The sequence below is a fragment of the Pedosphaera parvula Ellin514 genome (assembly GCF_000172555.1).
Classification (GTDB): domain Bacteria; phylum Verrucomicrobiota; class Verrucomicrobiia; order Limisphaerales; family Pedosphaeraceae; genus Pedosphaera.
Genome location: NZ_ABOX02000023.1, coordinates 1 through 57,671 on the forward strand (window position 1 = coordinate 1; position 57,671 = coordinate 57,671).

The 57,671-nt window shown below is 53.2% G+C and carries 49 protein-coding genes and 1 tRNA gene (1 of these 50 running past the window's edge); 25 read left to right on the top strand and 25 right to left on the bottom strand.

Annotation, left to right across the window (positions count from 1 at the left end; translation table 11 throughout):
- Positions 1-284 precede the first annotated feature (284 nt).
- Positions 285-548 carry a hypothetical protein gene (locus CFLAV_RS34990; protein WP_007416097.1) on the top strand — a complete coding sequence of 88 codons (264 nt, stop codon included), beginning with the start codon at positions 285-287 and terminating at the stop codon, positions 546-548.
- Here the strand turns inward: CFLAV_RS34990 and CFLAV_RS32560 are convergent.
- Together CFLAV_RS32560 and CFLAV_RS17425 are read right to left on the bottom strand one after the other, a co-directional pair.
- Positions 513-1,247, bottom strand: coding sequence for a methyltransferase domain-containing protein (locus tag CFLAV_RS32560; RefSeq protein WP_007416098.1), 735 nt, complete (start codon positions 1,245-1,247; stop codon positions 513-515). The genes CFLAV_RS34990 and CFLAV_RS32560 overlap by 36 nt on opposite strands.
- Positions 1,248-2,025: 778 nt before the next feature.
- The gene (locus CFLAV_RS17425; protein ID WP_007416099.1) at positions 2,026-3,270 is read right to left on the bottom strand and encodes a DUF8740 domain-containing protein; all 1,245 of its coding nucleotides are present in this window, start codon (positions 3,268-3,270) and stop codon (positions 2,026-2,028) included.
- Positions 3,271-3,754: 484 nt separating this feature from the next.
- On the opposite strand from CFLAV_RS17425, the gene CFLAV_RS17430 reads away from it, so the two are divergent.
- Both CFLAV_RS17430 and CFLAV_RS17435 read left to right on the top strand, forming a co-directional pair.
- A complete protein-coding gene (locus CFLAV_RS17430; RefSeq protein WP_160164609.1) occupies positions 3,755-6,550 on the top strand; it encodes a sister chromatid cohesion protein PDS5 in 2,796 nt (931 codons plus the stop codon).
- A gap of 119 nt (positions 6,551-6,669) precedes the next feature.
- Entirely contained in the window at positions 6,670-7,806 is a 1,137-nt protein-coding gene (locus CFLAV_RS17435) for an N-acetylglucosamine-6-phosphate deacetylase (protein WP_007416101.1), read from the top strand.
- A 6-nt stretch (positions 7,807-7,812) separates the two neighbouring features.
- Here the strand turns inward: CFLAV_RS17435 and CFLAV_RS17440 are convergent, their stop codons facing one another.
- Entirely contained in the window at positions 7,813-8,310 is a 498-nt protein-coding gene (locus CFLAV_RS17440) for a DoxX family protein (RefSeq protein ID WP_007416102.1), read from the bottom strand.
- Between the two features lie 175 nt (positions 8,311-8,485).
- Between CFLAV_RS17440 and uvrB the strand changes: the two genes are divergently transcribed.
- A complete protein-coding gene (gene uvrB / locus CFLAV_RS17445) occupies positions 8,486-10,534 on the top strand; it encodes an excinuclease ABC subunit UvrB (protein WP_007416103.1) in 2,049 nt (682 codons plus the stop codon).
- 1 nt (position 10,535) lies between these two features.
- Here the strand turns inward: uvrB and CFLAV_RS17450 are convergent, their stop codons facing one another.
- The 4 genes from CFLAV_RS17450 to CFLAV_RS17465 form a co-directional block, all read right to left on the bottom strand.
- Entirely contained in the window at positions 10,536-11,096 is a 561-nt protein-coding gene (locus CFLAV_RS17450; protein WP_007416104.1) for a YqgE/AlgH family protein, read from the bottom strand.
- A 186-nt stretch (positions 11,097-11,282) separates the two neighbouring features.
- Positions 11,283-12,455 carry a protein DA1 gene (locus CFLAV_RS17455; protein WP_007416106.1) on the bottom strand — a complete coding sequence of 391 codons (1,173 nt, stop codon included), beginning with the start codon at positions 12,453-12,455 and terminating at the stop codon, positions 11,283-11,285.
- 134 nt (positions 12,456-12,589) lie between these two features.
- Complete coding sequence (locus CFLAV_RS17460; RefSeq protein ID WP_007416107.1) at positions 12,590-14,428, bottom strand: transketolase; 1,839 nt, start codon at positions 14,426-14,428, stop codon at positions 12,590-12,592.
- Positions 14,429-14,594: 166 nt separating this feature from the next.
- Positions 14,595-14,671, bottom strand: a tRNA-Arg gene (locus CFLAV_RS17465).
- Between the two features lie 170 nt (positions 14,672-14,841).
- Here CFLAV_RS17465 and trxA point away from each other — a divergent pair.
- Positions 14,842-15,309, top strand: a complete 468-nt coding sequence (gene trxA, locus CFLAV_RS17470; RefSeq protein WP_007416108.1) for a thioredoxin — start codon at positions 14,842-14,844, stop codon at positions 15,307-15,309.
- Between the two features lie 37 nt (positions 15,310-15,346).
- Here the strand turns inward: trxA and CFLAV_RS32565 are convergent, their stop codons facing one another.
- On the bottom strand, positions 15,347-17,350 hold the full coding sequence (locus CFLAV_RS32565) for a response regulator (protein ID WP_007416109.1): 2,004 nt from the start codon (positions 17,348-17,350) through the stop codon (positions 15,347-15,349).
- Between the two features lie 417 nt (positions 17,351-17,767).
- Between CFLAV_RS32565 and CFLAV_RS35555 the strand changes: the two genes are divergently transcribed.
- The 14 genes from CFLAV_RS35555 to CFLAV_RS17535 all read left to right on the top strand — a co-directional run bounded on the left by CFLAV_RS35555 (position 17,768) and on the right by CFLAV_RS17535 (position 36,531).
- Complete coding sequence (locus CFLAV_RS35555) at positions 17,768-17,923, top strand: hypothetical protein (RefSeq protein WP_007416110.1); 156 nt, start codon at positions 17,768-17,770, stop codon at positions 17,921-17,923.
- A gap of 20 nt (positions 17,924-17,943) precedes the next feature.
- Complete coding sequence (locus CFLAV_RS32570) at positions 17,944-18,393, top strand: response regulator (protein WP_007416111.1); 450 nt, start codon at positions 17,944-17,946, stop codon at positions 18,391-18,393.
- Between the two features lie 1,005 nt (positions 18,394-19,398).
- A complete protein-coding gene (locus CFLAV_RS36540; RefSeq protein ID WP_050785829.1) occupies positions 19,399-20,202 on the top strand; it encodes a type II secretion system protein in 804 nt (267 codons plus the stop codon).
- Positions 20,097-24,371, top strand: coding sequence for a DNRLRE domain-containing protein (locus CFLAV_RS17490; protein WP_237712414.1), 4,275 nt, complete (start codon positions 20,097-20,099; stop codon positions 24,369-24,371). The genes CFLAV_RS36540 and CFLAV_RS17490 overlap by 106 nt, the downstream gene beginning before the upstream one ends.
- 349 nt (positions 24,372-24,720) lie before the next feature.
- Positions 24,721-25,653: a cytochrome c oxidase subunit II gene (gene coxB, locus CFLAV_RS17495; RefSeq protein WP_007416114.1), complete on the top strand. Its 933-nt coding sequence runs from the start codon at positions 24,721-24,723 to the stop codon at positions 25,651-25,653.
- Positions 25,650-27,887, top strand: coding sequence for a cytochrome c oxidase subunit I (gene ctaD / locus CFLAV_RS17500; protein WP_007416115.1), 2,238 nt, complete (start codon positions 25,650-25,652; stop codon positions 27,885-27,887). Before coxB ends, ctaD begins: the two co-directional genes overlap by 4 nt.
- On the top strand, positions 27,884-28,717 hold the full coding sequence (locus CFLAV_RS34205; RefSeq protein WP_007416116.1) for a cytochrome c oxidase assembly protein: 834 nt from the start codon (positions 27,884-27,886) through the stop codon (positions 28,715-28,717). Before ctaD ends, CFLAV_RS34205 begins: the two co-directional genes overlap by 4 nt.
- A gap of 19 nt (positions 28,718-28,736) precedes the next feature.
- Entirely contained in the window at positions 28,737-28,967 is a 231-nt protein-coding gene (locus CFLAV_RS34995; RefSeq protein WP_150107472.1) for a hypothetical protein, read from the top strand.
- Positions 28,951-29,487: a QcrA and Rieske domain-containing protein gene (locus tag CFLAV_RS17510; protein WP_007416118.1), complete on the top strand. Its 537-nt coding sequence runs from the start codon at positions 28,951-28,953 to the stop codon at positions 29,485-29,487. Before CFLAV_RS34995 ends, CFLAV_RS17510 begins: the two co-directional genes overlap by 17 nt.
- A 13-nt stretch (positions 29,488-29,500) precedes the next feature.
- On the top strand, positions 29,501-30,904 hold the full coding sequence (locus CFLAV_RS17515) for a cytochrome b N-terminal domain-containing protein (protein WP_007416119.1): 1,404 nt from the start codon (positions 29,501-29,503) through the stop codon (positions 30,902-30,904).
- A 275-nt stretch (positions 30,905-31,179) separates the two neighbouring features.
- On the top strand, positions 31,180-31,944 hold the full coding sequence (locus CFLAV_RS37880) for a cytochrome c3 family protein (protein WP_083809003.1): 765 nt from the start codon (positions 31,180-31,182) through the stop codon (positions 31,942-31,944).
- Between the two features lie 32 nt (positions 31,945-31,976).
- Positions 31,977-34,352 carry a c-type cytochrome domain-containing protein gene (locus tag CFLAV_RS17525; protein WP_007416123.1) on the top strand — a complete coding sequence of 792 codons (2,376 nt, stop codon included), beginning with the start codon at positions 31,977-31,979 and terminating at the stop codon, positions 34,350-34,352.
- A gap of 166 nt (positions 34,353-34,518) precedes the next feature.
- A complete protein-coding gene (locus CFLAV_RS17530; protein ID WP_040549272.1) occupies positions 34,519-35,376 on the top strand; it encodes a cupredoxin domain-containing protein in 858 nt (285 codons plus the stop codon).
- A gap of 123 nt (positions 35,377-35,499) precedes the next feature.
- The gene (locus CFLAV_RS17535; RefSeq protein WP_007416125.1) at positions 35,500-36,531 is read left to right on the top strand and encodes a glycosyl hydrolase; all 1,032 of its coding nucleotides are present in this window, start codon (positions 35,500-35,502) and stop codon (positions 36,529-36,531) included.
- Between the two features lie 309 nt (positions 36,532-36,840).
- On the opposite strand, the gene CFLAV_RS17540 is transcribed toward CFLAV_RS17535, so the two are convergent.
- The 4 genes from CFLAV_RS17540 to CFLAV_RS17555 are packed head-to-tail and all read right to left on the bottom strand — an operon-like array spanning position 36,841 to position 40,762.
- Positions 36,841-37,656 carry a purine nucleoside phosphorylase YfiH/LACC1 family protein gene (locus CFLAV_RS17540; protein WP_007416126.1) on the bottom strand — a complete coding sequence of 272 codons (816 nt, stop codon included), beginning with the start codon at positions 37,654-37,656 and terminating at the stop codon, positions 36,841-36,843.
- A 57-nt stretch (positions 37,657-37,713) separates the two neighbouring features.
- A complete protein-coding gene (locus CFLAV_RS17545; protein ID WP_050785831.1) occupies positions 37,714-39,678 on the bottom strand; it encodes a lipase maturation factor family protein in 1,965 nt (654 codons plus the stop codon).
- 56 nt (positions 39,679-39,734) lie between these two features.
- On the bottom strand, positions 39,735-40,187 hold the full coding sequence (dtd, locus tag CFLAV_RS17550) for a D-aminoacyl-tRNA deacylase (protein ID WP_007416128.1): 453 nt from the start codon (positions 40,185-40,187) through the stop codon (positions 39,735-39,737).
- Between the two features lie 44 nt (positions 40,188-40,231).
- Entirely contained in the window at positions 40,232-40,762 is a 531-nt protein-coding gene (locus tag CFLAV_RS17555; protein ID WP_040549275.1) for an inorganic diphosphatase, read from the bottom strand.
- A gap of 245 nt (positions 40,763-41,007) precedes the next feature.
- Between CFLAV_RS17555 and CFLAV_RS17560 the strand changes: the two genes are divergently transcribed.
- Positions 41,008-41,616, top strand: coding sequence for a Dps family protein (locus CFLAV_RS17560; RefSeq protein WP_007416130.1), 609 nt, complete (start codon positions 41,008-41,010; stop codon positions 41,614-41,616).
- 71 nt (positions 41,617-41,687) lie between these two features.
- Here the strand turns inward: CFLAV_RS17560 and CFLAV_RS17565 are convergent, their stop codons facing one another.
- A complete protein-coding gene (locus CFLAV_RS17565) occupies positions 41,688-42,752 on the bottom strand; it encodes a S1C family serine protease (RefSeq protein ID WP_007416131.1) in 1,065 nt (354 codons plus the stop codon).
- A 347-nt stretch (positions 42,753-43,099) separates the two neighbouring features.
- Here CFLAV_RS17565 and CFLAV_RS17570 point away from each other — a divergent pair, with 347 nt between their 5' ends.
- Together CFLAV_RS17570 and CFLAV_RS17575 are read left to right on the top strand one after the other, a co-directional pair.
- Positions 43,100-43,699 (top strand): DUF3592 domain-containing protein, encoded by a 600-nt coding sequence (locus tag CFLAV_RS17570; protein ID WP_007416132.1) that lies wholly within the window; start codon positions 43,100-43,102, stop codon positions 43,697-43,699.
- A gap of 87 nt (positions 43,700-43,786) precedes the next feature.
- Complete coding sequence (locus CFLAV_RS17575; RefSeq protein WP_007416133.1) at positions 43,787-44,071, top strand: hypothetical protein; 285 nt, start codon at positions 43,787-43,789, stop codon at positions 44,069-44,071.
- On the opposite strand, the gene CFLAV_RS17580 is transcribed toward CFLAV_RS17575, so the two are convergent.
- The 11 genes from CFLAV_RS17580 to CFLAV_RS17630 all read right to left on the bottom strand — a co-directional run bounded on the left by CFLAV_RS17580 (position 44,072) and on the right by CFLAV_RS17630 (position 53,256).
- Positions 44,072-45,337 carry an MFS transporter gene (locus tag CFLAV_RS17580; RefSeq protein ID WP_007416134.1) on the bottom strand — a complete coding sequence of 422 codons (1,266 nt, stop codon included), beginning with the start codon at positions 45,335-45,337 and terminating at the stop codon, positions 44,072-44,074. It abuts the gene before it with no gap.
- A 114-nt stretch (positions 45,338-45,451) separates the two neighbouring features.
- Entirely contained in the window at positions 45,452-46,486 is a 1,035-nt protein-coding gene (locus CFLAV_RS17585; RefSeq protein ID WP_007416135.1) for an aldo/keto reductase, read from the bottom strand.
- A gap of 19 nt (positions 46,487-46,505) precedes the next feature.
- Positions 46,506-47,468, bottom strand: coding sequence for an NADPH:quinone reductase (locus CFLAV_RS17590; protein ID WP_007416136.1), 963 nt, complete (start codon positions 47,466-47,468; stop codon positions 46,506-46,508).
- Between the two features lie 21 nt (positions 47,469-47,489).
- The gene (locus CFLAV_RS17595) at positions 47,490-48,479 is read right to left on the bottom strand and encodes an aldo/keto reductase (RefSeq protein WP_007416137.1); all 990 of its coding nucleotides are present in this window, start codon (positions 48,477-48,479) and stop codon (positions 47,490-47,492) included.
- 119 nt (positions 48,480-48,598) lie between these two features.
- A complete protein-coding gene (locus CFLAV_RS17600) occupies positions 48,599-49,393 on the bottom strand; it encodes an SDR family NAD(P)-dependent oxidoreductase (protein ID WP_007416138.1) in 795 nt (264 codons plus the stop codon).
- A 45-nt stretch (positions 49,394-49,438) separates the two neighbouring features.
- A complete protein-coding gene (locus CFLAV_RS17605) occupies positions 49,439-50,500 on the bottom strand; it encodes a sigma-70 family RNA polymerase sigma factor (protein WP_007416139.1) in 1,062 nt (353 codons plus the stop codon).
- 43 nt (positions 50,501-50,543) lie between these two features.
- On the bottom strand, positions 50,544-50,876 hold the full coding sequence (locus tag CFLAV_RS17610) for a hypothetical protein (RefSeq protein WP_150107473.1): 333 nt from the start codon (positions 50,874-50,876) through the stop codon (positions 50,544-50,546).
- Positions 50,877-51,513: 637 nt separating this feature from the next.
- Entirely contained in the window at positions 51,514-51,885 is a 372-nt protein-coding gene (locus CFLAV_RS17615; RefSeq protein WP_007416141.1) for a hypothetical protein, read from the bottom strand.
- A gap of 1 nt (position 51,886) precedes the next feature.
- Positions 51,887-52,186, bottom strand: a complete 300-nt coding sequence (locus CFLAV_RS17620) for a hypothetical protein (RefSeq protein ID WP_007416142.1) — start codon at positions 52,184-52,186, stop codon at positions 51,887-51,889.
- Positions 52,179-52,817, bottom strand: coding sequence for an RNA polymerase sigma factor (locus CFLAV_RS17625; protein WP_160164610.1), 639 nt, complete (start codon positions 52,815-52,817; stop codon positions 52,179-52,181). The genes CFLAV_RS17620 and CFLAV_RS17625 overlap by 8 nt, the downstream gene beginning before the upstream one ends.
- Complete coding sequence (locus CFLAV_RS17630; RefSeq protein ID WP_007416144.1) at positions 52,777-53,256, bottom strand: Spy/CpxP family protein refolding chaperone; 480 nt, start codon at positions 53,254-53,256, stop codon at positions 52,777-52,779. The genes CFLAV_RS17625 and CFLAV_RS17630 overlap by 41 nt, the downstream gene beginning before the upstream one ends.
- Positions 53,257-53,367: 111 nt before the next feature.
- Between CFLAV_RS17630 and CFLAV_RS17635 the strand changes: the two genes are divergently transcribed.
- The 3 genes from CFLAV_RS17635 (at position 53,368) to CFLAV_RS17645 (ending at position 56,389) form a co-directional block, all read left to right on the top strand.
- Complete coding sequence (locus tag CFLAV_RS17635; RefSeq protein WP_007416145.1) at positions 53,368-54,360, top strand: ABC transporter substrate-binding protein; 993 nt, start codon at positions 53,368-53,370, stop codon at positions 54,358-54,360.
- Between the two features lie 22 nt (positions 54,361-54,382).
- The gene (locus CFLAV_RS17640; protein ID WP_007416146.1) at positions 54,383-55,396 is read left to right on the top strand and encodes an ABC transporter permease; all 1,014 of its coding nucleotides are present in this window, start codon (positions 54,383-54,385) and stop codon (positions 55,394-55,396) included.
- A gap of 102 nt (positions 55,397-55,498) precedes the next feature.
- Entirely contained in the window at positions 55,499-56,389 is an 891-nt protein-coding gene (locus CFLAV_RS17645) for an inositol oxygenase family protein (protein WP_007416147.1), read from the top strand.
- A 97-nt stretch (positions 56,390-56,486) separates the two neighbouring features.
- Here the strand turns inward: CFLAV_RS17645 and CFLAV_RS17650 are convergent, their stop codons facing one another.
- Positions 56,487-57,671, bottom strand: partial view of a Gfo/Idh/MocA family protein gene (locus CFLAV_RS17650; protein ID WP_007416148.1) — the 3' portion only. The gene runs 87 nt beyond the window's last position; the window shows 1,185 of its 1,272 coding nt (coding positions 88-1,272); the start codon falls outside the window, past its right edge; the stop codon is at positions 56,487-56,489.

Here is a 57,671-nt window from a genome sequence, read left to right on the forward strand (position 1 = left end):
ACTAAATGAAAGGCGTTTTACACCGAAAAACCCGCTCCACTCATAAACGAGCCTTCCCATCCTGTGCCCCTCCGCGTACGCGACCCACGACTCCAAACCACCCGCCAGCAATCATTTAATGGTGGAATGAGGCTTCGCCCGAATTCAAACCTCGTCGGCGACTCCCTCAGCCCATCGAGTCATCTGCGAACGCAGCCCACGACTCCATCCCACCGCCAGGCACGTTCTATTCGGAGGGCCGATCTCTGAGCGGCCCTAACTTTGTCGGCAACTTCATCCCTTCGATGCCTCCCCCGCGTAAGCGACCCACGACTTTGCTCGTGCAGGATGAGGAGTTGCCCGCCCAGCGCACGTTGCCGGTCCAGACAGCGGTGATGGTGGAAGAGGCCAAACTAGGCTGCATCACCGCGATGTTGATGTGCCTGGACCGTCGGCAGCGACTGGCCTTTATCCTTGGTGAAGTTTTGGGCGAGACCAGCGAAACAAGTGCGGTGGAAACCGAAGCCCAAGCTTCAGGCAGGCTTCGTCTCGTATATGGCTGGGCTTGACCGCACCCTGGTCAGAAATTCAACGCCGTCCCACAGCGTCGCGTGCTTCGGATCAAAATAGAGAACGACCAACCGGCGTGGATGACTCGCGAAGGACTGTTTCACCTTTTCCACAAAGTCCGCCATCATCAGCCGTTCAAAGGGATTGTTCATAAAAATGACCAATGGCATTTCGGGAAGTTGGTAATCGGCCACATCCATGCAGAGCAGCTCGATCTCTCCGCACTTCCTCTCTTCCACCCGACATTGGCTGATGTTGCTCTCAGCGACCGTGTGAAGTTCTGCCGAGAACTCCACTCCGATCACCTTGCGAAAGGGAAAGGTGGCAGCCAGGAGCACCGCCCGGCCCTTGCCGGAACCAAAGTCTATAAAGGTGAACTCTTGGCATGGCAGGTTCTGCTCCCGCATGATCTCGATAAAGTCGGTTTCATTGACTGGTCCATATCCCGTGGCATAAATCCAGTTCTTGCTGTTGATCTCAAAACCGGCCACTGCGAACGTCCCGCCGGTATCCACGTTGAATTTGCGATCAAATTCCAAATGCATCGCATCCCTATACGCTTGGGCCTGCCGCGCGGAAGGTGTGGCACTGCGAATGCAATTGCCCACCGCACCCAGGCAATATCGGAACGTCCCGATGACACCACGGTTTGCCAGCGATTTCTCAGCTCTCCTCAACAAGGCACGTTTTGCTTTCATTCCACCCTCCTTGGTATTCTTTTTGTTCCACCAAAGTACGGTAAAGATCGCGCGTGTCCGTCAGCTATGGGGAACTCACCTTCTTTGGCAAAAACGGGTGACGCATTCTCACCCGGCAAAAATTCGCCCAATCACAGGAATACCCTAAACCAGTTTAATAAAAGGGCTTTCAATGAACTAGCCCCATTCGCGCACGCGACCACGCACCCCAAACCGCCGCGCCAGCAATCAATTAAATGGTGGAATGACGCTGGTGCCCGTCCGGAAGGACTCGAATTCTAACATCGTCGGTGATTCTACTCACCCCATCGAGTCCATCTGCAGACGCAGCCAGCGACCCAAACCCACCGCCAGGCTCGTGGGTAGGGCGATCCAGTCCCTTGGGCGCCGCACTGACATTGCCAGAGATTCAAATCGCTCTCTTGTTCCAATCGCGTACGCGACCAACGACTCCAGTTCCCCGCGCCAGCAATCAATCAAACGGTGGAATGACGCTGGTGCCCGTGTGGAAACACCCGGAATTCCAACCTCGTCGTTGATTCTACACACCCCATCGAGCCCATCTGCAGACGCAGCCTGCGACCCAAACCCACGGCCAGGCTCGTGGAGAGGGCGATCCAGTCCCTTGGGCACCGCACTGACATTGCCAGAGATTCAAATCGCTCTCTTGATTGAATCGCGTACACGCCCCACCACTCCTGATTACCAGTTATCAGTTTTCGGTTGGGAACCTTTCCTGATCCTCTTCAACCCCACACTTCCGGCTGCGTCATCCTGCTTATTCCACGTTGTGCACAGTATACATTATCCGTGCCGAGACGAAGCGCACATTTTGAGTGTTTTGCTCGCCCGAATAACGCAAAAAATAAACGTAATTTGCATTATCAACCGTGCTAAAAGAGCTGTTGATACTACTCGCCGCGACCGTCCACACTACACCGCCGCTGCCGGTGGTCGCAGCGCTGGCAATCAAAGATGCTGTATTTCCCAGATAACCGGAGGCATCCGAACGGTATAATTCAATAACGCTTTGCAGACTGCCGCCGTTCTTGACGAGATGTCCCTGTAGACCCGTGATAGTTGCGAAATCTGGAAGGTGAACCGGCGCCACAAAATAAGCCACGGTGCCTGGCGTTCCCCCCGTTGCCCAGAGCGAATTCAGGCCGTTGACATTCGAACTGCTAAACCCGTCGTCAATTCTACCCTGATAAGTAGTGGGATTTGCGGAAACAAGCTCAGCCGCCGGAATATTATAGTAATGTGTCTTCCCAGTTCGAAAGGTGTAATTCTCGTTGCCGGGGATGGCAACGCTGCCGCCCACCTCCAGTTTCGGAGTACCTAGGGCAACACCAAAATCAGAGAGGATCGGGTTGGATGGATCATCGACGGGTGCTTTAGCAATACCGACTCTATTGTACAAGGTAATGACCTGATTGTTTGCGCTCCCGACCGTCAAGCCGTTCAGGGGCAACGTCAACGCCCCGGTCAACGTCACCGCACTGCCGTTGTTCAGCACGACCGACGGCGGCAGTTGCGCGATGTTGATTGTTCCGGTGATGTTCGTCCCGGCGACGGAATTCGCTGCGGCGGCCGTGGCGGCAGTAATGGCATTGGTCGCGCTGGTCGCCGTCGCCGCATGAATGGATTGCATCGCGTAAGGTGTGGAGGAAACCGGTTGCCGCGGTGTCAGCAGCATAAACGCGCCACTATCGCCGTTGGTCCTAACCCCGATCTGAATCCAGCGCGCACTTCCATTGAAAACGCCGTCACCGCAATCCAACAGCACGTTGAAAAGACCATTGCTGATAATGGTCGCAGCATTTGTAACCGGGCCACCCACAACATTGCCGTTCGTGCCGACATCATAGACCGTAAATTGCAAATCGTAAGAGCCACTGGCCGGTGCCCCGTGGTCGTTCAACCTGCCTTGATAGTTAAACGCTGTCCCCTGGCAAAAACCAGAAGAAGCGAGAGCCGTGAAAAAAGACAACGCAATATAACAAAAAAGGTATTTCGATTTCATGATTTTTGGGCCACTTGTCAGGCGAGTTCAAGAAGACACCCGTCTGCCACTGGTTGTCAGTGGGACGTTCGCTACCAGGACCCATGCTAGTAAAATTGGTCCGGCCATAAAGGTTTTTCTCCGGCAACAATCGTCACCTCACGAATCCACTTCCAAAACTCGACCGAAGCCCCCAGGTTGAATCAGTATTGGATACCGCAACGTGGTTGGTTTCTCCACAACCGGGCAGCGCCGAACTGACCAGGCCCACGCCTCATTCACAACAAATCGATTCTCACCCGAATGCGTCCCATGGACTCTGAGCATTTGTCACACGCTGTGACACGTCCGGCACTCCAAAATTTCTCCTAGCCACCACCCCCATTCTCCCCGAAACTCCTTCTCCAAATGAATTCCAGTGAATTTCATGCTCCACTACGCCTCCGTACCATCCAGACCCACCCTTTCCTCTGGACAGAAATTCAGCGTGAACTACGCTCATCCCATGAGGTCTCACAACACAGCATTCGGGAGTATAATGACCAATGCCTTCACCATTATGGGTCGCGTCTTTCTCTGGATTGTAATCTTATTGACATACAACAGCACTGGTCACAGCGCAGAAAGCAGCACTGTCGTCCCAACAGCATCGGCAGAACCCAGCCTCGAATCACTTTTAAACAGGACGTTTCCCGAAAAAAAACTTTCCAACCTTGGCAGTGCAGATTTCAAAAGCCTGACACCAACTCTATGCAATCAAATCGCCGTGGCCGCCGCCCGCGAACTCTCTCTGCACACCACCAACGGTGCGATGATAACCGCCAACACCGTGGACGTACTGCTCTACAAGTCTGCGAGAAACGACACGCCTATTGAAGCCGCCTTGCGCCAGTTGTGTGGAGATAACGAAGCGCGGATGGAACTTCTGCGTGACCTGGAAAATGAACATCTCATTAGCGACCCTAGGGTAATTGAGCCACTCATCAATATGCTGGAATATCCTGGAGTTCATACAGCCATCAGGTCAGAAGCAGCGCAGACCCTGAATCAACTCACTGCACGGACTTTCGGTTCTGACGGTGGCGACTCTTGGAACCTTTCCGAAGCAAACAAAGCTCAAATCTCACAGGCGCGTCAGTGGTGGATCAGAAATCGCGATCATCACCCCGTGTTCGATGCCGAGGTCGAAACCCTGATTAAGACACGCATAGCCACCATTCAGGTCCAACTGCGGAGGGACCTCACAAATTATCCGGAACTCAACCGTACGTTGAGGCCTGCCGATCTTCGCATCACCCACAGCGACCCCGTAACCTTGGTGGATATCGCGCTGGATACCAGGTATCTTCAGCAAGGCATTTTTCGCTATAGACCCGATGGAACTCCAAGACCGGCCAGGGAGGAGGATTATGTGACGCTAAGCATCTCCGCTAAATTCGGGACGCCGCCTTTCCCCAAGGCCGGTCCCCAGATAAGCAAGGCGACAGCAGAAGGTGCGCCCCCTGGAAACAAAGAGGTGATGCTGAATGAAGTGCTGCCAGGCACCGACATTATTATCAGTGTTAAGGCGACTTCCAAAGGCGCTGAGTTCATACGACAGGTGCATGATAGTTTGGCAACGTTGCCTCATGCACCGGAGTCAGTTGACACCGCACTTGGTCAACTGGAATCACTTAAAGCCTCGGAGATTACCCGGTTGAAGCAATTGCTTCAGCAGCAGGCAACCGCAGCCTCAGCGCTATCAGGTTTGGTTGATCTGGGAGCAGACGGCCCGGTAATAGGCGCGTTGACCAACGCCAACCCGCTCATTCGGCGTTATGCACTGCTTGCGCTGGCCAATCCTGACGTCGGCGAGGATGCCGTAGCTCCGCTCGCCTCGTTACTCAAGGATGATAATTCTGAAACTCGTTACCTCGCGGCTTGGGCTTTGGGGAGAGTTCATAAGCAAGCGGCAGTTACGGTTCCGGCATTGAAATCTGGCTTGGAAGATAAGGATGCCTGGGTGCGCCATAATGCCGTGGAGGCGCTCGGCGAATTCAACGAGTCGGCGCAGGTTTCAATCCCGGTTTTGATTACAGCCGTTGCTGATACGAATGCCCTTGTTCGTGCCAAAGCCATTGCAACTTTAGGCGGCCTTTGCAGGTTCAATAACGAACAAGATGCCGCTGTCGTACCAGCACTTATCACCGTTCTGAATGATCAAAATGAAGATGTTCGCCGGTCTGCGGTCTGGGCGTTGGGCGAAATCATGAATGGCAGGCTCGGAGGCGAGCATCCTCGTCCAGACGGCAGCAACCGGACGCCTGAAGCGCTCGGATCTCGGGCTAAAATTCTCGAAACATTTGAACCTCAGGCACGTATACTCCTGCCGGCCCTCATTCAGGCGACCACCGATAAGAGCCCCGCCGTTCGTAAGGCTGCGGTGTATGCCTTGGGAGATATAGGTATCTACCATCCGGACGAAGATGCCAAAATGATCGCCGCGTTGAAACATGCCTTGAACGATGCGGATAAGGACGTCCGCGGCAGCTCGATCAGCGCCCTGGCAAATTTTGGTGCCGAAGCAACGAACGTTATCCCTTCGCTCGCCGAGTTGGCCAAAAATGCTGATCCCTCTATCACGAATGAAATTATCCAGGCTACCTCCCAGATTAAGGCCGCGGCCTACAAGCAAAAGTTGGACTCAATCCTCAAGGAGAAATATCCCCGGCTCGACCAGGTGGCCGGTCCGCTTACAAAAACCGATAAGACCCAGTGGTCTATCCAGACGAATTTTATTCCGGGCATCAAACCACAGCCCAGCTTCCTCAAGCGGGCCGTGTTTCAGGTGCCAATGAATTACCCCGAACAACGTTTGGTAGACATTGACATAGTGGCCTTCAAGGCTCCAAAGAGTGGAGAGGTCTGGGTGGGATGGGACATGGATTTCTATGTCGAAACTGACTCTGAAATTCTTGGAGCCATGCTGACACCTTGGGGAGATGTGCAGTGGCACACGAACCTTAATTCCCAACCATCCGAGGCAGATTTGGCTGCAGCCATTGATCAGTTTCAAAAGAAAGTCAGCCACTCGAAGCTGAAAGGAGAATCTGAAGAGAGCACAATTTTCAGAGACGCTGTTCCACACGATTTCCTTTGGCTCCTGGGTACGGGGCAAAATGTGATGCCAAAATTCCTGGATGCCACAGTGAATCGAGGAAGCATCCGTCTCGATTTGGAAAATCCGGAATCCGGCCAGAAAGCGAGCATCTGGATTGATGCCAAAACGCGGAAGCTTCTAAAGGCCCAACCGGCTGAATAAGCTTTCAACACTCCATTTGGTTTTCATAGATATCATCTACACTGGGGTATTCCTGTACTCTCTTCCCCAAAAATTTCTCCTAGCCACTCTCCCATTTCTCCTTGAGACTTTGTCTTAGAATGAATTCCAGTGAAATTCATGCCTGGCACTACGCCACGCGCCAACCCGTTCGATTAAACTGGGCGAATGACGTCATCACCCAACTCGAATCCGCTCCCACTCCGCCCAAGGAAAACCTCTGGCTCGCTCCCGGCATCTTCGATCCCCAGGTAAACGGTTATGGTGGCATAGATTTCCAGCAGGACAATCTCACGACCGAAGACATCCTCACCGCTACGCGCGAGCTCCGCAAATCCGGCTGCACACAAATCCTGCTCACCCTGATCACCGACGACTGGTCCAAGCTCACCGCCCGCCTGCGTCATTTAAAGAGCCTGCGTGACAGCTCGAAGGAGCTCCAAGCCACCATCGCCGGCTGGCATATCGAAGGCCCTTTCCTCTCCGCCGAACCCGGCTTTCACGGCGCGCATCGCCCGGAATTCATGCACAATCCCACCGCCGCGGATATCCAGGCCTTGCGCACCATCACCGCTGGCGACCCATTGCTCCTGACCATCGCTCCCGAACGTCCCGGCACCATTGAAGCCATTGCGCTTGCCACGTCACTTGGCATCAAAACCAGCCTCGGCCACACCAACGCCTCCGCCATCGTGCTGCTTCAAGCCGTCAAAGCCGGTGCCACCGGTTTCACCCATCTTGGCAACGGCTGCCCGCGCGAATTAAACCGCCATGACAACATCCTCTGGCGCGTCTTCGAAACCCCCGGCCTCACCGTCGGACTGATCCCCGACCAGATTCATGTCTCCCCGCCCCTCTTCCGCCTGATGCATCGCGTCCTCGGCCCCGATTCCATTTACTACACAACCGACGCCATGTCCGCCGCCGGAGCACCTCCTGGAAAATACAAACTCGGAGCCTTGGAACTCGAGGTTGGTCCCGATCAAATCGTCCGTCAGCCCGGCAAAACCAACTTCGCCGGTTCCGCCCTCAAACCAATCGATGGCGTCTTCCGCGCTGCCCAGATGTTGCACCAACCGTGGCAGGAAGTGTGGAAACGCTTCTCAGAAATCCCGGCGCGAATGATGGGCCTCTCGCACGGCCTCGAAAAAGGAAAACCCGCGAACTTCTGTCTCATGAAATTCGCGGGCGAAAACCAACTGACTGAACTGAAAACATTCAGTCAGGGCGCGGCCTAGCCCGAGCTAGGTCACATTCGACACTTCCGACTCTCCGATTTCTGTGCGATACAAATCCGGATTGCTTTTACGACTCATGTAATAGTCCAGCGACCACCTGCCTGAGCCGTAAAAGGAAAACAAAACCAACAGGAACAGCACCAGCGCCGCGAATTCAGCATTTTGGCGGGCTTCCACCGAAGCAATCACGTTCGGCATATGCACGTAGAAAATGGCCGCGAACAAAACCGGAATTTGAATCAGGGCGGCCACTCGCGTGAACAATCCCAACGTCAGGCAAACACCCCCCACCAGGTGGGCCACAACGATGTAATGAGCCAGAATTGTCGGGGCGAACCACATACTCCCCTCTCCGGCCGTCAAGCGCAGCAGGTAATCCATATGCGTCATGAAATAGAGTGCTTTCAGGATGAGTCCAACCCCAAGATAAATGCGGATCAGATCAAGGATCACATCCCCGTGAGTTTTGATCCAATGATTCGCTTCACTGCTTCGCTTTGCCATAAGGATCCTTTCCTTTCAACCAGTCTCGCCCACCAGCAATCCGAAATCTTATATGAAAGATATTCTTATTCTTTTCAAAAGCAATTCTTATCATTTTCCACATTGGATTATCTATTATTATTCTGGCTCTTACGTTCGTTGACACCCTGCCGTATCACCACTAAGTTTCGCTTCTGTGTTCGACCTAGTTTCATCCTATCCTCCTGCTGGAGATCAACCTCAGGCCATCGCCAAGTTGACCGAAGGTTTGCTTTCGGGCGCCAAACACCAGACGCTGCTCGGCGTAACTGGTTCTGGAAAAACATTCACAGTGGCCAATGTCATCAAGAACATTAACAAGCCCACCCTGGTCATCTCGCATAATAAGACCTTGGCCGCCCAGCTCTACGCTGAATTCAAAAGTTTCTTCCCCAACAACGCCGTCGAATACTTTGTCAGCTACTTCGATTACTATCAGCCCGAGGCATACATTCCCCGCACGGACACGTTCGTGGAAAAAGATTCCAGCGTAAACGAGGAGATCGAGCGCATGCGCCTCTCCACCATGAGTTCGCTCTTTTCCCGCCAGGATGTCGTCGTCGTCGCCAGCGTGTCGTGCATTTACGGTATCGGCAGCAAGGAGGACTATGAAGCCCTCATCATCCCCATCTGCGTCGGCCAGCAAATCACCCGCGAACAGTTCCTCAACCGCCTCGTTGACCTCCAATACACCCGCAACGACATCGAATTCACCCGCGGCCAATTCCGCGTCCGTGGCGATACCGTCGAACTCTGCCCCGCCGGTCGCGAAGATGGTCTGCGCATCGAATTTTTCGGCGAAGAAATCGAGCGCATCACCCGCTTCGAACCGCTCACCGGCCACAAGCTCGAAACCTTGAACACAGCCGTTGTCTATCCTGCCAAACAATTCGTCACCACGGCGGACAAAATGAAGCCGGCCATCCTGTCAATTCGCGAAGAATTGGGTGACCGCATCGCCTGGTTCGAAAAACATGGAAAACTCCTGGAAGCCCAGCGCATCAAGCAGCGGACGGAATACGATCTCGAAATGATGGAGGAAATGGGGTTCTGCTCCGGCATCGAAAATTACACCCGCCACATCAACGGCCGCGCTCCCGGCTCCAGACCCACGACCTTGTTTGATTTCTTCCCCAAGGACCACCTGCTGGTTATTGATGAATCTCACGCCACCATTCCCCAAATCGGCGGAATGTATGCCGGTGATCGCTCCCGCAAGACCGTGCTCGTGGAATACGGCTTCCGCCTCCCCAGCGCCCTGGACAATCGTCCTCTGAATTTCGACGAGTTCCAACACATGCAGGGACCGACCTTGTATGTCAGCGCCACCCCCAGCCCCCGGGAAATTGAATGGTCTCAGGGTCGCGTTGCCGAACAGATTATCCGCCCCACCGGTCTGGTGGATCCCACCATCACCGTCAAACCGCTCCAGGGCCAAATCGATGACCTGATTGAGGAGGCACGTAAGCGTGTGGATTCGAAGGAACGCATTTTGGTCACCACCCTGACCAAACGAACCGCTGAAGAACTCACCGATTATCTCCGCAACATCGGCATCAACGTCCGCTATCTGCATAGCGAAATTGATGCCATCGAGCGCGTGGAAATTCTGCGCGGTTTACGCAAGGGCGAGTTTGATGTGCTGGTCGGCATCAACCTCCTCCGCGAAGGCCTCGATCTCCCCGAAGTCTCCTTGGTAGCCATTCTCGATGCCGATAAGGAAGGCTATCTGCGTAGCGTCACCAGCTTGATCCAAACTGCCGGTCGCGCCGCCCGCCATCTGAACGGCGAAGTGATTCTTTACGCCGATGTCATGACGCAGAGCATTCAGAAGTTTCTGGCCGTGTCCAAATTTCGCCGCGAACGCCAGCTTGCCTACAACAAGGAACACAACATCACCCCGAAGAGCGTCAGCCGCGCCGTCGAGGAAAGTCTCTCCACCAACAAGGAATTCAAGGATCAGGCCAATTCCATGCTTAAGGAATCCGGCGTGGATTTCGACGTCACCGAAACCATCAAGGAATTGGAGGAGGAAATGCTGGCCGCCGCCAACAATCTCGAATTTGAAAAGGCCGCCCTGATGCGCGATCAAATTCGTGAACTGAAGCGCTCCACCGGCGATGGTAAACCAGAGGAAAAATCACGCAGTGTCACTTATGGAAAACCTCGTCGCGGCGGCAAACGAGTAAAGGCTGCCGGACGTTAGGCTAGTTCAACGAAACATCCTCCGGCATTTGCGCCAGCACCCGGTACATCCCACCTTTTTGCTTCAAAACATACTGCCACAGGTCATCCGGATCGGTATCGAAAACCAGGTCCACCGTCGCCGGATGCGTCAGCCACGCCTTCCGCTTCATTTCCTCTTCCAATTGCCCCGGACTCCAGCCCGCATAACCCGCAAAAAGCTTGATCCTTTTGCCAGGGGAAAATGATTCACCCAGTTCAACGAGGGTTTCTAATGAATGCCCCAGTTCAACATTGGGCAGCACACTCGCTTCGGGAAGGTAAGTGTCCGAGTAGAGATAGCTGAGCGCTGACAACTGAACCGGACCGCCAAGATAAAGCGCATTGTCCGTCAGTTGTTCGGGAAGATCAGCCAATACCATTTCTCCAAGTTTGTTGCCGCTGTCCCTATTCAACACCAGCCCCAATGCCCCTTCGGCATCATGCTGGCAAACAAGAACAACCGTCCTTTGGAAAAATGACCCGCTGAGCTGTCCGCTGTCCAACAACAACTGACCCTTTAAAAATTTGGGAATCTCAATCATTTTAATTTCCCCAACTCAATTTGCATCAAACTTGCTCTGTTGGCAATCTGGATTAAAATCGTGCCATGTCAAAGATTTATCTTATCCTTTTGATGGCGATTGCCCTCGCTTTTGCGAGCGGCTGCAAGACCGATTCCGGAAGCCGTGAGTTCGTTCCCGGCAAAGGTTGGGTGCCAAACTAGACAGCTATTCCTTGCGCAGGAAAAGTTCCTTTTTCTCCGCGGAACCTTCCATCTGAACCAGCACCGAATCCGCACGAATCTCCAGGCAACGAATGGTCACATTCGTTTGCCCCAATCTAACCTTCCCCTTTTCCATCGCTTCAAATGTGCTGTCATTGATCAGGGCGAACCGCCGTTGATTTGATCCCGAGATACCTTTGAGCGCCAAAACATTTGGCACCGGGGTTGGTGCTGCCGGTCCCCACAACATCGGCGCGGCGTTGGCCTCCACCACCGGTATGCCTCCAACCGTATAACCGTTCATGTTGGAATCCGTGCCAGCCTTGATCCATTTCACCAACCGGTTAAAATCATAGATGTCCTCAGCCGCCAGCAAGGCCCTCGTCTGCCCCCTGGTATAGGCATTTGCCCGGATGATGCGCATCTCCCTTTGATCGTGCCGGCCGTACATCATTTTATACGCCACCAACTCACAAAATCCCTCCTCCGTACTGCGATCCAGCTTGCGGCCTTTGCCCACGTTTTCCTTTAACCATACGTGCGTGTACTCATGCGCGCACACGGCTGCCAGATGATTCTCCGGCAGCCCATTCAATACGTAAATACTGTATTGGAAATGGTTGGTATCCTTCTTATCAGTGTCGGTCAGCCCTTCCAAACCTGTCAGGGCATGATTCTCGTATTCCGGGTCATATAGTTTCTGCAACTCATGCCCATTAACCAGGGAAAATTTTATGTCATCCTTGAACGTTCCCATCTCGGCGAGAATCCCGTGCATCTCTCGTTTAACGTAATAAAAAATGTTCTCGGCATCCTTTTGATAAAGCACTGCCTTCCGCGCGTCCTCCTGGCACAGCAAACGTCCATCATCCAGTTTGACAGCATTGGCCGCAGGAAGACCACATACATAGCACCGGGAATATTTATACGCACATTTTAGACAAATCATTTCTCTGGTAAGCGAGCTCTGATTTATGGTCGCAATAAAATATCCATGCAAGGGCTCGTTACAAACCGCGCACACCTTTGCTGCCTCCGCTGGGATAACCAACGCTCCCAAAAAAGCCATTAGCAGGCAACCCATGCCTTTCAGTCTATTGATTCCTGAAAGTACACGGGTTAACAACCCCGCCCCATTACCCCTGCCAAACCTTTCCAACCAGTGCTTCAAATTCATGATGATATCTACATTTGTCTTCCTTGGTGAAAGCAGAGTTGATGCCACCTGAAAAATAAAAAACACCCTATGATATTTCACAGGGTGTTTTGAACGTAAATACTTTATTCTAAATAACTTAATTCTATACGAGATTACAGAATCGATTTAACCATCTTCACAATGCCAGCCGCGTCAATCCCGTATTTAGCCAGCAGTTCCTCCGGCTTACCAGAATGAGGCAATTCTCTAATCGCCAGCTTATGCACCCGAACTCCGTCCACGCTCAACTCGCCGGCAACAGCATCGCCTAAGCCACCTTCGGGATAATGATCCTCCACTGTGAGCACAACGTTGTTCGTCTTTTTGGCCGCTTCCCGGATGACATCCTTCCCCAGCGGCTTGACGCTGTAAGCATCGATTACCGTGATACCAACGCCTTCCTTCGCCAAAATGTCGGCAGCCTTCAAGGCTTCGAAGAGCGTCACACCTGCTCCCACAACCGTGACCTTGTCTCCCGCCGCTTGCTTGCGAACTTTCGCGCCACCAATGGGGAACTGTTCGTCGTTGTTGTAAATAATCGGAGTCTTGGGCCGTGAGGTACGCAGAAAGGCAACCCCCTTGTGCGATGCCATTTGTTCCATGAGCTTTTCCGCGCAAACAGCGTCGCTCGGGTATAGCACAACACTCCCTTCAATGGCGCGCATCATGGCAATGTCTTCCAATGCCATTTGCGAAGTGCCATCCTCGCCAATGCTCACGCCCACATGCGACCCAACCAGCTTGACGTTGGCCATGGAAATCGCCGCCATGCGGATTTGATCGTAGGCGCGGCTGAAGAAGCAGGCAAACGTGGAAGCAAAAGGCACCTTTCCACGGGTGCTGAAACCGGTCGCCACTCCCACCATGTTCTGTTCAGCGATAAAACACTCGATGAAGCGGGCCGGGAACTTCTTATAAAATTTTTCTGAATAGGTCGAATTCTTGGTATCGCCGTCCAGAGCGACAACCCGTTCATCCACCTCGCCGATGCGCAACAAGGCGGCACCAAACGCTTCGCGCGTTGCCACCATCTCACCCAATTTATAATTGGTCGCGGGATAGCCGGCTGGCGCCTCGTTCTTCGGCATCGGCAATTGTGTCGGTGCCGGAATTGGCTCGGCCAGGCCGCTCTTTGCCTTCGGCTGAAGTTCAGCAATGGCTTTGGCGGCTTCATCCTTCGAAAGGGCCTTGCCATGCCAGCCTTCCTTGTCCGCCATGAAAGAAACGCCCTGGCCCTTGATCGTCTTCGCGATGATCGCCAAAGGTTGATCGCCCACTCCAGCAGCGCCCAACACTTCGAGGATTTCTTCCATGTCATGACCGTCGATGACTTCAGTGCGCCAACCGAAGGCTTCAAAACGCTTGCGATAAACCTCCAAGTCCCACTGAAATGCTGTAGGCTGGCTCTGCCCCAGACGATTCACATCCACAATGGCCACCAGATTATTTAGCTTGTTAATGCCAGCCAGGGAAGCCGCTTCCCAAACTGAACCCTCGGCGCATTCGCCATCACCCATCAACACATAAGTGCGGTAATCCAGTTGGTCCAAACGCGCGCAAAGCGCCATTCCGACGCCCACACTCAATCCCTGCCCCAGGGAACCAGTCGCAACGTCAACAAATGAAAGACGCGGAGTGGGATGCCCTTCCAAATCACTATCCAGGCGGCGCAAGGTCAGCAAATGCTCCCTCGGAAACAAACCCGCTTCAGCCCAGGCCGCATAAAGCAGGGGCGCCGCATGGCCTTTTGAAAGAATAAAACGGTCATTGTTTGCGTATTTCGGATTTTTGGGGTCATACCGCATATGCCCAAAAAATAATGCCGCGACTATATCTGCCGCCGAGCAGCAGGTGCTGGGGTGACCACTTCCCGCAGCTGTTGTGGATTCAATGGAGTCAATTCGCAATTGGTTCGCGATGCCCGATAACTGTTCCTCTATTTGCGTATTCATTCGTTCTTTTAAAAAACTCTATTGCATGCCAAAAGAAAAGCGAGGCAGAAAAAAAGAGGATTTTGCCACCGCCCTCGCACACGACAGGAGATGTTACAAGCTGGGAAGATGATAATTCCTCAATCCCTAACGCCCGGCTCTCAAACTTGACCAGTCTTTGGTGAACTGGTGCGCGTGGCGGGAGTTGAACCCACAACCTGCGGCTTCGGAGGCCGTCACTCTATCCAATTGAGCTACACGCGCAAACCCGTTAAAACTTATATCAAGCTCTCAAAGGATTATAATATGCCGCGTGTTGCAATCTCGGCAAGCAAAACCGAAGCCTGAAAACCAACTCGGGTGCTCAGAGTGCTGAAAGTCCGGCTTGCGACAAATCAACATGTGAGCAATGGTTTGTTTTTAGAGGCGTGATTATGAACAAACTCGATCAGAACGGCGTTGTAGTATCATGTTCCAACTGCGGACAGCGCAACCGTATTCGATACGAACAGTTGCATCTCCCGGTGCGCTGCGCCAGGTGCAAGACGGATATCAAGGGTCTGAATGCTCCTGTTGATATCGATGGCGAAGAAAGTTTTAACCTGTTGATCGGTCTCTCCTCCATTCCTGTCCTCGTGGATTTCTGGGCCTCATGGTGTGGTCCCTGCAAAATGGTGGCACCCGAATTCGAGAAGCTTGCTGCGTCCAATGCGGGCGAAATAATCGTCGCCAAGGTCAACACGGAAGATCAGCCAGCCATCGCCCGTCGATATAGCATCACGTCCATACCCACCATGATTCTTTTTCAGGCGGGCCATGAAGTGGCGCGCACTGCCGGTGCACGACCCGCAGCCGGCATTCAGGAATTTCTCAATCAATCCTTGGCGCGCGCAAAAGCTTAGCTTTCTCCGGCAACCAATTGCGGGCAATAAGTGCTGATTAATTCAAACCCTGTGCCTTCGGAAGATTGGCCGTCAGTTTCCTCAGGGCTAGAAATAACTCATTTACCTGTGGCGGCTTGCTTAAAACAACATCGATTTGGTCCGGATGATTCCCTTCCACTTTCATGATGTCACCCCAACCGGTAAGCATGATCACCGGTGTTCCATGCGATTCTTCCTTGATCAGCTTCGCGACCTGCCGCCCATCCATCTTCGGCATGCCCAGGTCGGTGAGCACCACATCGAAGGATTCGTTACGCGCCTTTGCTGACCGAAAGGCTTCAAGGGCGCCAAAACCATTGCTGGCTCCTTCCACTGTATGACCGGCGCTCTGCAAAATAATCCGTAGCACGTCCAAAACTGGCGCTTCATCGTCCACACACAGGATTCTAAGCGGAGCCATGACAACGGCTTCAGGAACCGAAACTTCCCCTGTAGCAGTCGCAGCTTCGGCCGCCGGGAATGATAAGCGAATCACTGTACCTTTGCCCAACTCGCTCTCGATCACGATCTGTCCTGTATGACGTTGAATAACCCCGAAGACTTTCGAGAGCCCCAATCCCTTGGCGCCATGCTTGTCTTTCGTTGAAAAGAACGGCTCCAGACATCTTTTCCTTGTCTCCGCATTCATTCCCACACCGGTGTCACTGATTTCCACTACCACACTCTTGCCCACCACACTCCCCGGCCGCTCGCCGCCATTCCCCGCGATCCTGGTTTTCAAGGTCAAAGTGCCGCCCTGGGGCATGGCTTGAATCGCATTAAGTGTTACCTGGGTTAAAGCTTCGCGAACTTCACTCTTCTGCCCTTTGATGTTGGGAAGCTCGGCACAATAATCGGTCTTCACGTCAATGTGCACCCCGCTTAGCACCTGCGTGTCGAGCCATTGTGTGTAACTGATTTCAAGCACCTCCTCGACTATCCTGTTCAATTCGAGTGAAATTTTCGCCTCCTTGCCCGCTTCACGGCGATAAAAATCCCGGATGCAAGCCACACTTTGCGCAATTTTATCTCCCGCATTTTTGATGCCCATCACGTAATTCCGCACACTCTCCGGCAGCTCCGGATGACTACGCTGGATCAAAGTAGCGTAACCCAAAATGGGCGTCAGCGCGTTATTAATATCGTGCGCAATTCCACGACTCATCTGGCTTAAGGCCTGCAAGCGTTCTTCCTGCAAATTCTTTTCCTGCGCCAACCGCAGCTCTTCATAGGCCGCACGCAACTTCTCATCCATCGCGGCGCGGTCCAGCAACCCGCCCTCCTGCGCTCCTATCTGCAATATCTTCGCTTCAATACTCTGCAGTTCTGACGGAGTCGAACGAATCTGGTTCAGCAACGTCTCATTCGCCGCCCGGGCCTCTTCCAAAACCAGCACAATCATGCTCACTGCAATAAATAGCTGAAGCACTGCTGAAATCAAAAAACCCGTGCTTACCCAGTGGTTGTTTCCCGCAAAAAATGGACAGGCACTCAAGTAAATGCCCCATAACGCAAATCCAAATGATAGCAATCCCGCCCCGATGAATTCGAAGCGCTTCCGCATCCGATAAAATGAAAAGGCTGTCACGAGACTGGCCACTCCTATGATACCGAAAATCGGCACCTGCATCTGCAACTGGTTTTTCAAGTGGTAAGCCCCAACATAACTCCAAACCAAAAGAAAACCCATGAACAGGTAAAAGGACATCGATCGCGAGGGAAGTTTTAAAAACTGGGAACTGCCCCAGAATAAGAGTGCCGCCGACACCCCAATACACCAGTGCCTCAACATTATGTGCATCGGACCAGGATTGCCCCCCTGCTCCCAAAGCCCAAATCCCAACCACCCGGCGTAAAAAATCCAACCCAGGGTCCAGGTGCTAAAATATCTCCGCCCCGTATATCGATTCAGATAATGAAACAATCCGACTAAAACCAATACGCTCAGCAAGGAAACTATCATTGCCGCATTCAAATAATCCGACGCAAATACGAGGTTAAGCCGAGCGCCTTTTGCCATTTATGTCTTTCTCATTTGCCTTCCACCGGCAGCCATGAAGCATCCCTTCCGGCACGAAGGAACCAAAGATGCAGCACATTCTATTCCAAAGAGCATCAATGAGATCAGTGAAAAATGCGGAATCCTGTAATAGGTTGTAAGGCAGGCTCCCCCTCCTGGTAAAACATCATCCCATCTCATTTTCGCACAGTTGCGAATCCGCGGTACAACTCTGTCTCTCACATTTCAACTGACGCCGTTAATTCATCCATTATTCAAACTTATCTTCATGACTCACTATTCGTAATAAGAAAAACACCACACCAGGCTTTCAGTTTCGCCAAATCACTCAACCGGTTGATTTTTTGGTATTAATGTCGAAAAAACCATCTCCTTATTGCAGGAGGAAATTGGGTCTGGGACAGGACGAGAAAAGTCATGGCCGAATCCCTCCCGCTCATCATTTTCTCTTCTCCATTCCGCGAAATAAACTGGCGTTACGTCCGGCAGTTGAACCCCATCCCATTCAAGTTGGATACCCCTTGGGCTAATTCCCACCTCGCCTTCATGGTCGTTCTGCACAATGGTGCATGAACTCAATCTTATCATGTCATATGTCTCCGCCCTTTAAAGTTCTGGTAGCCGATGACTCAGAAGAAGATCGTTTCCTTTTGGAACGCTGTATTCGCCGAAATTCCTGGCTGCAACTGATTGGCGCAGTGTCGGACGGACGGCAAGTGCTGCAATGGCTCGCTGGTGATGGGAGGTATTCCGATCGTCTTATGTTTCCCTTTCCCGATTTATTACTTCTGGATGCCATCATGGTCGAAGCCAACGCCCTTCAGATTCTTAACTGGCTTTACAACCATCCATTCCCCGAACTAAAAGTCGTTATCTTCACCGGTTCAAGCACGCCCGCAGCCTGCGAGGAATACCTGCGTCAAGGTGCGCATGCCTGCTACCAAAAAGCCGTCGACTTTGGTGAACTTAAAAAGGACGTTGGGCAGGTCGCCGACGCGCTCCGTGCCGGCAGCTACAACTTCGCCTCACCCCAATTGGTTTGAACATCCACGAACCTTCGAATTCTTCGGTCATAATTTCCATCCTCCTCCGCCCCCAAAAATTCTGTGCTAATCTGGGAAATTTGTGGGCGATCCTCCAAGTGCTTTTGGTTGCATTCTCCTGGCTATCATAAACGGTTGTTGAAAATGGGCACGAGGAGTTCATGCTCTTAATATGCGCTTCAACCAAAGCCTTCTGAAATGGGCCATGGTCATTTTCTGCACTCAATGACTAATAACTTCCCTTGTCCCCAAAGCCATGGCTTTTCAGTCTCCATTTTCCTCAAATTTATTGCCTCCTTTCATTCCGGTCCTTTTCCCCATTTCGGAATTTAACCTTGGCATTCGGTACAAACAGTTCGAAACACCTCCCGCCCCCAACGGCACTTACTAACCAGATAGGCTGTTATCATTCAGCTTCGACCGGAAGCTTGGATGAAATGACTCCATGCAGTTACTTTTTTTTGCAACTTAACGCACTAATCACTTGACGCACTAAGCAAACCTTTCTATTCTGCCCATATCCATCTCGTCACAGAAAAGTAACCTCCTCGTTGGGGACAACTTTTCTCTTGGATGCGAGGATGGAGCAGAAAAAAAAGCCTGCGCCGGAACATGAGCGGCAATGAACACGGAGTCCATTCAAGGTCTGGACCGCGCGCCAAGGCTCTCAAACCGTAATAACCCGGTTCCAATGAAAACTATGAGCAGAAAAAAAAATGTTCGACAGCCGGAGTCCTGCCGCAACAACAAAGCCAACCCCTCATTTGCGCGCCACCTGATGGCCCTCGCCGCCGCGCATATGCCCAGGGAGGTTCACTCATGTGTGTGAAGCCGCAGACCTGGTGCAACAGCTCGATCGAAAGAAACAGTGGCATGAGCACGGCCAGTTTCAAGTATATGGGCCACTCGTTGAATGAGCTATCTCCAGAGCACACCAACGGTGTAACACAAACGTCACCCGAGTGTCGTCGGCATGAAACATTATGGTGTCAATTTTCGGCACAGATGAAAATGCAGAGTAGCACGCGGGCCTTTACTTTAATCGAATTGCTGGTGGTTATCGCCATCATTGCCATTTTGGCAGGGTTGCTGTTGCCAGCGCTAAGCCGGGCCAAGGACAAAGCAAAACGAATCGGTTGCCTGAGCAATCTCAAACAACTGGGCTTGGGCAGCACGATGTATGCGCTGGATTACGAGGGGAATCTTTGCCCTCCTTCTATCTCCGGTCGGTTCACCGGTTTTCCGCCGGGAACGGCGTTCACCGATCGTGACGGGTCGGATGATGACCTCAATTGGCTGCTGCCTTATGCCAAGAACTTTGGCTCCTATGTGTGCCCGGCGACCCAAAACTATATCCGGACCAATATGAGCACCTATGGGGGGCAGCAGTACGTCGCGGACCTGCTCGACAACGCCCGGGACCTCAAAGCCAGCGGCCACAGCTACGAATGTTTTGGCACGTTCGGTTATGTGACGGGCAATGCGGAGGTTAGCGCGAAAAAGACTGAAAACAGGCTGGCCAATCAGACGCTCTCCAAGCCGGCGAACAAGACCGGTGCCTCAGTCGGTACTGCGCCTGGGCCTTCCCGAATATTCTTGTTGCTGGATGGCGACGACACGGCTAGCGGCACCAAGCCCGGGGCCACCAACAACTGGCCCGATTCTACGGACAATCACGGCGCGGCCGGGTCGACCATGTCTTTTTGCGACGGCCATGCCAAGTGGGTGGCGCAAAAGTTTTACGACAGTGTAGTCAATATAAGCCAGAACGGGGACACCACGCACGGGCCGGTGATTCCTCTTCCGTAAGTCAACTTCTAGATAGTGTCAAATTCAATACAACAGTCCATTCCAATAACCAGATGAAATCCACAAGAAACACGAATCGTTTGTACCAGCGGTGTCTCCGCCCGCTGGTGGGGCTCCTGGCGAGTGGGACAGCCGCTTTGCTTCCCTCGCTGTCGGCCGCGCCCGCTCCCAACCACGGCATTGTCGCCGCCAACATTGACGTCACCATCAATGACTTTTTCAACAACACTAATTCGGTGAGCTTTAGCCTGCCCTATCAAACCGGCGATTTTCGGATGGCCCAGGAAGGCTCGAATAATGGGGACTATGACACGCAGATTGGCGACAATCCCACGAACAACGTCAACGACGGTGTCATGATAACGAGCGTTCGACAAAACGGCCGCGATGACCAATGGGTTGCGCATCCGAACACGAACTACAGCATCGCCCAGATTGATTATCATCGGCCGGGCGCAGCGCGTGAAGGCGCATATTGGATTCCGGTGGCGATGGCCATCAATCCGACCGCGGTGGTGGAATATGATGTCAACGTGGCGGCGGCCTGGTTTCCCTACAACAAATGGATCGGCGGCTTTGCCCGCAATTCCACCGGCGCCAACGGCGGTGCCCTTGACCTGTTCACCGGCTCACCGGGCCTCGTCCTGGGCACCAACTTCAAAGACCTCGGGGCTGGCAAATCCATCGTGGATTTGAAGAGCCTGGGCATTGACTCGCGCACCGACGGCACCTTGCTCGTGGTCGGCGGTAAAAACGAAAACAACTATGCGGTGGCCGGCGTTAACACCACCAACGGAACTTGGAATTTGTTGTTGCACGACGTGGCCAATAATGCCGCCAGCACCGAACAAGATCCCATCGCGTTTGTCTTCATTCCCAAGACGGACACCAACGTGATCTCCGGGCGCTTTCGAGGCGACGGCACCATTTTGACCTACAGCGGGGCCACTCCCCAGTTTACGGTGACCTCCAACAGCGTGGGCACTTTTGAGCTCAAACTCATTGGCAAGACGCCCCGGTACGGCGTCTTGATTGTTTCGCCGGAAGGCGGTTTCACCGGGAACCAGGACAATATTGTCAACTATCAGGTGAACGACGCCGGGGATGGCTGGATTATCGAATCACGTGACATGCCGGCGCCGGCCAATCAGACCCCCAGCAACATCCCGCCGCTGGAAACGCCCGACAACGGCACCTCGCCCATCTGTGGTTTCGTGTTCATTCCCGGTCCAACGCCCGGCTTCGCAGTCACCCCGACCAACGGACTGGTGACGAGTGAAACCGGCCAACAAGCCACCTTCTCGGTCGCGCTGCAAACCCGGCCCACTGCCGACGTGACCATCAATCTCAGCTCGAGCGACACCACCGAAGGCGCCGTCTCGCCTGACAGCCTCACCTTCACCGCCGACAACTGGAACGTGCCCCAAACCGTCACCGTGACCGGCGTGGATGACGCCCTGGTGGACGGACCCGTGGCCTACTCAGTCATCCTGAGTGCGGCCATCAGCGCGGATTCGGATTATAACGGCCTGACGCCCTCGAGCGTGGCCCTGGTCAACGCCGACGATGAGAGCGGCGGTTTCGTGGTCAGCCCGACGGGCGGCCTCACCACCACTGAAGCCGGCGGACAGGCGACCTTCACGGTCCGGCTCACCACTGCGCCCACGGCGGACGTGAGCATCAGCCTGGCCTCCAGCGACACCACCGAAGGCACCGTTTCTCCTGCCTCGCTGACGTTTAACGCGAGCAACTGGAACCAGGACCAGACGGTCACGATCACCGGTGTGGATGATTTGGTCGCGGACGGCAACGTGCCTTACACTATCATCACCGGGGCGGCCACCAGCTCTGACCCAAACTATAACGGCTTTAATCCGCCGGATGTAACCGTGGTGAACTTGGACAACGACACCGCCGCTCTGAATATTGTGGCGCCTACCAATGGATTCCAGGTCGTCGAAGGCGGGGCGAATACCTACACCGTCGCGTTGCACAGCCAGCCCACCGCCAATGTGACCATCTCCCTCACCTCCGGCGATACGGCGCAAGGCGGCACGCCCTCCCCCTCGAGTCTCACTTTCACGCCCGCCAACTGGAACATCCCCCAGAGCGTGAGCTTTGCTGGCGCTGACGACCTGAACTTGGACGGGAACACCACTTGGCGGCTTACCAACTCGGTAACCTCCTCTGACACGGTCTATGCCGCCCTGGCACCGGTAGTGCTTGCCGTGACGACGCTCGACAACGAAGCGACAGTTACACTGCCTTCCGGAGACCTAAGATACGGCATCGGCCAGTCTGGCGTTGGGATTGACGGACGGGCGGCCATTTCCGACCCGAACACACTGAATTACGCCTCCGCCAAGCTGACTGTCGCCCTCACGGCCAACGGCACGGCGGACGATCGGCTGGAAATCCGCAGCAGCGGTACCGACCCTGGCCAGATCAGTGTCTCCGGCAACACCGTCAGCTACGGCGGAACGGCCATCGCAACCTTCACGGGTGGCACGGGTACCGCACCGCTGGTCGCAACCTTCAACGCCGCCACCGACGTTACTGCTGCGCAGGCCCTGCTTCGCAACATCACCTTCCGCAACGTCAACAGCAATCCCTCGCGCAACCGCCGTGCCGTCTCTGTTACCTTGACGCACAGCGACGGTGGCACCGGCAGCGCGGCCACCGGCATTAGCCTCGGACTGGTCCGCTTCGCCGACTTCCAGCAGGAGGCTGATCACGGCTACGGCGCCTATACCAACGCCGCCGACATCGAGTTGTTCCAACTGCAGCCCGACACCGCCCTGCCGCGGGGGCACTCTACCGACACCAACAATCCACAGATGTGGCTGGATTACCGGGATGCGGACACTCCCAATCAAAGCGAGGCCCTCCTGCGCTTCGACAATATCGTCGGCAACGGCCCGGGCCAGATTCCCTCCAATGCCATCATCGTGTCCGCCGAGTTGCTCCTAAACGTCAGAGACGCCGGCGATGGCAGCCCGCTCTATCGAATGCTGATCCCGTGGGACGCTACTAACGCAACCTGGAACTCCATGGGCAATGGCATTCAGCCCGACGACGTCAAGGCTCGCAGCACGTACGACTCCGCGCTGGGCGTGCCGGCAGTAACCGGGGACAGCGGCATCGGTGTGATCAGCGTCGGCGTTACCGTTGATGTCCAGGCTTGGGTGAATGGGGAGAACAATTACGGCTGGGGCATGCCATCGTGGAACAGCGAGATTAACCCCACTTGGGGCAACGGCACCGACGGTCTGGGCTTCCGCTGCTGCGAATCGCCCAACATCGACGACCGCCCGCGGCTGCGCGTGCTCTGGTTGCCCGCCAGCTCGGTTAGCACGGCGAGTTTCCGGCAGAATGTCAACGGCTATACCAACGCCGCCGATACCCGCATCCGGCAAAATACCCCGGATGTCTCCGCCGCCACCGCCACAGCGGTTCTCGTGGATTGGGACGTGGCCGGCACCGGAACGCTTAATCCGGATGACGTGCTGATTCGCTTCGATCAGGTCATCGGCACCAACCCGGGCCAGGTGCCGCCGGGCGCAGTCGTCGAAGCAGCAATGCTCGATTTGGCGACCGTCAGCGGCAACGGCTATGGGGATGGGGGTCAATTCTTCGCGATGCTCACTCCGTGGCAGGACACCGATACGTGGAACTCGCTGGGCAATGGCGTCCAAGCCGACGGCGTGAAAGCGGCGAGCACGCCGACAGTCTCCGCTGGCTCACCGACGCTTAACCCCAACGTGTGCGGCGGGTACATGTCCTTCGAGGTGACGCCTGATGCCCAGGCTTGGGTCAGCGGCATCCGCACCAATTACGGCTGGGCCATCCTGCCGTGGAACGGTGGCGGCGACGGCTGGGCCGTCTCGATGTCCGAATCCACCGACGAACGCGAACGCCCACAATTGCGCGTTTATTACACCGCCGCGGCCACGCCGCTGAGGATTCTCTCCCTGCAGCGCGGCGCCACCACTGTCACGCTCAAATTCAGCGGCGTGATCGGCAACACCTACTCCGTGCAACGTGCGCCCACCGTCACCGGCGCGTATTCCAGCATCGGCTCCGTTACCGTGCAACCGGACGGCACGGCGACGTTCATGGATAATGCACCGCTGGCAGGACAAGCCTTCTATCGCATCTCTGCTCCATAAGCAGAGCGCCCCTCGATCACTCTGAGTGCGAGAAGGGCTGCCTCGTTGATTAACTGGGAGCGCCGGCCAAAGGCCGGCGCTCCTTGCCGTTTATGTTACTGTTTCTGGGGTAATTTGCCTTCCGGGCTCACGCCTCACGATCAATCAGCCATTCTCCCCCGGTTCCCCCATTCTTCCCTGAGACCAACGGTCTCTTTTCCTGTAATTGTCCTTCCCCGGTTTTCTCGGTTCATCACCCCATTGAAGGACAAGGGACCCGGACTAATGTGCAATAATAGCGTGCCTCCGGTGGCACTCTATTCGAACAAGGACATCCGTTCTCGAACAAGGCTGGGGTTTTCCCCAATCTATGGAAAAAACCAGTATATTTCATCCAAATTCCCCGTTCGCGCGGTCCACCGTGGACCTCCTGAACGTGACGTTCGTCATAAGTGCAGTCATCATGACTCTGGTGTGTGGACTGGTTGCCTATTGCATCTGGCGCTTTCGAGGCCGCCCGGAACATCCGGAACCACATCAACTTCGGGGCCATAAAACGTTGGAGATTGTTTGGACTGTCATTCCTTTTCTGCTGCTGGTCTACCTGCTGATACTCACAGTCCGATCAATGTATGCATCCGATCCCCCCAGGCACAACAGAGATCCCGATATTATCGTAACTGGACACCAGTTTTGGTGGGAAGCGAGGTATCCAAAGTCCGGTGTGGTGACAGCAAATGAAATTCATATCCCCACGGGCCAACCCCTGTTGCTTCGCCTCGAGTCAGCCGATGTCATCCATGATTTCTGGGTAGGGCAACTGGGGCGGAAAATGGACGTGATGCCCGACTACGCGAATTTCATCTGGATTCAGGCCAACCAGCCCAGGGATTACTATGGAGTCTGCGCAGAATTCTGCGGGGTTCAACATGCCTGGATGCGGATTCGGGTAACCGCTCAATCTCCCGAGGAGTTTGCCGACTGGGAACGGCAACAGCTGCAACCTGCTCCCACTCCTGCAGGTGCATCGGCTCAAAGGGGCGCCGAACTGTTTAGGCAAATAACCTGCATTAACTGCCACGCCATTCGTGGTCTGCCGGGCGAACCCCACGCCGGACCAGATCTCACCCATGTCGCCACTCGTCAAACCCTGGGTGCAGGCGTGGTTGAGAACACGCCGGAACATTTGGCGCAGTGGCTCAAAAATCCGCAAAAACTCAAACCGGGCAATCTCATGCCAAACATGTTGCTCACCGACGCACAGGTGCAGGATATGGTGAGTTATTTCCAGACACTAAAATGAGTGAAACAACTTCCAACGCCATTCCGCTCCCCCAACCCGCTTCAGTCAAGGAAACGGGCTGGCTTTATGGATGGATTACCACAGTCGATCACAAACGCATTGGCATTCTCTATCTGTTTACTGCCCTCGTCTTTTTCGCCATAGCCGGCATCATGGCCCTGCTCATGCGTCTGCAACTGGCCTTCCCAAACAACACTCTCATCCATCCGGCTGCTTATAATCAGCTGTTTACCATGCATGGCACAACCATGGTATTCCTGGTCGGAATGCCCATGCTCATCGGGTTCGCCAATTATTTTGTCCCGCTGATGATCGGCGCACGCGACATGGCATTTCCACGACTGAACGCCATGACGTTGTGGATGCTGGTATTCGGAGGCATCCTGCTCTACTTCAGCTACGCAACGGGCGATCCTCCTGCCGTCGGCTGGTTCAGCTATGCGCCCCTGAGTGAAAAATCTTTCTCCTCCGGCCCCGGGGTGAACTACTGGATTGCATCTCTACTCATTCTGGGCACCAGCTCGATCGCTGCCGGCGTTAATTTGATCGCAACGGTTTTGTCGCTCCGCGTTCGAGGAATGACCATGCGCAAACTGCCGCTCTTTGTCTGGATGTCCTTCATCACCGCAGTCCTCATCATTTTTGCGCTCCCTGCACTCAATGTGGCCATCGTGATGCTGTTGATTGATCGGCAACTGAATTCCTTTTTTTTCAGCCCGCTCCGCGGCGGCGCATCCATCCTGTGGCAGCACTTCTTTTGGGCCTTCGGTCATCCGGAGGTCTACATCCTCGCGCTGCCCGCTTTTGGAATGATTTCGGAAGTGCTGCCGGTATTCTCCCGCAAGCCGATCTTTGGTTACGAATTCGTTGCAACTTCGGGCGTCATCATCGCCCTGCTGAGCTACGGAGTCTGGGCTCATCATATGTTCGCTTCCGGGTTGGGGCACGCTGCTGAAATCTTTTTTGGAGCTGCAAGCATGCTCATCGCCATCCCGACGGGAGTAAAGGTTTTCAACTGGATAGCCACCATGTGGGGCGGCTCGCTGCGTTTCACCACTTCCATGCTGTTTGCCATAGGCTTTCTCGTCAATTTCACCCTTGGCGGACTCAGCGGCGTCACGTTCACCGCTGTTCCGGCCAACTGGCAAACAACGGACACCTATTATGTCGTTGCGCATTTCCATTATGTGTTGATCGGCGGCACAGTCTTCGGGACCTTCGCCGGCCTGTACTACTGGTTCCCCAAAATGAGTGGCCGCATGCTCTCCGAGCGCCTCGGCAAATGGCATTTTTGGCTGACAATGATCTCCTTCAATTTGACTTTCTTTGTGCAACACATCCTTGGCCTCATCGGCATGCCGCGTCGCGTGTACACTTATCCAGATCTCCCTTATTACGCCTCTTTGAACCTCATTTCCACCGCGGGAGCGGTGCTCTCCGCAGTCGCAGTGCTGGTCCTGCTCTGGAATATTTTCCGGAGCCTGCGCCATGGCGAACCTGCGGGGGACAATCCTTGGAGGGCTTTTACATTGGAATGGATCACCACCTCTCCTCCGGCAGAACACAACTTTGAACGCGTGCCGCCTGTGCACAGCCGCCGGCCGGTATGGGACCTGATGCATCCGGAAAATCCAGACCCGCCCATCTCCGGCGTGGTCAACCAGGATAGCCCTTATCTGGAAAAGAACTTTGTCGGCATGTGGAGCTTCATTCTTTCTGAAGCGACTTTCTTCGCCCTCCTGATTTCAGGTTACATCTATTATAATGCCTATTGGCACAGCACTGGGCCTGATGCAGCGGCCCATCTCAACCGCAATCTTGCAACCGTATTCACTCTGTTCCTCCTGGCCAGCAGCCTCACGTTCTGGCTCGCGGAGAAGAACCTGCATCGCGGCAATCACCATAGCTTTCGCTTCTGGTTGGTCATCACAATACTGCTCGGCCTGGTTTTTATCGTGGGACAAGGCCATGAATACTTCGATCTGTTCCGTCGCGGCGTTACCATCGATACGACCCTCTTCGCCAGTTCGTTTTTCACCCTGACCGGTTTTCACGGGTTGCATGTCTGCGTCGGCTTGATTGGCTTGCTGATCGTACTCTGGCTGGCATTCAAAGGTGATTTCAAATCGGGACGAATCGAGGCGGTGAGAACCATTGGCTTTTACTGGCACTTTGTCGACGTGGTTTGGATCTTTGTCTTTACAACCGTTTATCTCGTCGGACCACATCTATGACAACAACACAATTTCTATCCTCAAGCTGGAACGTGATCCCCGCAGCCTTGACATTGTGCGTTCTCCTACTGGCCGCCGGCATGGGAAGACAGATTTCTTCAGCACGTCATAAGCTCTGGCTGGCATTGGCCGCCGCTCTCTTTGCAGTGGCGATGTTCTCTCCCCTCAACGCCCTAGCCAGGGGATATCTATTCAGTGCACATATGGCTCAGCACCTCTTACTGCTTCTAATCATCCCTGCCCTGTTCTGTCTCAGTTTGCCAGTCCAATCCGCTCAACACTCAACGCGGAATGAAAAATGTCCTGAACCCAATATCTCTGTGAAGAGCCTTGTAATCTCCTGGCTCGCGGGAGTAGGCGCCATGTGGCTCTGGCACATCCCTGCCTTCTGCAACGCAGCAGCCACAAATGACTGGATTCGACGTTTGCAAACCATTTCCCTCCTGATCATGGGGGGAATGTTCTGGTGGCCTGTTCTCCGCCCCGGCACTTCCCGGCGGATTGCACCACTTGCCGGTGTGGCCTATTTGTTCATGGCCTGCATGGCCTGCACGCTCCTCGGAATTTACATCACCTTTTCCCCGGTGCCTGTCTGTTCGGCTTATCATCACCCTGTCGATCGACTCGGCATCCTCCCCTTGATCCGGCAGCAGTGGGGTCTCACCCCTTCTGTGGATCAACAGGTGGGTGGCTTGTTGATGTGGGTTCCATCCTGCTTGATTTACCTCGTCGGTATTATCGGGCAACTCGCCCGCTGGTACGGCAATAATGAACCCGCAGAAGCCCCGTTCGTCCCCAGCCCGCAAGCAGGAGGGGCCGGAACCTCATAACCCGTTTCGAAAACAATTTATGGCCAACAATACCGTTCATCTACCCGCTACACCGCCCCCGGATTGGGATGTCGCACGACCGGAAAGACCGCCCGGGCCATCTCTGGCTCCTGCGGCCCTGTCACTCGCATCCACTTTTCTGATTTGGGGCCTGATCAGTTCACCCATCATCAGTGGCATCGGAGCGATTCTGTTCGCAGTATCGCTGGCAGCATGGATCAAAAGTATTCGCCATGAAAGAAACTCATAATCAAGGGCCTCCCCATCCACAATCGCCCGCCACCCCGGAGGAACTTTCAAGACGGGCGTTTTTCCGGGACATAAGCCTCGTTCTTGGCGGCTGCATCACCTTGGGATTGGCCGCCCCTCTGGTTGGTTTTATCTTCAGTCCGCTGACTCGCCACGAGCCGAAAGTCTGGCGCTCTGTCGGGAAGGTTGATTCTTTCAAAATCGGTGAGACAGTGGATGTGCGCTATGATGATGCTTCGCCGGAACCATGGGCGGGCGTCACAGCGCGCACAGCAGCATGGTTGCGACGGGAGAGCGAGAACACCTTCGTTGCCTTCTCGATTAATTGCACTCATCTGGGATGTCCGGTTCGATGGCTGCCTGCGGCAAGACTGTTTATGTGTCCCTGCCATGGCGGCGTGTTCTATGAAAACGGGGACGTGGCCGCAGGGCCGCCTGAGCGTCCTCTCACCCGCTATCCCGTTCGGGTGCTGAATGGTGAGGTACAGATAGAAACCGCTCCCATCCCGATTGTTAGCTGACGCAGGAATTGTCATGATCAGAAGAAAGCTCAAGCAGACTTGGGAGTGGCTCGACGATCGCGTGGGGTTCACGGAAACATTCGGCCCGATGATCACACATCTGGTGCCGCGTGGAGCACGGTGGTGGTACGTTTTCGGCAGTGCGACTCTGTTCGCTTTCATGATTCAGGTTATCTCCGGCGTCGCCCTCGCCTTCTCCTATATTCCCTCCACCGCACACGCCTATGAGACCTTGCAGTTCATCACAAACCAGGCACCATTCGGCAATTTCCTTCGCGCTCTCCATTACTACGGAGCCTCCGCAATGGTGCTGATGGTTGGACTCCACATGGCTCAGGTGTTCCTGTTTGGAGCCTACAAATACCCTCGAGAGATGACCTGGGTTACCGGCGTGATGATGTTGGGATTTGTCCTGATCATGGGTTTTACGGGACAACTTTTGCGCTGGGATCAAACCGGCGTTTGGTCAGTAATTGTCGCTGCGGAACAGGTTGGACGAACGCCTTTGATCGGTGACTGGCTGGCACGATTTACCCTGGGTGGCGACACCGTGGGCGGAGCCACGCTAAGCCGCTTTTTTGCCATACATGTTTTCATCATGCCGGCAATGGTCTTTGCCTTCGTCGGCATTCACTTGCTTGGGGTTTTGCGACACGGCATTTCTCCACCGCCGAAACCTGGTCAGTTTCTTTCCCGCAAGACATACCATCAGGAGTATGCAGATTATCTCAAGAAGGATGGAGTGCCGTTCTGGCCTGATTCGGCCTGGCGCGATGTGGTTTTTGGAGCAGCCATGGCAGCTGTCATCGTGATCCTGGCGTTGGCATTCGGCCCGCCGGAGCTGGGCAAACAGCCCGATCCAAGTCTGGTTGAAGCATATCCAAGGCCGGACTGGTATCTGCTCTGGTATTTTGCTGTGCTGGCACTTCTGCCCAAAGGAACGGAAACCTGGTTCATGGTCTTTGGCCCCATGCTGGCAGGATTTTGGCTGATTGTCCTCCCATTCATCTCAAAGAGGGGTGAACGCAGCCCGCGTCGGCGCCCCTGGGCGTGGGCGGCCGTGCTCATGGTTGTTATAATGATCGCGACTTTTTGGAGGGCGGGCATAAAATCCAATTGGTCACCCAATTTCAATATCGAACCCCTGTCGGAAAAAGTCGTTGGAGCTGCGAGCGGTCCGATTGCTGCAGGCGCACACCTGTTTTACTCCAAAGGCTGCTTGAACTGCCATCTGATCGAAAATTACGGTGGACGACGCGGTCCGGACCTCACCAACATCGGCAGCCAACGTACGAAGGAACAACTCATCCTTACCATCCTGGGTGGACGAGGAAATATGCCTGCCTATGCAAGCAATATCACGCCTGAAGAAATGAAGGAATTAACGACCTTCCTCGAGTCTCGCAAGCAACGCTGATGGCCGTCGCTCGCCCGCCATGTTGGTCAGTTTAACTGGATTTTTAATCCCCACAATCATTCCTTTTCGGAGGGTCCTTCCGTCACTGGGAATAGCTCCATTGAGATTAAGTCTCAACATTATTATCGACTTTAAGATTTGCCTGCTTATTTTTTTTGGGAACATTTATTCCGGTTCATCACTCTTAGCCACAAAATGATGTACTGGATGTGTTTTAGAGTGCTTAACGCCGGAGGCCTGTCGTGAAGTCGTGGAAATGGTTCGCCGGATACCTCATGTCTCTCGGCATCGGGTCTCTGGTTCTGCTCCTCAATTCCTGTTCCACCACCGATCGAACCATCGTTGCTCCCCCTCAAATCGAGGGTGCCACTTTCGTCGGTGATAAAGCCTGCCTCGAATGCCACGCCAACATCAGCCACGCCTTCCCCGCCAGCCCTCATGCACGGCTGCGTCTCGAGAAAGCTGGTATGCCCGGTGTTCAAGGCTGCGAATCCTGCCATGGCCCCGCCAGCAAACATGTCGCCGTCGGTGGCGGGCGCGGCAGATTCATCATCAATCCCGGCAAAGACCCTCAATCCTGTTTCCAATGCCACCTCGAAACCGAGGCCGCCTTTCATCTTCCCCAACATCATCCCCTCATCGAAGGGAAAATGAACTGTGTCCAATGCCACGACCCGCACGGTTTGGACATCATGAAACCAAAACATGGTCTCGCCATGTCACGCCTGAATGAGACCTGCTCCCAGTGTCATCGCGAACAAACGCGTCCCTTCGTATTCGAACACGAAGCGCTTCGGGAAGGCTGCATCGTCTGCCACAGTCCCCACGGCTCCATCAACGCCAAGATGCTAATCCAGCGCGATTCAAATCTTTGTCTCAAATGCCACGCACAAATCCAGGGTCCCGGCGCTGGCGGCACCGGGCATATCTTCATTGGCAAGGAAGATCACACCGACCATCTCCGCTACGGCACCTGCTGGACTGCCGGCTGCCACACCGCCATCCATGGCTCAAACATTAACCCTCACATGTTCTATTGAAGCAGTGAGCCGTACCATTTTCCAGAAGCGCCATGACTTACCCACTCTCATCCCGGTCCGGTCCGGCTCTATTTTTGCTCCTATTAACTCTAAGTATCGCCGCAACTGCTGCCGAGGCGGATCTTTCCAAACTGCCTCCGCCCGCCACCAACCACATTGACTTCTCGCGCGATATCCAACCCATCTTCAATCAGTCATGCCTCCGTTGTCATGGGCCGGAAAAACCGAAAAGTCATTTCCGCCTCGATAATCGTGACTCGGCCATCAAAGGTGGGGAAAATGGCGTGGACATCCTCCCCGGTAACAGCGCCAAAAGTCCACTCGTCCAATTCGTCGCCGGGCTGCCGGAGGAGATGCAAATGCCTCCCGCCGGCAAAGGCAATCCCTTGACTCCCGGTCAAATCGCCCTGCTCCGCGCCTGGATTGATCAGGGCGCAATGTGGAGTTCCACCGCCCCCACCAATACTCTCGCCTTCACCTTTTCCCCCACCCTGCGTTTCATCACTGTGAATGGAAACGAGCAGCAGTTCCGGGAACATTACTGGCAACGCGAAGGTTGGAACGGTGGTGTGGAACAATTCGAACTGACGGAGCAAGTCAAACCCGACACCAAGGTCATGACTTTGGGTCATGTCCTGCAGGACGATTACAGACTGGAATTGTCCGTGCAAAAGGATGAAGTCGGTTTCGTGCACACGGGCTGGGAACAATATCGCAAATACTATTCTGATACGGGCGGCTTCTATCCCACTTTCACTCCCCAGGTGTTTAGCCTCGACCGCGACCTGCACCTCGATATCGGACGTGCCTGGATTGACTTCGGACTCACCCTGCCCAACTGGCCGCAAATGGTTTTAGGCTACGAATACCAATATAAAAACGGCAATAAATCCACTCTCGAATGGGGCGACATCGTGCAAGGCGGAATCGATCGCAAAATTGCTCCCGCCAGCCAGTACCAGAACGAACGAACCCACATCATCAAATTCGATTTAAGTTACGATATTCAGGGTATCCAGCTTGAGGATAATTTCCGTGGCGAGTTCTACTCTTTGCGCACCCATGATACCAATGTCATTTTTTTCCCGGCCGTCAGCACCTTCCAGGGTGAAAGCGTCAGCGAAGGTTACCATCATTTCCAGGGCGCCAACACACTCCATGCTGAAAAACAGTTCAATGATTGGCTGTTCGGCTCGGCCGGCTACCTCTACAGCCACCTGAACGCTGATGCCTCCTTCAGCGTTGACACGATCAATCTCTCCGGCATTGCTCTCCCGCAACACCGCTGGCGCGGTCCTGACATCACCCTCGAACGTGAATCGCAGGTCTTCAACTTAAGCACGCTCCTCGGCCCATGGGATGGTCTGACTCTCTCGGCTGGCGTCCAAAACGAATACACCCGCCAAAAAGGTTTCGGTAACGACAATTTTGATGAAATTTTTGGCGCCAACTTCTTCTTTCCTGTCCCCGTCACCACCACTTCCGATTTGGATACGGCGTTGGTCGAGGAAAATATTGGCGTGCGTTATACAAAAATTCCTTTCACCGCGCTGTTCGCCGATGCCCGGTTGCGCCAGGAAAGCATCGGCCAGTTTGAAGAGGAGAAAGGGGGCGACCAGGAATTCTTACGGAAAACGGACTTTTCGAGCCAGCTTTATGACATTCGCACCGGCTTCAATACTTCTCCCTGGCCGTGGGTCTCTTTCACCGCGCAATTTCGCCGCTACGACGATAACAGCCACTATAATAACACGCTGGATCAACAGCCCATCGGCTTCCCGGGCATTGGCTATTCGGCCTTCATCCGCGCACGTGATCTTCTCACGGATGAAGTGGAAACCAAAATCGCCCTGCGCGTCACCAGTTGGTTTAGGACCACACTTTCCTATCGGATGCTCTCGTCTGATTATCATACCACCACCGATCCCGTCCCCTTTGGCATCTCTCCGGGCGGCACTTTGCTGGCGGGACACTCCGATGACCACATCTACAGCCTGGGCGCCACTGTCACCCCTTTTCAACGGCTTTATCTTTCTGGGACTTTCTCCTACCAAAACTCCAGCACCGTCACCGCCAACAACGGCGACCCCTCGATTGTCCCCTATCGCGGCGATATCTACAGCGTTCTTGCCAATGCCACCTATGTGCTGAGTCAGGCTACCGACATATTTGCGACTTACTCCTTTTCCTACGCCGATTATGCTCAAAATAATTTTGTCGCCGGCCTGCCCGTAGGCATCCGCTACCAGCAACACGTCATTCAAGGCGGTTTATTGCGCCGCTTCGGTAAAAATCTCTCGGCCAAACTCCAATACGCCTATTTCCTCTACGACGAACCCACGAGCGGCACCTTCAATAATTATAACGCTCAAGGCATTTTCGCGACGCTCACCTACAGGTTTCAATAAAAAGTTCATTAACTTGGGAACAAAACTGAAGTAATCGCCTCCTAATCTCAAGTGGTTGCTGTTTAAGGGTTATTTGTTTGCAACATCTGCAAATCAGGATACCCTGAAAATCGAGCGATCATCTTAAATGCGTACTGATAATCGAACACCTAACCTGAAAGCTAAGATGAGAATTCAAAATCAGTTCCCCTTCAAAATCCCGTTGGCCGCTCTTCTCCTGGCGCTTTTAATTCTTTCCCAAAACTCGGCTTCGGCTGCCACCACAAACGTGGCTTTCGGCGGAGCCACCCTCACCTTCAGACCTGCTGTCATCACCATCAACGTCGGCGATACCATCGTCTTTTCCAATGCCGGCGGTTCACACACCGTAACCGGCACCGGCACCGACCCTTTCTGCGGCAGCGGCGGCGTCACCACCTCCTGCTCGCATACCTTCAACACCGTCGGTTCATTCGGTTATCAATGCATACCTCATGCGGGGGTAGGCATGGTCGGCACGGTCAACGTGGTTGCTGCTTCTGTTCCACCCACAATCAGCCTGACCGCCCCGGCCTCCGGGGCCGTTTATGCCGCCCCAGCCAATGTGAAGTTCACTACTACAGTCACTGCCGGCACCGGTTCAGTCACCAATGTGCAATATTTTGCAAACGTCACTAATTCCCTGGGCTCCACCCCCTCTTCCCCTTTCAACTTTACCGCGTCCAACCTGGCAGCCGGAATTTATTCTCTCACCGGCAAGGCGCAAAACAGCGTCGGCCTGGCAACTACCTCTTCTCCGGTTTCAATTACCGTGGTCAGTCCCGTCGCGATTTCCAACTTCCTCGCCCAAGTCACGAATGGTCAGTTTACCTTTGAGCACACTGCCAACCCCGGTCTCAAATACGTGGTGGAAAAATCCGCCGACCTGACCGCCTGGTCACCGACTGTTACCAACACCGCCAGCAGCAACAGCGTGCATGTAAGCGACGCTTTCCAGGTTGGAACGCTGCGCTTCTACCGGGTCGGCCGCCTGCCAAATCCCTAAAAGATTCTGGTTTGCTGAGAAGCTCATACTCATAAAAACATCGCGTCAGCCATCCCCAAGAATAAATATTGGGCTCACATCGTCCATCCGATACACTTGGTAGCAGAAGCTCCCAATTATCTGATGAAACGCATTTGTTCGCTCTTTCTATTTCTCGCTCTCACCGCTACCGCCATGGCGTCGGCATCCGCCGATCCCGCCAATCCGAACGCCAACGCCAAAGCGCGTGCAATTCTCAGCTATTTCCAAAGCCTCGCCTCTGCTCGGACCAATCGCATCCTCTCCGGCCAGTTCACTGATGCCGGCCCGAGAGCAAGCCTCAAACTGCTTGAGAACATCCAGAGCCAAACCGGCCACTGGCCCGCGCTCATGGGCGCTGATTACGCCAACTATGGACGAGGCAGCCTTACCTCCAAGGAACCAAATCAGGCAGCCATCGATTACTGGAAACAAGGCGGTCTCGTCACCATCAGTGCACACCTATACAATCCCGCCAACACCAATGGCGGCGGCCTGCGGGATAAGGGTGTTGACCTGAACACCCTTCTCGATCCCAATTCAGACACTCACAAACGTTGGATGAACGAACTCGACACCATTGCCACCGGCCTGCAACAACTCAAAGACGCCGGCGTTGTCGTCCTCTGGCGCCCTTTCCACGAAATGAATGGCGGTTGGTTCTGGTGGGGTGATAAAGACCCCGAAACTTTCAAGAAAGTCTGGCAACACATGTTCCACTACTTCACCACCACCAAAAAGCTCGACAACCTCCTCTGGGTCTACAGCCCCAACCACGGCAAAAATACGGCCGCCTATTATGCTGGTGACAACTACGTCGATCTCGTCGGCCTCGATGCCTATACCGACTTCGTCGATAAACAACACATCCACGGTTACGATGAAGTGGCTGAGTTGCCCAAGCCCTTCGGCTTCACCGAATACGGCCCGCATGGTTCGGAGAAGCCGCCCGGCGATTACGATTATCGCCGCTTCATCGCCGGCGTGGAAAAAGACTTCCCGAAAACCTGCTTCTTCATGTGCTGGAATTGGAAATGGAGTCTCGCCATGAATAATAACACCAAGGAACTTCTTGATAACCCCGCGATCGCCAATCGCGAAAACATTCCGGCTCAACTCACAGGAACTGGCAAGTAACACCCTCTCAAAATCTGAGTGAATTCGGGAAAGCTTTGGCAGGAAAGGTCATTCAACCAACTTGGGAATGGCTTTCGTCAAACCCGTCATGCTTGCCCACCTTTTACACCCGCCACTCGGGACAAACCAGTGACCTCTTAAGGCCCGTATGGGCCGGCATGTTGATAGCATCAAAACCCAAAAAGAAACCCCGCTTCGGCCCGCGATTTTAAACAGTTCAAGGCAGACAATCCGAAGCGGAACCCGCCAGCGCAATCCAGCTCATCCGCCGCATTATCCTTGCCAATATTTACTTACTTCACCCAGGCATCACAACTTTACGATCGCCGATGGAAACCTGCCCGTCTTCGGCTTTTCGGCCCAATGTGAAAAAAACTGTTCCCGATGACAGGCTGTGCAAAGACGCGAATTGAAAACATTCTCCTTCAGAATTCCCGCATCATACAGTTGATCCTCCAGTGCGCTCCCAAGATCAACCGCCGTCAAACCATACTCGCACTTTCCCAAATATTTCTCCCACCCCGGTAATCCAGCCTGCTCGGCATTCGCCATCCGATAGCAACAATGTCCAATCGTCGGCCCTATTGCCGCCACAATATTTTCCGCGGAAGCCGGCACGAAATCAAAGATCGCCTTGATGGTCTCGCCCACAACATTGGCAACGACTCCCCGCCACCCAGCGTGCGCCAACCCAATGACTCCAAACTGCTTCTCGTAAAAGAAAATGGGACTGCAATCCGCCGTGCTCAGAAAAAGAATCACCTCTCGCTCCTTCGTGATTACCGCATCGGCACCTGTCAGAGTGTAAAACTTTGAGGTAACCATCTCCCTGTCCCGGACGGTCACCACTTTATTGCTGTGCGCAAAACTGGGAACCACCAGCGGTGCATTCGGAAATCCAAGCGCTTCCCGCACCTTCTGCTGGTTCATTGCCACGTGCTCCCTCACATCATTCGTGGCGAAGACAGTATTCAACGAATCAAAAGGTGCCAGGCTCACCCCGCCGTGACGCGTAAAAGTCCCGTAACGAAACATTTCTTCGTACGGCTTGAACAAATCAAATTGCAACGCCTTTAAACCACCCGGCGTTTTATAAGTCTGCGAGTTGCCAGCCATCCCTGACATCTAAGTCGAAATTGGAGCAACAAACAATCCCTGACATTTGCCATGGGCAGAGCGTCTTTATTTCAATGAAATTTCCGGCAGGTATTCGCCCTTATATTCCCGCTTCCACCAGTTGCCGCTCTCCCGCCGTTCCTTGAAGTTCGTGAAGTGATACTCATACACCGCCGCTCGGAGATAACGCGGCGGCCTTTGTGGAAACGGATTTCTGTCCATTAGCTTCAACACGCTCGGCTCTCCTTGCAGCAACCGAATACAGAAGTTTACAAACCAGGGATTCTCCTGGTACGCGCTCAATGCCGCAAACCACATCTGCCAATCCAACCTCGGCTGATGCGGCGCAACAAACTTTGGCCTTCGCTTCAATTCTCCCGGTTTATATTTAAATTCATAATCCTTCCACATCTGCCCATCATCACTTCCCTGCACGATGATTTCGAAGCGGGGATTCGTCATCACCGCGAACAATCCATAGCTGTTCACGCTACGAAACGGGCTGATCCATTCGTAAAGAGCAAGATCCCACGCTGGCCATGCACGCCATCCCAACAGGCCAAACACTTGCGGCACACTCACAAGCAGGACAACCGCCGCCACTGGCACCAGAATCCATTTGGACCAATTGAGCCTGGCTGCGCCGGGTTGTTGTAGCGGCCCCCGTGGCACCGTGATTTCCGGCAAGGTTTTGTGCTTCTCAGAATCCTCTGTCTCCTGGATTTCAATCACATCCTCCATTAAACACTTTCTTCTAAATCTGGCCGGAACCAGCCTCCTCAGTGCGGCGTCATCCAACAACAGCAATGAAAGCGCAATCGCCAAAAAATTGAAAAAGCAGTAATTCCCTGTCAAGAAGATGAAGGTCTGCAACGCAATAAAACTCCAGCACGCGAAAAACCGAACCCGCCTCGGTCCAAAAATACAGAATGGCACTACCAGCTCGATAAAGAACATCAGCACAGTGGAGAGTTTTTGGAAACCAGCCGGTGCCTGATGTGCATACCATCCGATCCACGTCGGCAGCGGCTGCGTCTCGTAATGCACATTGAGTGCCGTCAAATGTCGCCACATGAGATCGCCGCTGGCCAGCTTCACCACGCCGGATTCAAACATCAGTCGGAACAAGAGCCACCAAAGTAGCCAGCGAGCAATTCTGGATGGTGGCTCTAGGTTTCCAGTTCTAAGCCTTAACTGCAATGGTGAGAGGAAGATCGCCAGGAAGCCCGTCTCCAACAATAAAACATCCCATTGAAAACCCAGGAACTCCTGACAAACAACACTCAGGGAAAGGTAAATCAACCAAAGTAAAAAAAGACACGGTGCGGGAGCGAAACCAATAATTAAAACTACCGACAACGCCGCTCCAACCCAGCAAAGTCCCTGCAAAAATCCATCGCTTGCACTGACCCAACTCAGCGTGGGCACCAAATGATATCTCTCCCATCCAATCTGTCCTTGAGCCACCTGCTCGTGAACCGCTTCCATCATGTTCTTCGCAGGCAGTATGCCGTGGCTGCCAACGAGTCCGAGTATCTGCGTTCCCAAGGACACAAACGCGCTCAGGTAAATGATTCCTACTAATCGAAGGAATAATGCTCGCGAGAAAACAAAAGACGGCAGTGCTCCCTCCTGCCCCCAGAGCAGTCGTGTGAGAACCGAGGCCGCAGTCCTATGCTTCGCAACGAGGTGGTAAAGGAACTCCGTCACGGGCGCAAAACCGGGCGCGTGCTGGTAAAGCCAATAAGTCCACCTCCACGATCGGCTGTAAGTCAACGAACGGAATACTGCCTCAGCTCCGCTATGGACAGTTCCATCAGTCTCAATGAACTGAACTGCCGTATCAAACTGCTCGCGGGGAATTTCTGGAAACTGCCCGGCCACCTTCGGATTTTGCGAATCGATATAATCCACCCGGCCAGCGGTGGTTTGCTGCCAACGGGTGACCCAGAATTTGCAGAAATTGCATTCCCCGTCATAGATCATCAGCGGTTTTCCCGGAGGCGACGCCACTTTGTCCGCTCGTTTCACACTCAGAACCTATTCTCTTCCCTCTCCCTTGCCAATGATTCCCAGGCTTCTTTGTTCTATTCCCTGTTCTTACTATCAACGATGATGGTAACCGGCCCATCATTCGTCAGGCTCACTTTCATGTCGGCTCCAAACTCCCCCGTTTGAACAGGCTTTCCAAAATCGGCCGTAAGCCGCCCAATAAATTGTTCGTATAACGGAATCGCAATCTCCGGTTTGGCAGATCGACTGTAGGAAGGGCGATTTCCTTTCTTCGTGCTCGCAAAAAGTGTGAACTGGCTGATGAGCAAAATCTCTCCCTGACTTTCCTGCACCGAAAGATTCATCACTCCATTCGCATCGTCAAAGATTCGCAAACGCACTAGCTTCCCGCTCAGCCATTCGATGTCCTCAGCCGTGTCCGCTTCCTCCACTGCCAGAAGGACCAACAATCCTTTGGCAATGTCGCCTTTCACATTTCCTTCAATGACAACTTTGGCTTCCGAAACTCGTTGAATGACTGCTCGCATACCAACGAGGTTGGCCAACTTTCGCGATTTTGGAAAGCCCGGACCTAACCACTCATCTGCGACTTGATCAGCCTTTGTGCCGCACGCGAACCGGATCGTTTCAGCGGCATGAACTTCTTGCTTCCTTCCATCTCGGTATAGGAAATGAAGAAGTGCTCAATCTCATCAACAACCCGCGCGTTCAGGTCTGTCAGTTCCTCCACGTCGGCATAAGTCGGTTGCTTGTCGAAAACTGCAATAAACCGGTCATTGCGCACAATTTTTCCGCTCAACTCCTTCTGTTTCGCTTCGATTACGCCAATCAATCGCGTCCGCACAATGCAACCGCAAAACGTCGACTCCTCCATCAGCACCAACACATCCAGTGGATCTCCATCCTCGCCCTTGGTGGACGGAATAAATCCAAAGTCATGAGGAAAAACCATTCCCGTTGCCAGGGATTTGTCCAATGCAAACAATCCGATGTCGGGCATAAACTTGTATTTATTACGCACGCCCTTGGATGTTTCGATTATGGTGTTTAGCTTTCCGGTCTCCTTATCAAACGCAGGCAGTTGTAAAAATGGTGAATTCATTATTTCCTCAATTTCAAAATACCACATTCCTGCCTGCCAGAGGGTTTTATCTCAGGGACAAATCGCTTTTAAAATTTGCGACGCTGGCGGGCACGAGGTAATTTTGGATGTTAAGAACCTAACCACTAATCGTAGGCAGGCATCAACAACTGATATATTGTGATACGATCCTTCCACGGCTCAAGCTGTGACGGACTCCATGCTTTTGTCGTTTCCAATAATCGGATCGGAAAGTTTTCAACACTATGAAATCAAAAAGATTCAGCTCGCTTCGCGCCGCCTCACCCCGCTTTGACCGGGCACAGCCAAAACTCCATCAGCGAGCGAAGGAAATTCAGCCATTTGATGCTGTCATAGCAGAACTGCCCATCGGCCTGTCCGTCAAAGTGCGGGAGGAAATGGTAGGCGAACTGAACCAAATCCTTTCCGACACCATCACCCTTCGGGACCTTTATAAAAAGTCACATTGGCAGGTCAGTGGCCCAACCTTTTATCAACTCCACCTGCTCTTCGATAAGCACTATTCAGAGCAAACCGAGTTGGTGGATGAGATTGCCGAACGCATCATGCTCCTGGGCGGCATCAGTGTGGCCATGGCTCACGATGTGGCTGAAACCACAAACATTCCCCGCCCTCCAACTGGCCGCGAAGAAGTTCCCGTCGAAATCTCCCGACTGCTGGAGGCGCACGAAATTGTGATCAAGGAGACGCGTTCCGCCGCTCATCGCGCTGCCGATATCGAAGATGACGGCACCAATGACCTCCTGGTTAGCGACGTTCTGCGCACGAACGAACTTCAAGTCTGGTTCCTTTCAGAACACCTTGTAAGCATGCCGCTCACCAAGGCAAAATAAATCCCAACAAAATAAAAGGGGGTGCTGTTTCAAGCACCCCCTTCACAGGTTCACTAATACGTCTGGTGAACTCAATCAGCTTTCCACTGCGACTCACCTGGCACAATTTCGAGCGACAATTTCTCGGTGTGACGGATCGCCGTTATCGGCGTCTGCGTGCCAATCCGCGCGTATGTGAGCAATTTGTGGAGTGCATCGATGCTCTCCACCGGTTGTCCCGCGAACTCCACCAGGATATCCCCTTCCTGTAATCCAGCTTTTTGAGCCGGACTGCCAGGCTCAACGGAAACCACGAGCAAACCGCTCTCCACCGGCAAACCATGAAATCGTATCACCCGCCGATGAATCTTTACATTCTGCCCGCCGACTCCGATATAGCTCCGCCGTATCTTGCCATCTTTGATCAACCAGCCCGCCACATACTTCGCAGTATCGATCGCAATCGCAAAACAGATTCCCTGCGCTGGCAAAATCACCGCGCTGTTCACCCCGATCACTTCGCCCCGGGAGTTAACGAGTGGCCCGCCGGAATTGCCCGGATTCAGGGCCGCATCAGTTTGCAGGATATCATCCATCAATCGTCCCGAGCTGGCGCGCAATGACCTGCCCAGCGCACTCACCACACCCGCCGTTACCGTGTATTGAAACCCATATGGATTGCCGATCGCGATGGCGAGCTGGCCAACTTTCAAGTTTTTGGATTCGCCAAGTTTAGCCACCGCGAGATTCGGCGCATAAATCCGCAATACCGCCAGATCCGTCTCCGGATCTTCGCCGATTAAATGCGCATCCGGGCGACGTCCATCATCCAGCGTCACCTCGATCTTGTCCGCGCCGTGAACCACATGGCTGTTTGTCAGCACCAGTCCATCCGGGCTGATAATGAATCCCGACCCGCTGCCGGCGCGCACCTCACCGCGCCCCGGAACCCGCTTGTGCACTTCAATGTTTACCACCGAATGGCTCACCTGCTCAGCCGCGTGGACCACCGCCTGGGAATAGCTGTCCAGCAACTGATCGTCGTTTGGTTGTAAAGTTGGGGTTGCTCCTGTGATTATCGGTGTCTCCGCACTATTGGAGACTCCTTCGATGATCACCTTTTCCGGTTCCTGATCATCTAAATTGTAGGTTCTCATTCTCTCTGCCTTTCCTCCCGAAACCCAGAAAGTTCCGGGATATTTAATGGCTTAGAGTAATGCCAATTTGCTGGAGGTCAAATGAGCACCGAAACCACGTCTTTGCACTCACTTGCAGTCGGTTGAGGGAGGCGGTTTTTCTTTTCCATTTCCTCCACAGTTCTGGCTTGTTACTACCATTGTTTTTCTTCAAGGTATCACGTGGAAAAGGAATCCATGAGCTACCTGATTCAAGACCAGTTCATCCCTTCACCGACGCCCGTCTGTGAAGGTTCCGTTGATTGCTCAGTTTTATCGGCAACCAGGACTAATTCCTTAACAAGGATAAGCAAAGATTTTTATTTAGCATGCCTATTCTTATTCTCGTAGTCTTTGTCCTCGTAATCCTCGTCTTCAGCCTTGGAATCTGGGTCGGATTAATCGTCGGTCTTTCCAAAGCCATGCGCAAGACTCCGGCTCGATCGCAGAAGACCAACCTGGCAATTCGCGGTTGGTTTTTGAGTGGAATGGGTCTCCTTTTCTTTTTGGCTGCCATTTTCATCGCCGCATATTCCTGGAACTTTCTCCATCATGCCCTGCCTGCTCAGGGGCTGGTTGTCGGCTTCAAGGAAAGGCAAGACAAAGAGCATAACTCGGTCTCGTATGCATCAGTATTTGCTTTTCAGGATGGCCGCGGTGTCACTCACACCAATAGGGTGTTTTCATCGTATACCTCCCGACCTGGCTATCAGCTCGGAGAAATTGTTCCAGTGCTTTATAACCAGTTAAACCCTGCCCAGGCGAAGATCAATTCCTTCATGGAGATTTGGGGTACATCCGCAATCCTCGGAGGGCTTGGCCTGATGTTGATGATTGTTGCGGCAGGCATGTTGCTATGGCCTCGCTTTGTAAATCGTTTTAAGAATGTGTCCGTATCGCCGACCGCAGCGAAAAGCCAGTCCAAATAAATCAGCGCCCCTTGGGATAACTCCTGATTTGTTAAACACTGTTAACGATTTGATTTTGTTACTAACCTAACCTTTTACTTATCCCCCATGAAAGACCTTACAAATCCCAATTGGATCAAGTTTAAAGGCATCCTTTTTCTCCTGGTTGGTCTCCTCTCGGCAACGTTGTTGATCCTGGAACATCCGTCGTTAAGGATCTGCACTTTGCTCGCCATTTCCATCTGGTGTTTCTGTCGCTTCTATTATTTCGCCTTCTACGTCATTGAACGCTACGTAGACCCAGGCTACCGCTTCTCCGGACTGTGGTCCTTTGCTCTTTATTTAACTCAAAGGAAACGCAAGGAAGGAACTTCTCTCCCGGGCGAAAAATGATTATCCCTCCATAAGCACAGGTTCTGCTGCCACTTCCTTTTTCACCGGAGCTTTCAAAAACCTGGCTAGATAAATGCAACCATAGGCGCAGGCGATGGAAATAAATCCATTGATTGGAAAATGAGTCACTGGACTGGTTGGAGTTTTCTGCTGAACAATGTAACCACCCAAAAATGCTGTCACTCCCATGCTGAGTTGCTGCACCGCGGAGTTGATACTCATGAATCCTCCGCGATATCGCGCTTCAACCGCTCCCGTCATCATGGCCATGGCCGGCACCATCCGGGCCGACATGCAAACCATCAACAACGTGGAAGTGGCGACCGCTGCCACCACCGGTACACGCGGCAGATTGGTAACCAGCAGGATTGGCACGGCTGTGGTCAACGAGGTAATGGTAAACACCCTCAACTTTCCCGCGCGGTCCGCCCACCGTCCCACCCAGTTCATGCTATACAAGGTGCACAATCCTCCGCACAAATAAATCAATGGCAATTGGGTTTCAGTAAGCCCCACATTCGACACCATATAAGTGCTGATGTAAGGAAAAACGGCGAATCCTGCGCAGGTAAGCGCAGCCATGAATAGAAAAGCTTTCTGATGATCGGGATGCATCATTACCGTCAACGTCCTCGCGAATGGATGTTGATCCTGGTGATGTGCCAAATGTCCGCGCAACGGCGGCGTAATCCAGGCAGCGATGATCAGAATGATGAAGCTCAACACCGTCAACGCATAGAAGGGTACGTGCCAGTTATAATGACTCGCGAGCAACAACCCCAACGGTACGCCCACGATTGACGACACGGAAAATGCGGACATGACCATGCCCATCGCTGCTCCACGACGCTCCATAGGAATCACATCACCCACAATCGCGAGGATAACGGCTCCAACCACGCCACCGAAAGCCCCCGCAAAAAACCGCGACGCCACCAGCAACTGATAATTATAAGCCATGGCACAAAACAGCGTCCCCACGCCAAATCCAAGGTAGAGCCATAACAGCGCTCTCTTCCGGTCAAATCGATCCAAAAAGAATCCCGCCGCGAGTCCCGCAACGCCTGCGCTGATCCCATAGGAGGAAACAATTAGCCCAAATTGCTTCGGGTCTATGCTGAACACCCGCATATACTGCGGCCCAAGTGGCATGATGATTAAGAAATCTAAAATGGTTGTGAACTGGATTGCGGCGAGGGTTAGCAGCAGCAAACGCTCGCGTGCGAGGGTCCAGTGACTTCCACCCGGTTGATTTTCTTTGCTCATTTTTGTTACATCCTACTCAAACCGGTAATTCTAAGTTGAATCGAAGCCCTCGCAAGCTCATTCAGGAATCCTGCAACTAAAGAGGTATGCGGCAGTTTAATAATGTGTTGGAAATCAGGCCCGGTGATTGTGAATTTGCCCCAGCGTGCCGCCATGTAGAAAATCGCTGACCGCTTGTCGGGTCAGGAAATCATGAGGATATCCCAGCTCAATCCTGCTCACATCGTCCAGTTTCTTCATGATATTATCCGGCAGAATGAAATCCAGGCAGGCCAGGTTGTCCTTGACTTGCGAAACTTTCCGCGCGCCAATAATCGGGATGGTATTATAACGCTGCCTCACCCAGTTGATCGCCACCTGCGCCGGTGACCGGTTAATTTCATCGGCGATCTCCTGAACCGCTTTGGCAATGGACAGATTCCGCTCGTCCAGCTTGGTAAAATTCGCCTTGTCCAGGCGCTTCTCTTCGCCGTTACCCGATTTCTTGGTGTACTTCCCTGACAATAACCCACTCGCCAACGGCGACCAGGCAGTCACGCCAATATCCAAGGCCTTCGCCATCGGCAACAGCTCACGCTCAGGCGTTCTCTCGATAAGGCTATACTCAATCTGCAATCCCACGAAGGGTGTCCAACCTCTCAATGTCGCCAGCGTGTTCGCTTGCGATATCAACCACGCCGGCATGTTGGAAACTCCGGCGTAAAGAATTTTTCCCGCACGCACGAGATCATCCATTGCCCGCATGACTTCCTCCACCGGTGTCAGCGAATCCCAGGCATGCAGCCAATACACATCCACATAATCTGTCCCGAGACGCTTGAGACTGCCCTCAAGTGCGCGCACCATATTCTTGCGATGATTCCCTCCAGCATTGGGATCACCCGGGTTGCTGTTAAACGAATATTTCGTTCCGATGACAAAACGATCACGTTGCGCCCCGACAAATTCTCCCACCATACGCTCGCTGCTCCCATTAGTGTAGCCATCCGCGGTATCGATGAAATTCCCTCCGGCTGCGACATATAAATCGAAAATCGCTCGACTCTCATCCTTCGAGGAACCCCACCCCCACTCCTCACCAAAAGTCATGGTCCCAAGACAAATCTCAGAAACTCGCAGCCCACTTTTGCCAAACAATTTGTAATTCATAGCTCTGTTTCCTTGACGGTTATGGAATTAAAACAATTTTCCCAAACGAACCAGGCTCCATCACCAGCTTGTGGCCCAAGGCAGCCTCAGCGAGGGGTAACTCCTTTCGAACAACCGGTCGCAACGCGCCATTCTCCAATCCCGCTTCCAATGCCAGGTGAATTCCCGCCAGATCCTTCGGCGACACGCTATTCAGAAACACTCCAATGATTGCCGCGTCCCGGCTCATCATATCACGCGGATTCACCTCCACCGGCCCGCGACTGCCAATCACCGCTACGCGTCCCCCCTTCGCCAGCAGGGTGAGATCCTTCCCCAAATTTGCATGGGCCGCCATTTCGAGAATGAGATCGACACCCCGCCCTCCGGTTAAATCCAGAATCTGTTTCAGATACTCGGGCGCGCGATGGTCCAAAACATGATGCGCTCCCTGCTCCTTCACCAACTTGCGTCCTTCCTCAGTACCACCTGTACCAATGATGATAAATCCAGCAGCCTTGGCCAATTGCACCGCCGCAATACCAACTCCACCCGTTGCTCCATGCACCAGCACTGTTTCACCCGCAACTCCTTGCGCTTTTTGAAACAACGCACGATAAGCCGTTGCATAAGGCACGTTCACCGCCGCTCCTTGTGAATAGGTTACTTTCTCGGGCAAACGATGCACCTGCGTCGGTTCGCACAAGACATACTCCGCATAAGTCCCGGTGATGCTGTCGCCTACGTACACCCGATCCCCGATCTTCACGTTGCCAACTCCCGCACCAACTCCTTCAACCACTCCGGCAGCGTCCTTCCCCGGCGTATAAGGTAGGTTCGGCTTGGCGGCATACGCACCCGAGCGAACATATGTGTCCACGGGATTTATCCCCGCAGCATGCACTTTCACGAGAACTGTTCCCGAACCAATCTCTGGTTTGGGAACGTCCTCCAGCTTCAAAACCTCAGGACCGCCGAATTGGTGAACTCGAATTGCCTTCATGATTACCTTCTGAATTCTGCATTAGCGATTTACCGACCCCATGGCATACTCGGGATATCGCATTCCTGCCGCCGCGTCCTTGGGCGCCACCTCATCGATGCGCGCCAAATCGTCTTTGGTAAGTTTCACTTTCAGCGCCCCGACGTTTTCCTCAAGATATTTCCGCTGTTTCGTTCCTGGAATCGGAACAACATCTTCTCCTTGAGCCAAAACCCAGGCGAGTGCCAATTGCGCGGGCGTGCATCCCTTTTCTTTGGCCATTTGTGCGATGCGTGCCACCAGGTCCAGGTTGCGTTGGAAATTCTCTCCTTGGAACCGCGGCGAATTGCGCCGGTAATCATCTGCGGGTAGATCCTCAAAAGTTTTGAAACGCCCCGTGAGAAATCCCCGTCCCAGTGGACTATACGCAACGAATCCGACTCCCAACTCCCGGCAAACGTCCAGAATACCATCCTCAGGATCGCGGGTCCAAAGTGAATACTCGGTTTGCAGTGCACTAATTGGATGAACTTTGTGCGCGCGACGAACTGTGTCCTCCCCAGCCTCCGATAAGCCTATAAATCTTACCTTGCCTTCCTTCACCAACTGCGCCATCGCCCCCACCGTTTCTTCTATCGGCGTTTCCGGATCGACGCGGTGCTGGTAATAGAGATCGATAACATCCGTCTTCAAACGCTTCAGGCTTCCCTCGCACGATCTTTTGACGTAATCCGGCTTGCCGCTGACGCCGCGTACGCTGGGATTATTCGGATCGCGCAAAATTCCAAACTTCGTCGCAATCACCACCTTGTCGCGTCGTCCCTGGATGGCTTCTCCCACCAACTCCTCGTTCTTGTACGGGCCATACATGTCCGCCGTATCTAAAAGGGTAATTCCCAGTTCCAACGCCCGATCAATCGTCGCGAGAGACTCCTTGTCATCCCTGCCACCGTAAAAATCCGACATGCCCATGCATCCCAGCCCGATGGCTGAGACAACCAATCCCTGCCTGCCAAGTTTTCGTTGTTCCATATCGCCTTTAGTCCCTGCACCCGCTTGCTTGAGTCGCAGGAGAATTTTTAATTTGTCAGGTGATCAGAAATCGAAAGCGATGCCGGAGCATCGCGCTGTAAATATAAGTGCGTGAAGATCTACAAAATGGATCGAACCACGCCGCCATCCACTCGCAACGCGGCGCCATTCGTCGCCGACGCCACTGGACTGCACACATAAGTCACCATTGCGGCAACTTCTTCCGAGGTGGCGAATCTTTTCAGCAGGGAACTCGGCCTCACCGATTTGAAGAACTCCTTTTCGACCGCAGCCACATCCGTTTTATTGTGTTTGGCCATGTCTTCAACAAACTGTCCCACCCCCTCGGATCTGGTCGGTCCCGGCAGAACGGAATTGACGGTCACACCTGTCCCGGCAGTCGTCTCCGCCAGTCCACGCGCAATCGCCAACTGCGCCGTCTTCGTCATTCCATAGTGAATCATCTCCACCGGTATGTTTACTCCGGACTCGCTGGATATAAAAACAATCCGACCCCAATTGTTTTCCAACATTTTGGGCAAATAAAAACGGCTGAGCCGGATGCCGCTCAGCACGTTCACTTCATAAATTTTGAGCCATTCCTCGTCAGTTATGTGCTCGAAAGCTTTCGGCGCGTACATGCCGAGGTTGTTAACGAGAATGTCCACGGAATGTACCTGCCTGGTAAGTGTTTCGACACCTGGCTTGGTGGATAAATCCGCCGCAACTCCTGTAATTTCTCCCTTGATGCCGTTCGCGCGAAGCTTCTTTATTGCCTCATCGACACGTGCTTGAGAACGCCCCGAAATAATGACTGAAGCGCCCTCTCTGGCCAGTGATTCTGCAATTGCCAATCCTATTCCTGCGGTCGAACCACTGACCAGAGCCCGTTTATTCTGTAATTTCAGATCCATACCCTATCCCTCAGTGCGTTACCCTTACCCTTGAAGCCGCCACCGTCAAGCGGCAGCTTTGACTGTCTCCAACTTCTCGATTTGTTTGCGCAATTTATTGAGCGCAACATTCTGAATCTGGCGAATGCGTTCGCGCGTCACACCGAACTTCTGGCCCACTTCTTCGAGTGTCCGTTCAGGATCTCCGTCCAGGCCAAAACGATAACGCAGGATCTCCGCTTCACGCGGATCCAAAGTCGCCACCAACTCGCGCAGCATGGAAGTATTCGTCTTCTCTTCCAACTGCTCGTAAGGGGTGTCGGCAGTTTCATCGCGCACCACATCTGCAATACGACTGGTTTCATCATCACCCAATGGGGCTTCCAGCGAAGCCGGACGGATCGCCGCCGTGCGCAGTTGCGCCACTTTTTGAGCGCTAAATCCAAGTTCATCGCCCAATTCTTCGTCCGTCGGCTCACGCCCCAGCACTTCCTGCAATTTCACCGAGGCCTGGCGCATATGGAACAACTTGTCCACGACATGCACAGGCAAACGGATGGTCTTGGATTGATTGGCCAACGCGCGTTTGATGGATTGTTTGATCCACCAGGCGCTGTAGGTGGAAAGCTTGGCGCCCTTCGCAGGGTCAAAACGTTCCACGGCCTTCATCAAGCCCATGTTGCCTTCATTGATCAGGTCCAAAAGAGGCATGCCGTAATCTTCATACTCGCGTGCAATCTTCACCACCAGGCGCAAATTCGCCTTGATCATCTGTTCGCGGGCTTTTTTATCACCCTTCTTGATCCGCTTGGCCAAATCAACCTCCTCCTGTGGGGTGAGCAATTTGGTCTGCCCAACTTCACGGAGATAAAGGTTAAAGGCCGTATTGCCATCGTAAGGCTGGCGTTCCACCGGCTGTTCCACTGGAGCCACCTCGCGAGGGACGCTCGTTTCGGTCTTCGACAGTTGCTCTAACGTCGGTTCATCGATTTCAACCACCTTGGAACGTCCGCTCAAAGTTGGCACCTCAGCGCGCCGCTTTAAAGTGATCTTTCGCCCACCCCTTCCAAGTTCCGTGGATGAGGCTTGCTTCTTCGTTACTTTCTTATGTTGCTTCAATGTCTTCACAAAATTCCTTTTCTGTTTCGCTTTGCGGTTTCTCTCAGTTGGATTACGCGGCCGTTGCAAAGATTGGTTGCCGTTCGCGAATCTCACGCTGACGTTCGGCCCACTGCTCCATGTTTGAAATTTTTTCCTCTGCCAATGCAGGTAGAAATAAAAGCGGGTAAGGTGTGGTGGAGGCCAAAGCCTCAGCTTCCCATACCGCCTGCTTGAATAGTTCCTTAGGCAATCGCCCAGCCACCTGCTTATAGAGGCGCTCAACTACCTGGCTCCTCTCAACTACCGTGTTATAGTTGCGGTAGTTTGCCGCGGATCTAGCCACGCATCCGATACGTTGTTCAACCTTTTGCCCTAACGAGACTGCTTTCCATTGCTTTCTCATATGATTCCCTTTCTTGAAAACCACCGGCCAATTCATTTTTCCGCATTATACTGGCGATGAGATATTTGAGAGCCGACAAGCACCACCTTCTTTTGCCTTGCCAACCTGGCGTTCGGATGAAATCTCTGAGTTTTGCACAAGGCCTTCATTATCTTGGATACTTGTTTCATCTTTAGCTCTCAATCTCCGCCACAAAATCTTTCAATAACGACGTTCTAGAAAATATCATTCTTTACTAAACAGTCAACTATATTTTGAAAAATCTGTAAACTGCTGATTTTAAATGCTATTCTGCATACCCTAACCTGTGATTATTCGGGCTATTTTGCCCACTTGCCTGCCATTTATACCGACTAGTCAACTAGCATTATTGTTCAATTTATTTTTACGCTTTGGGCAATAAAACCAGGCAGCTTCGGTAGCACACAGAAGTGCTTGAAATCGAAGCGCTAATGAAAACCGAAGGAATGTGAGCTGGAAAATAATGCGGCGGCATTGACGAGAAGCCGTCGGCCTGAGCAGAAGTGCAACTAGAAGCTACAAAAAAATCCTGTCTCACGCTATCACACGCGAGTTCACTGGACTTCGCCCAGATCTCTCCATTTCCAGTTTCCCAGCCAAACGGCTCTTCGGCCGATCAGGGTTGCAAAAATCTTTTATTTGCTGCTCGGTATCTTTGAAACTTTTCCCGCTGCTCGGGAGTAAGCGTCGCCGAAATTTTTGCCTGAGTATTGCTCATGATCTCCTGAAACTCCGGTTGATTCTTCCGCCGCAATTCTCGCAGCCGGATCTGGGTATCGCCTAAAATCACGTGCACCTCTTTTTGCTGTTCGGGATTCAGCTGCAACCGTCGCACCAAATCTTTCTCCCACCTCTCCCTGACCAGTTCTGGATTCAAAGCTGCCCGGCGGATAATGCCAATGGCAAGCTGGCGGGTCACCACACTGCCAACGACCACTCCAGCCACAAACACAAGGATCAACACCAGCGTTGGTTTTAAATTCTTCATTCTAATTCTCACCATCCGCAAAAAACCATTGATCGGTAAACTGGCCCGCCTCGGAAGTCAGACTTGCCGAATTGGGACCATAAAATTCCGCAGCCATGCAAATCCCAATGATCAGCAGCGTCGCCACTGCCATGCGCGGAAACATTTGTCCCAATTGGTCCCAAAGCGATGGTTCTTCGATCACCTTCGTTTCCGCGCGATTCAGAGCTCGAATTACATTCTGCTCAAAACCATCCGTCGGCCTTGGTGATGGTTCCTTCCTGGCTTGCTCGAATAAATTCTTTAGTTTGCGATCATTCATTTGTTCTCTCCTGCATGCGGGTCAGTATTTTCTTCAATCGCGCCCGGGCGCGAAACGCTCTCACACGCACCGTCGGGCTGGTCCAGCCGGTCAATGCGCAGATCTCTTTTACACTGCACCCTTCCAATTCCAGCAAAGTGATTACCTGTCGGTCCTCCGGCGAAAGCTCGCTCATGGCGAGGTTCAGCAGCTCCCCTGCCCGACCCGCCTCGAGTCGCGCCTCTGCATTGGGATCGTGCAACCATTCAAAAACTTCCTCGCCCAAATCTTCCATCGCCAGCTCGGCCCGAAATCGTTTCTGCCGGCGCAGATGGTCGAGGGCTACATGGACTGCAATGCGCGAAAGCCAGTGATGGAAGGGCGCACGTTCATCGAATTTATCCAGGAACCGCCAGGCCTTGACGAATGTTTCCTGGGCCAGGTCCTCCAATTTTTGATGGTCCCGTTCGTACTTGTAGAGGATGGCAAACACCTGCGCCTGGTATCGTCGAACAATCTCGGTGAAATCATCCGACGAACCATTCCTGATTCGTTCCAGCAGTTCAGCATCCTCACTCACCGTTCGGTTTGGCCCGACCGCGATGTAATGACTACTGAGCCAGGCGGGCAAAAAATATTGAAATCGCTCCATCGACAAAGTCATCCATCTTCTGCTGAAACTCATCAATTTTGGCAAGTTGATCAGCGGTCAGAATTGGGCTGAGCTTGCCATAAAGCTTCGCTCTTTCAACCGCCAAATTCGCTTCCACCACTGCCACCTTTGCAGAGGCATCACGGATGTCGCTCTCGGCTGCACTTTTTTTCTGAATCACTTCCCTCAGTTCGATCTTGGCGTCGTGTAACGCCTGAATCATCGGCTTGAGTGTATCTTTTTCCGCCAGCAGCTCCACCTTGATCTTTGTGATCTGCTCATCGGTCAAACCGAGCTTCTCCTTGGCCTTCGTCAGGAATTGCCCGCCCATTGCTCGACGGCCTGGACCGTTCTCCGCCCGCACCTTCAAAGCCACTGATAAGCCACCCATAGTCACTGCAACTGTAATCACTATCGCCAGCCATTTTTTCGCATTCATACAAGTTCTTAACGTATTTCAAGTGGTAAATGTTACCGTCGACCTCCAGTTTTACAGTCATTTGAATCAAAAGAGTTGAAAACCAGACTTCTCCCCAATAACGTTACAAGTATGAACCCGGTGCTTAGAAACTTGCTCACGTGTGCTCTCTTTCTTTCCTCAATCTGCCTTTCCTGTGCTGCGGATAAGTCATATACCATCGCGGTCATTCCAAAAGGAACAACTCATGAGTATTGGCAGTGCATCCACGCTGGGGCCATCAAAGCGCAGCGCGAATTGCAGGAAAAAGGCATCAAAGTCGATCTTATCTGGAAGGGCCCGTTGCGCGAGGACGACCGAGACCAGCAGATTCAAGTCGTCGAAAACTTCATGACCCGCCGCGTGAGCGGCATGGTCTTGGCCCCACTGGACAATCAAGCCATGGTTGCCCCGGTAAACAATGCCATTCGGGCCAAAATCCCCGTTGTCATCTTCGATTCGGCGTTGAAGACCGATAAATACGTCAGCTTCGTTGCGACGGATAATTACAAAGGCGGTCAATTGGCTGCCGAACGCATGGGCCAGCTACTCGAGGGCAAAGGCAACGTCATTCTGCTCCGCTACGCCGTCGGCTCCGCCAGCACCGAGGAACGTGAGGCCGGTTTCATGGATACTCTCAAGTCCAAGTTTCCCAATATTAAAGTGATCTCCTCCGATCAGCATGCCGGTGCCACGCGCGAAACGGCCTATCAAGCTTCACAAAATCTTCTGAACCGCTTCGGTCATGAGGTCAATGGCATTTTCTGTCCCTGCGAACCGCCGACGGTCGCGATGGCGAAGGCGCTCCGGGACATTGGTAAAGCTGGTGGCAAGGTAAAGATGGTTGGCTTTGATGCCGGTTCCCAATCCGTTATCGATCTGAAAAACGGAGATGTTCAAGGTCTGGTGGTTCAAAATCCATTGCGCATGGGCTATCTGGGAGTAATCACCATGGTCCAACACCTGCAAGGAGAGAAGGTGGAAAAGCGAATCGATACCGGCGTCCAAATCGTGACTCCCGAAAACATGGAGCAAGCAGGAATCAAGGAACTCATACATCCACCGTTGGATACGTATTTGAAGTAGTTCTCAACGCTGAATTGCCAGCATGAACCCGGCCTTGCCACTGCCAAAAACGCAAACTCCTGTCGCCGTTCGCAAGGGCTTTAGCCTGGGTTGGCTGCTAACGACCTTGGGCCCCTTCCTCGGATTGCTCCTGGTCGTAGGACTGTTTTCCGCCCTTCCGGATGTCCGTCCGTATTTTCTCACGGGAGCCAACTTCAAAATCATTTTCACGCAAACGGTCATCGTTGCCATCGGCGCACTTGGAATGACCATGATCATCATCAGCGGTGGCATCGACCTGAGTGTTGGCTCCGTTGTCGCTTTAACTAGCGTCGTTGGAGCCACCTTGCTCCTTAAAAATGTTCCTCCTCTTCTCGTCGTCCTGCTTACCATCTTAGCTGGTGGATTGGTCGGCATGCTCAACGGCACTGTCATTGCCGGATTTAAAATGATGCCATTCATTGTCACCCTGGGGATGATGGGCATTGCGCGTGGGGCGGCCAAATGGCTGTCGAACAGTCAGACAGTGAACGCGCCTGAGAACGCCATCAACTCGATCATGGCCCTCAACGATCCGGATCATTTCTTCCCCTTGCCCCCCGGCGTTTGGATTGCCATCGGTCTCGCTTGCGTCATGTCGATTGTCATGCGTCGCACCGTATTCGGGCGGTACATTTTTGCAATTGGTTCCAATGAAGCGGCCGCCCGGCTTTGCGGTATCCGCGTTCGCTGGCAAAAGACGATTATTTACTCTGTCGCCGGATTATTCTTCGGCCTGGCGGGTCTTATGCAACTGTCCCGGCTCACCCAGGGGGATCCCACGGTGGCAAATGGCTTGGAATTGGACATCATCGCCGCTGTGGTCATCGGCGGGGCCAGCTTGAATGGTGGCATTGGCGGAATTCTCGGTTCCATGATTGGAGCGCTGATCATGGCTGTGTTGCGTAATGGCTCGAACCAGATGGGTTTACAAACTTATATGCAGGAGATTTTGATCGGCCTGGTGATTATTTTTGCCGTCGGTTTGGATAAACTCAGACAACGGCGCAGGGCCTGACTTACCCGTATAACTCCCATTTTTCACTTGCGACACCCAGTAATTCGACTGAATATAGCTCAGTTATTCCAAAGAGTAGTAAACCCTTAAGTCTGGAAGAATATGTCAACATCGGAAAAACCAATTTCTTCAACCGCACCGCTCGCCAACCTCGAAGAGTGGGATGATTTTGTAAAAGTTCGTTACCCGGAAGAAAGTCTCGTCGGAACGAATCCGAACAAAAAGAAGGAACAATTCCGGGACTATGAGAATACTGCCCGCCCCACCGTTCGCGAATTTTACCGTTTAAATCACCACAACCAGAGCTTTGATTTCGTCCAGAATAAACGACGCGAGTTCCTCGCCTTGAACCGGCGCCAGATGGGCATCTGGGAGGCGATGGAATATCTGAATACGCTGATCGACGATAGCGATCCGGACACCGACCTCTCCCAACTCGAGCATTTGATGCAGACCGCCGAGCAGATCCGCAAGGATGGTCATCCGCGTTGGTTCATTCTTACCGGATTGATCCACGATCTCGGAAAAATTCTCTGTCTTTTCGGCGAACCTCAATGGGCGGTTGTCGGCGATACTTTTCCGACCGGCGCAGCTTACTCTGACAAAATTGTTTTCCACTCTTTCTTTGCGGGCAATCCCGATAGCAAGAATCAAAAATATCAATCCCGCCTTGGCATTTACGAAGAAAAGTGCGGGCTGGACAAAGTCTTCATGTCCTGGGGACACGATGAATACCTATATCACGTGACCAAGGATTATCTCCCGAAGGAAGCTTTGTACATGATCCGCTATCATTCCTTCTACCCCGCGCATCGTGATGGCGAATACGATTATCTCATGAATGATGAAGACCGTGAGATGTTCAAGTGGGTGCAGAAGTTTAACCCCTACGATCTCTACACCAAGAGTGCAGAGCGTCCGAACCTCAAGGAACTTCGCCCCTATTACGAGGAACTGATCGCAGAATATTTCCCGCCCGTGTTGAAGTGGTAATTCGCATCAGCCCGAAACTTTAAAAAAGAAAACCAGAGTCCTTAAGACTCTGGTTTTGCTTTTCTCCCTTGAGAAAACATTTAATGAACCAACATCTCTAAATCTTCCACCCCTTGCGGTAATGATGTTGAATGTATTGGTCTGCTTCTGAACAATTCTTCGCCGTTAATTTCTTTGGATCCCACTCAATCTTTTTACCAACACGATAGGCTACATTTCCCAGCAATCCGGCCTCGGTCATCATTCCACCGTAGCCAAAGTTACACGTAGTCGTGCCTTTGTTCTTAATGGCGTTAATCCATTCGGCATGGTGGCCAATGGAATCAGGAATCGAGTGAGCAGGAGCGACAAATCCTGTGAAATCCTTTTCCGGCAGGAGGACGTGCTTTTCGTAGTCAGTCAGTAGCATCCCTTTTTCACCCACGAACAAAACGCCATTACCCCATTTCGGCAGTTCGTAACTGGGGCGTTTGCCACCGGAATACCAAACCAATTTCAACGACTGCTGTCCGGGCCTTGGATACTCATAACGCACAATCAGCCACGGTGGTGCGCAGTTGGCGTCGACCGGCGGACCTTCGGCTTCCACGGTGCTCGGATATTTAATATCCAATGACCAAAAGGCGAGATCCGTCAGGTGACAGCAAAAATCAGACAGGCTGCCCCCGCCGAAATGCCACCAGCGACGCCAATTAAACGGAACATATTCTTTGCTATACGGAACAGGTTCCACCGGCCCGAGCCACAAATCATAATCAATATTCGGCGGCACTGGTTCCCCTGTTGGCAACGGTTTGGTTTCCCATGGCGAATCAGCCCAGCAATGTACTTCCTTGATCGGGCCGAGCGCGCCACTCTTAACAATCTCCACCACACGACGGTAGTGAGGCGTGGCATGAATCTGATTTCCCATCTGGGTGACCAATCCCGTCTGGTGCGCGGTCTCTGCCACCAAACGCGCCTCGGAGATGGTATGCGTCAGTGGCTTTTCGCAATACACGTGACGTCCGCTCTTCAACGCCGAAATGGTGGCAACGGCGTGGGTGTGATCCGGTGTGCCAATGACCACCGCATCAATATCCTTTTGTTCCAGCATCTTTCGCCAATCCTGGTACTGCTTGGCCTGAGGAAACTTTTGTCCAGCCTTGGCGAGGTTGTTGGAATCGATATCACACAGGGCGACGATGTTTTCGCCCTGCACTCCCATCACATCCTGCCAGGCACGTCCCGCCGTTCCCACGCAGCCGATATTCAGCTTCTCATTGGGAGAGATTTTCCCAAA

Bases quoted from the DNA above. Each gene is read 5' to 3' on its own strand.
- CFLAV_RS17425 (WP_007416099.1), bottom strand. From the start codon at position 3,270: ATGAAATCGAAATACCTTTTTTGTTATATTGCGTTGTCTTTTTTCACG.
- CFLAV_RS17435 (WP_007416101.1), top strand. From the start codon at position 6,670: ATGAATTCCAGTGAAATTCATGCCTGGCACTACGCCACGCGCCAACCC.
- CFLAV_RS36540 (WP_050785829.1), top strand. From the start codon at position 19,399: ATGAAAATGCAGAGTAGCACGCGGGCCTTTACTTTAATCGAATTGCTG.
- trxA (WP_007416108.1), top strand. From the start codon at position 14,842: ATGAACAAACTCGATCAGAACGGCGTTGTAGTATCATGTTCCAACTGC.
- dtd (WP_007416128.1), bottom strand. From the start codon at position 40,187: ATGCGAGCAGTCATTCAACGAGTTTCGGAAGCCAAAGTTGTCATTGAA.
- CFLAV_RS17535 (WP_007416125.1), top strand. From the start codon at position 35,500: ATGAAACGCATTTGTTCGCTCTTTCTATTTCTCGCTCTCACCGCTACC.
- CFLAV_RS17645 (WP_007416147.1), top strand. From the start codon at position 55,499: ATGTCAACATCGGAAAAACCAATTTCTTCAACCGCACCGCTCGCCAAC.
- CFLAV_RS17620 (WP_007416142.1), bottom strand. From the start codon at position 52,186: ATGAATGATCGCAAACTAAAGAATTTATTCGAGCAAGCCAGGAAGGAA.
- CFLAV_RS17460 (WP_007416107.1), bottom strand. From the start codon at position 14,428: ATGAATACGCAAATAGAGGAACAGTTATCGGGCATCGCGAACCAATTG.
- coxB (WP_007416114.1), top strand. From the start codon at position 24,721: ATGGAAAAAACCAGTATATTTCATCCAAATTCCCCGTTCGCGCGGTCC.
- CFLAV_RS17565 (WP_007416131.1), bottom strand. From the start codon at position 42,752: ATGAGAACCTACAATTTAGATGATCAGGAACCGGAAAAGGTGATCATC.
- CFLAV_RS17635 (WP_007416145.1), top strand. From the start codon at position 53,368: ATGAACCCGGTGCTTAGAAACTTGCTCACGTGTGCTCTCTTTCTTTCC.
- ctaD (WP_007416115.1), top strand. From the start codon at position 25,650: ATGAGTGAAACAACTTCCAACGCCATTCCGCTCCCCCAACCCGCTTCA.
- CFLAV_RS34990 (WP_007416097.1), top strand. From the start codon at position 285: ATGCCTCCCCCGCGTAAGCGACCCACGACTTTGCTCGTGCAGGATGAG.
- CFLAV_RS17630 (WP_007416144.1), bottom strand. From the start codon at position 53,256: ATGAATGCGAAAAAATGGCTGGCGATAGTGATTACAGTTGCAGTGACT.
- CFLAV_RS17540 (WP_007416126.1), bottom strand. From the start codon at position 37,656: ATGTCAGGGATGGCTGGCAACTCGCAGACTTATAAAACGCCGGGTGGT.
- CFLAV_RS17625 (WP_160164610.1), bottom strand. From the start codon at position 52,817: ATGGAGCGATTTCAATATTTTTTGCCCGCCTGGCTCAGTAGTCATTAC.
- CFLAV_RS17510 (WP_007416118.1), top strand. From the start codon at position 28,951: ATGAAAGAAACTCATAATCAAGGGCCTCCCCATCCACAATCGCCCGCC.
- CFLAV_RS37880 (WP_083809003.1), top strand. From the start codon at position 31,180: ATGTCTCTCGGCATCGGGTCTCTGGTTCTGCTCCTCAATTCCTGTTCC.
- CFLAV_RS17450 (WP_007416104.1), bottom strand. From the start codon at position 11,096: ATGATTGAGATTCCCAAATTTTTAAAGGGTCAGTTGTTGTTGGACAGC.
- CFLAV_RS17575 (WP_007416133.1), top strand. From the start codon at position 43,787: ATGAAAGACCTTACAAATCCCAATTGGATCAAGTTTAAAGGCATCCTT.
- CFLAV_RS17570 (WP_007416132.1), top strand. From the start codon at position 43,100: ATGCCTATTCTTATTCTCGTAGTCTTTGTCCTCGTAATCCTCGTCTTC.
- CFLAV_RS17640 (WP_007416146.1), top strand. From the start codon at position 54,383: ATGAACCCGGCCTTGCCACTGCCAAAAACGCAAACTCCTGTCGCCGTT.
- CFLAV_RS17555 (WP_040549275.1), bottom strand. From the start codon at position 40,762: ATGAATTCACCATTTTTACAACTGCCTGCGTTTGATAAGGAGACCGGA.
- CFLAV_RS32570 (WP_007416111.1), top strand. From the start codon at position 17,944: ATGTCTCCGCCCTTTAAAGTTCTGGTAGCCGATGACTCAGAAGAAGAT.
- CFLAV_RS17590 (WP_007416136.1), bottom strand. From the start codon at position 47,468: ATGAAGGCAATTCGAGTTCACCAATTCGGCGGTCCTGAGGTTTTGAAG.
- CFLAV_RS34205 (WP_007416116.1), top strand. From the start codon at position 27,884: ATGACAACAACACAATTTCTATCCTCAAGCTGGAACGTGATCCCCGCA.
- CFLAV_RS17515 (WP_007416119.1), top strand. From the start codon at position 29,501: ATGATCAGAAGAAAGCTCAAGCAGACTTGGGAGTGGCTCGACGATCGC.
- CFLAV_RS34995 (WP_150107472.1), top strand. From the start codon at position 28,737: ATGGCCAACAATACCGTTCATCTACCCGCTACACCGCCCCCGGATTGG.
- CFLAV_RS17430 (WP_160164609.1), top strand. From the start codon at position 3,755: ATGAGGTCTCACAACACAGCATTCGGGAGTATAATGACCAATGCCTTC.
- CFLAV_RS32560 (WP_007416098.1), bottom strand. From the start codon at position 1,247: ATGAAAGCAAAACGTGCCTTGTTGAGGAGAGCTGAGAAATCGCTGGCA.
- CFLAV_RS35555 (WP_007416110.1), top strand. From the start codon at position 17,768: ATGGCCGAATCCCTCCCGCTCATCATTTTCTCTTCTCCATTCCGCGAA.
- CFLAV_RS17595 (WP_007416137.1), bottom strand. From the start codon at position 48,479: ATGGAACAACGAAAACTTGGCAGGCAGGGATTGGTTGTCTCAGCCATC.
- CFLAV_RS17580 (WP_007416134.1), bottom strand. From the start codon at position 45,337: ATGAGCAAAGAAAATCAACCGGGTGGAAGTCACTGGACCCTCGCACGC.
- CFLAV_RS17560 (WP_007416130.1), top strand. From the start codon at position 41,008: ATGAAATCAAAAAGATTCAGCTCGCTTCGCGCCGCCTCACCCCGCTTT.
- CFLAV_RS17440 (WP_007416102.1), bottom strand. From the start codon at position 8,310: ATGGCAAAGCGAAGCAGTGAAGCGAATCATTGGATCAAAACTCACGGG.
- CFLAV_RS17530 (WP_040549272.1), top strand. From the start codon at position 34,519: ATGAGAATTCAAAATCAGTTCCCCTTCAAAATCCCGTTGGCCGCTCTT.
- CFLAV_RS17455 (WP_007416106.1), bottom strand. From the start codon at position 12,455: ATGAATTTGAAGCACTGGTTGGAAAGGTTTGGCAGGGGTAATGGGGCG.
- CFLAV_RS17525 (WP_007416123.1), top strand. From the start codon at position 31,977: ATGACTTACCCACTCTCATCCCGGTCCGGTCCGGCTCTATTTTTGCTC.
- CFLAV_RS17585 (WP_007416135.1), bottom strand. From the start codon at position 46,486: ATGAATTACAAATTGTTTGGCAAAAGTGGGCTGCGAGTTTCTGAGATT.
- CFLAV_RS17610 (WP_150107473.1), bottom strand. From the start codon at position 50,876: ATGAGAAAGCAATGGAAAGCAGTCTCGTTAGGGCAAAAGGTTGAACAA.
- CFLAV_RS17600 (WP_007416138.1), bottom strand. From the start codon at position 49,393: ATGGATCTGAAATTACAGAATAAACGGGCTCTGGTCAGTGGTTCGACC.
- CFLAV_RS17615 (WP_007416141.1), bottom strand. From the start codon at position 51,885: ATGAAGAATTTAAAACCAACGCTGGTGTTGATCCTTGTGTTTGTGGCT.
- CFLAV_RS32565 (WP_007416109.1), bottom strand. From the start codon at position 17,350: ATGGCAAAAGGCGCTCGGCTTAACCTCGTATTTGCGTCGGATTATTTG.